56 protein-coding genes and 2 pseudogenes (2 of these 58 running past the window's edge) are annotated in these 55950 nt (G+C 59.3%); 34 read left to right on the forward strand and 24 right to left on the reverse strand.

All coding sequences use genetic code 11. From position 1 onward, the window contains the following. Positions 1–494, forward strand: partial view of a Ppx/GppA family phosphatase gene (locus EAH78_RS24490; RefSeq protein WP_140669834.1) — the 3' portion only. 442 nt of this gene lie to the left of the window's left edge; the window shows 494 of its 936 coding nt (coding positions 443–936); its start codon lies off the left edge, out of view; the stop codon is at positions 492–494. Between the two features lie 59 nt (positions 495–553). Here the strand turns inward: EAH78_RS24490 and EAH78_RS24495 are convergent, their stop codons facing one another. Continuing rightward, complete coding sequence (locus EAH78_RS24495; protein ID WP_140669835.1) at positions 554–997, reverse strand: hypothetical protein; 444 nt, start codon at positions 995–997, stop codon at positions 554–556. A gap of 241 nt (positions 998–1238) precedes the next feature. On the opposite strand from EAH78_RS24495, the gene EAH78_RS24500 reads away from it, so the two are divergent. Further along, entirely contained in the window at positions 1239–1694 is a 456-nt protein-coding gene (locus EAH78_RS24500; RefSeq protein ID WP_140669836.1) for a cupin domain-containing protein, read from the forward strand. A gap of 37 nt (positions 1695–1731) precedes the next feature. On the opposite strand, the gene EAH78_RS24505 is transcribed toward EAH78_RS24500, so the two are convergent. Next, positions 1732–2850, reverse strand: coding sequence for a P1 family peptidase (locus EAH78_RS24505; RefSeq protein ID WP_140669837.1), 1119 nt, complete (start codon positions 2848–2850; stop codon positions 1732–1734). A gap of 166 nt (positions 2851–3016) precedes the next feature. After that, positions 3017–4120, reverse strand: a complete 1104-nt coding sequence (locus tag EAH78_RS24515; protein WP_140669838.1) for a polyamine ABC transporter substrate-binding protein — start codon at positions 4118–4120, stop codon at positions 3017–3019. 111 nt (positions 4121–4231) lie between these two features. Here EAH78_RS24515 and EAH78_RS24520 point away from each other — a divergent pair, with 111 nt between their 5' ends. Further along, positions 4232–5005 carry a helix-turn-helix transcriptional regulator gene (locus tag EAH78_RS24520; protein WP_140669839.1) on the forward strand — a complete coding sequence of 258 codons (774 nt, stop codon included), beginning with the start codon at positions 4232–4234 and terminating at the stop codon, positions 5003–5005. Between the two features lie 137 nt (positions 5006–5142). Here EAH78_RS24520 and EAH78_RS24525 read toward each other — a convergent pair whose 3' ends face one another. Continuing rightward, complete coding sequence (locus EAH78_RS24525) at positions 5143–6078, reverse strand: class I SAM-dependent methyltransferase (protein WP_140669840.1); 936 nt, start codon at positions 6076–6078, stop codon at positions 5143–5145. Between the two features lie 166 nt (positions 6079–6244). On the opposite strand from EAH78_RS24525, the gene EAH78_RS24530 reads away from it, so the two are divergent. The 7 genes from EAH78_RS24530 (at position 6245) to EAH78_RS24560 (ending at position 12934) form a co-directional block, all read left to right on the forward strand. Then, positions 6245–6865, forward strand: coding sequence for a cytochrome b/b6 domain-containing protein (locus tag EAH78_RS24530; protein WP_140669841.1), 621 nt, complete (start codon positions 6245–6247; stop codon positions 6863–6865). After that, positions 6862–7647 carry a molybdopterin-dependent oxidoreductase gene (locus EAH78_RS24535; protein ID WP_140669842.1) on the forward strand — a complete coding sequence of 262 codons (786 nt, stop codon included), beginning with the start codon at positions 6862–6864 and terminating at the stop codon, positions 7645–7647. Before EAH78_RS24530 ends, EAH78_RS24535 begins: the two co-directional genes overlap by 4 nt. Positions 7648–7693: 46 nt before the next feature. After that, positions 7694–7993, forward strand: coding sequence for a pentapeptide MXKDX repeat protein (locus EAH78_RS24540; protein WP_140669843.1), 300 nt, complete (start codon positions 7694–7696; stop codon positions 7991–7993). Positions 7994–8357: 364 nt separating this feature from the next. After that, positions 8358–8870, forward strand: coding sequence for a formaldehyde-activating enzyme (gene fae / locus EAH78_RS24545; protein ID WP_008043405.1), 513 nt, complete (start codon positions 8358–8360; stop codon positions 8868–8870). Between the two features lie 10 nt (positions 8871–8880). Then, the gene (locus EAH78_RS24550; RefSeq protein ID WP_123435753.1) at positions 8881–9915 is read left to right on the forward strand and encodes an aldo/keto reductase; all 1035 of its coding nucleotides are present in this window, start codon (positions 8881–8883) and stop codon (positions 9913–9915) included. Next, positions 9912–11345: an NAD-dependent succinate-semialdehyde dehydrogenase gene (locus EAH78_RS24555; protein WP_140669844.1), complete on the forward strand. Its 1434-nt coding sequence runs from the start codon at positions 9912–9914 to the stop codon at positions 11343–11345. The genes EAH78_RS24550 and EAH78_RS24555 overlap by 4 nt, the downstream gene beginning before the upstream one ends. 224 nt (positions 11346–11569) lie before the next feature. Beyond that, a complete protein-coding gene (locus EAH78_RS24560) occupies positions 11570–12934 on the forward strand; it encodes an MFS transporter (protein ID WP_027924704.1) in 1365 nt (454 codons plus the stop codon). A gap of 126 nt (positions 12935–13060) precedes the next feature. Here EAH78_RS24560 and EAH78_RS24570 read toward each other — a convergent pair whose 3' ends face one another. Together EAH78_RS24570 and EAH78_RS24575 are read right to left on the reverse strand one after the other, a co-directional pair. Next, positions 13061–13936, reverse strand: a complete 876-nt coding sequence (locus EAH78_RS24570) for a LysR substrate-binding domain-containing protein (protein WP_140669845.1) — start codon at positions 13934–13936, stop codon at positions 13061–13063. Between the two features lie 237 nt (positions 13937–14173). Further along, complete coding sequence (locus tag EAH78_RS24575) at positions 14174–15352, reverse strand: hypothetical protein (protein ID WP_140669846.1); 1179 nt, start codon at positions 15350–15352, stop codon at positions 14174–14176. Between the two features lie 185 nt (positions 15353–15537). On the opposite strand from EAH78_RS24575, the gene EAH78_RS24580 reads away from it, so the two are divergent. The 7 genes from EAH78_RS24580 to EAH78_RS24615 all read left to right on the forward strand — a co-directional run bounded on the left by EAH78_RS24580 (position 15538) and on the right by EAH78_RS24615 (position 23828). Then, positions 15538–16470 (forward strand): LysR substrate-binding domain-containing protein, encoded by a 933-nt coding sequence (locus EAH78_RS24580; RefSeq protein ID WP_140669847.1) that lies wholly within the window; start codon positions 15538–15540, stop codon positions 16468–16470. A 233-nt stretch (positions 16471–16703) separates the two neighbouring features. After that, positions 16704–18128, forward strand: coding sequence for an aldehyde dehydrogenase (aldA, locus tag EAH78_RS24590; RefSeq protein ID WP_140670143.1), 1425 nt, complete (start codon positions 16704–16706; stop codon positions 18126–18128). Positions 18129–18212: 84 nt separating this feature from the next. Beyond that, positions 18213–19529, forward strand: a complete 1317-nt coding sequence (locus EAH78_RS24595; protein ID WP_140669849.1) for an MFS transporter — start codon at positions 18213–18215, stop codon at positions 19527–19529. Position 19530: 1 nt separating this feature from the next. Continuing rightward, a complete protein-coding gene (locus EAH78_RS24600) occupies positions 19531–20748 on the forward strand; it encodes a mandelate racemase/muconate lactonizing enzyme family protein (RefSeq protein WP_140669850.1) in 1218 nt (405 codons plus the stop codon). 193 nt (positions 20749–20941) lie between these two features. Continuing rightward, complete coding sequence (locus EAH78_RS24605; RefSeq protein ID WP_140669851.1) at positions 20942–22549, forward strand: GMC family oxidoreductase; 1608 nt, start codon at positions 20942–20944, stop codon at positions 22547–22549. Positions 22550–22662: 113 nt separating this feature from the next. Then, positions 22663–23070 carry a response regulator gene (locus tag EAH78_RS24610; RefSeq protein ID WP_140669852.1) on the forward strand — a complete coding sequence of 136 codons (408 nt, stop codon included), beginning with the start codon at positions 22663–22665 and terminating at the stop codon, positions 23068–23070. Positions 23071–23159: 89 nt separating this feature from the next. Further along, a complete protein-coding gene (locus EAH78_RS24615; RefSeq protein ID WP_140669853.1) occupies positions 23160–23828 on the forward strand; it encodes an HAD-IA family hydrolase in 669 nt (222 codons plus the stop codon). Between the two features lie 106 nt (positions 23829–23934). On the opposite strand, the gene EAH78_RS24620 is transcribed toward EAH78_RS24615, so the two are convergent. Beyond that, on the reverse strand, positions 23935–24594 hold the full coding sequence (locus tag EAH78_RS24620; RefSeq protein WP_140669854.1) for a methyltransferase family protein: 660 nt from the start codon (positions 24592–24594) through the stop codon (positions 23935–23937). Positions 24595–24646: 52 nt separating this feature from the next. Further along, on the reverse strand, positions 24647–25594 hold the full coding sequence (locus tag EAH78_RS24625) for a GlxA family transcriptional regulator (RefSeq protein WP_140669855.1): 948 nt from the start codon (positions 25592–25594) through the stop codon (positions 24647–24649). Between the two features lie 124 nt (positions 25595–25718). Here EAH78_RS24625 and EAH78_RS24630 point away from each other — a divergent pair, with 124 nt between their 5' ends. Both EAH78_RS24630 and EAH78_RS24640 read left to right on the forward strand, forming a co-directional pair. Next, positions 25719–26510 (forward strand): SDR family NAD(P)-dependent oxidoreductase, encoded by a 792-nt coding sequence (locus EAH78_RS24630; RefSeq protein ID WP_140669856.1) that lies wholly within the window; start codon positions 25719–25721, stop codon positions 26508–26510. 234 nt (positions 26511–26744) lie between these two features. After that, positions 26745–27674 (forward strand): pyridoxal-phosphate dependent enzyme, encoded by a 930-nt coding sequence (locus EAH78_RS24640; protein WP_140669858.1) that lies wholly within the window; start codon positions 26745–26747, stop codon positions 27672–27674. Between the two features lie 52 nt (positions 27675–27726). On the opposite strand, the gene EAH78_RS24645 is transcribed toward EAH78_RS24640, so the two are convergent. From EAH78_RS24645 to EAH78_RS24670, 6 genes are all read right to left on the reverse strand, one after another. Next, positions 27727–28044, reverse strand: a complete 318-nt coding sequence (locus EAH78_RS24645; RefSeq protein WP_140669859.1) for a DUF2388 domain-containing protein — start codon at positions 28042–28044, stop codon at positions 27727–27729. Positions 28045–28139: 95 nt separating this feature from the next. Further along, entirely contained in the window at positions 28140–28913 is a 774-nt protein-coding gene (locus EAH78_RS24650) for a hypothetical protein (RefSeq protein ID WP_140669860.1), read from the reverse strand. Between the two features lie 85 nt (positions 28914–28998). Then, positions 28999–29361 (reverse strand): DUF2493 domain-containing protein, encoded by a 363-nt coding sequence (locus tag EAH78_RS24655; RefSeq protein WP_140669861.1) that lies wholly within the window; start codon positions 29359–29361, stop codon positions 28999–29001. Then, entirely contained in the window at positions 29349–31004 is a 1656-nt protein-coding gene (locus EAH78_RS24660) for a Na/Pi cotransporter family protein (RefSeq protein ID WP_140669862.1), read from the reverse strand. The genes EAH78_RS24655 and EAH78_RS24660 overlap by 13 nt, the downstream gene beginning before the upstream one ends. 155 nt (positions 31005–31159) lie before the next feature. Then, positions 31160–33880 (reverse strand): magnesium-translocating P-type ATPase, encoded by a 2721-nt coding sequence (gene mgtA, locus EAH78_RS24665; RefSeq protein WP_140669863.1) that lies wholly within the window; start codon positions 33878–33880, stop codon positions 31160–31162. Positions 33881–34184: 304 nt separating this feature from the next. After that, entirely contained in the window at positions 34185–34448 is a 264-nt protein-coding gene (locus tag EAH78_RS24670) for a hypothetical protein (RefSeq protein ID WP_140669864.1), read from the reverse strand. 447 nt (positions 34449–34895) lie between these two features. On the opposite strand from EAH78_RS24670, the gene EAH78_RS24675 reads away from it, so the two are divergent. Together EAH78_RS24675 and EAH78_RS32875 are read left to right on the forward strand one after the other, a co-directional pair. Beyond that, entirely contained in the window at positions 34896–35492 is a 597-nt protein-coding gene (locus EAH78_RS24675) for a DinB family protein (protein WP_140669865.1), read from the forward strand. Positions 35493–35885: 393 nt separating this feature from the next. Then, positions 35886–36284, forward strand: a pseudogene (locus tag EAH78_RS32875) (DUF6124 family protein). Here EAH78_RS32875 and EAH78_RS24685 read toward each other — a convergent pair. Next, positions 36199–36474, reverse strand: a pseudogene (locus tag EAH78_RS24685) (LysR family substrate-binding domain-containing protein); the annotation flags it as partial. The pseudogenes EAH78_RS32875 and EAH78_RS24685 overlap by 86 nt on opposite strands. Before the next feature lie 349 nt (positions 36475–36823). On the opposite strand from EAH78_RS24685, the gene EAH78_RS24690 reads away from it, so the two are divergent. After that, positions 36824–39097: a hypothetical protein gene (locus EAH78_RS24690; protein WP_140669866.1), complete on the forward strand. Its 2274-nt coding sequence runs from the start codon at positions 36824–36826 to the stop codon at positions 39095–39097. Between the two features lie 390 nt (positions 39098–39487). Here EAH78_RS24690 and EAH78_RS24695 read toward each other — a convergent pair whose 3' ends face one another. Continuing rightward, the gene (locus tag EAH78_RS24695; RefSeq protein ID WP_345789812.1) at positions 39488–39775 is read right to left on the reverse strand and encodes a CoA transferase; all 288 of its coding nucleotides are present in this window, start codon (positions 39773–39775) and stop codon (positions 39488–39490) included. A gap of 48 nt (positions 39776–39823) precedes the next feature. Continuing rightward, complete coding sequence (locus tag EAH78_RS32470; RefSeq protein WP_205017974.1) at positions 39824–40048, reverse strand: hypothetical protein; 225 nt, start codon at positions 40046–40048, stop codon at positions 39824–39826. A 20-nt stretch (positions 40049–40068) separates the two neighbouring features. Between EAH78_RS32470 and EAH78_RS32475 the strand changes: the two genes are divergently transcribed. Next, positions 40069–40368 carry a hypothetical protein gene (locus tag EAH78_RS32475; RefSeq protein WP_205017975.1) on the forward strand — a complete coding sequence of 100 codons (300 nt, stop codon included), beginning with the start codon at positions 40069–40071 and terminating at the stop codon, positions 40366–40368. Between the two features lie 357 nt (positions 40369–40725). Next, positions 40726–40932: a hypothetical protein gene (locus EAH78_RS24705; RefSeq protein ID WP_140669867.1), complete on the forward strand. Its 207-nt coding sequence runs from the start codon at positions 40726–40728 to the stop codon at positions 40930–40932. Between the two features lie 285 nt (positions 40933–41217). Here the strand turns inward: EAH78_RS24705 and EAH78_RS24710 are convergent, their stop codons facing one another. Next, positions 41218–41991, reverse strand: a complete 774-nt coding sequence (locus EAH78_RS24710) for an MFS transporter (RefSeq protein WP_240051937.1) — start codon at positions 41989–41991, stop codon at positions 41218–41220. Between the two features lie 36 nt (positions 41992–42027). Next, on the reverse strand, positions 42028–42912 hold the full coding sequence (locus tag EAH78_RS24715) for a LysR substrate-binding domain-containing protein (RefSeq protein ID WP_140669869.1): 885 nt from the start codon (positions 42910–42912) through the stop codon (positions 42028–42030). Positions 42913–43029: 117 nt separating this feature from the next. Here EAH78_RS24715 and EAH78_RS24720 point away from each other — a divergent pair, with 117 nt between their 5' ends. Genes EAH78_RS24720 through EAH78_RS24730 form a run of 3 tightly spaced genes read left to right on the forward strand, consistent with a single transcriptional unit; the run spans position 43030 to position 45283 of the window. After that, entirely contained in the window at positions 43030–44046 is a 1017-nt protein-coding gene (locus tag EAH78_RS24720; protein ID WP_140669871.1) for an aldo/keto reductase, read from the forward strand. 2 nt (positions 44047–44048) lie between these two features. Then, entirely contained in the window at positions 44049–44846 is a 798-nt protein-coding gene (locus tag EAH78_RS24725; protein WP_140669873.1) for an SDR family NAD(P)-dependent oxidoreductase, read from the forward strand. Between the two features lie 26 nt (positions 44847–44872). Then, complete coding sequence (locus EAH78_RS24730) at positions 44873–45283, forward strand: SRPBCC family protein (protein WP_140669875.1); 411 nt, start codon at positions 44873–44875, stop codon at positions 45281–45283. 150 nt (positions 45284–45433) lie between these two features. Here the strand turns inward: EAH78_RS24730 and EAH78_RS24735 are convergent, their stop codons facing one another. Next, complete coding sequence (locus EAH78_RS24735) at positions 45434–46828, reverse strand: sensor histidine kinase (RefSeq protein ID WP_140669877.1); 1395 nt, start codon at positions 46826–46828, stop codon at positions 45434–45436. Further along, entirely contained in the window at positions 46806–47489 is a 684-nt protein-coding gene (locus EAH78_RS24740) for a response regulator transcription factor (protein ID WP_140669879.1), read from the reverse strand. The genes EAH78_RS24735 and EAH78_RS24740 overlap by 23 nt, the downstream gene beginning before the upstream one ends. Positions 47490–47767: 278 nt before the next feature. Here EAH78_RS24740 and EAH78_RS24745 point away from each other — a divergent pair, with 278 nt between their 5' ends. Both EAH78_RS24745 and EAH78_RS24750 read left to right on the forward strand, forming a co-directional pair. Next, on the forward strand, positions 47768–48697 hold the full coding sequence (locus tag EAH78_RS24745; protein ID WP_140669881.1) for a hypothetical protein: 930 nt from the start codon (positions 47768–47770) through the stop codon (positions 48695–48697). A 302-nt stretch (positions 48698–48999) separates the two neighbouring features. Further along, a complete protein-coding gene (locus EAH78_RS24750) occupies positions 49000–49539 on the forward strand; it encodes a hypothetical protein (RefSeq protein WP_140669883.1) in 540 nt (179 codons plus the stop codon). A 130-nt stretch (positions 49540–49669) separates the two neighbouring features. Here the strand turns inward: EAH78_RS24750 and EAH78_RS24755 are convergent, their stop codons facing one another. Together EAH78_RS24755 and EAH78_RS24760 are read right to left on the reverse strand one after the other, a co-directional pair. Beyond that, positions 49670–51481, reverse strand: a complete 1812-nt coding sequence (locus tag EAH78_RS24755; protein ID WP_140669885.1) for a monovalent cation:proton antiporter-2 (CPA2) family protein — start codon at positions 51479–51481, stop codon at positions 49670–49672. A 212-nt stretch (positions 51482–51693) separates the two neighbouring features. Then, positions 51694–52299, reverse strand: a complete 606-nt coding sequence (locus EAH78_RS24760; RefSeq protein ID WP_140669887.1) for a DJ-1/PfpI family protein — start codon at positions 52297–52299, stop codon at positions 51694–51696. Positions 52300–52451: 152 nt separating this feature from the next. Here EAH78_RS24760 and EAH78_RS24765 point away from each other — a divergent pair, with 152 nt between their 5' ends. Both EAH78_RS24765 and EAH78_RS24770 read left to right on the forward strand, forming a co-directional pair. After that, positions 52452–52760 carry an RcnB family protein gene (locus EAH78_RS24765; RefSeq protein ID WP_140669889.1) on the forward strand — a complete coding sequence of 103 codons (309 nt, stop codon included), beginning with the start codon at positions 52452–52454 and terminating at the stop codon, positions 52758–52760. 99 nt (positions 52761–52859) lie between these two features. Beyond that, positions 52860–53348, forward strand: a complete 489-nt coding sequence (locus EAH78_RS24770; protein WP_140669891.1) for a hypothetical protein — start codon at positions 52860–52862, stop codon at positions 53346–53348. On the opposite strand, the gene EAH78_RS24775 is transcribed toward EAH78_RS24770, so the two are convergent. After that, positions 53330–54403 (reverse strand): sensor domain-containing diguanylate cyclase, encoded by a 1074-nt coding sequence (locus EAH78_RS24775; protein WP_140669893.1) that lies wholly within the window; start codon positions 54401–54403, stop codon positions 53330–53332. The two genes, EAH78_RS24770 and EAH78_RS24775, sit on opposite strands and share 19 nt — an antisense overlap. Positions 54404–54560: 157 nt before the next feature. Here EAH78_RS24775 and EAH78_RS24780 point away from each other — a divergent pair, with 157 nt between their 5' ends. The 3 genes from EAH78_RS24780 to EAH78_RS24790 form a co-directional block, all read left to right on the forward strand. Then, positions 54561–55295: a hypothetical protein gene (locus EAH78_RS24780; protein WP_140669895.1), complete on the forward strand. Its 735-nt coding sequence runs from the start codon at positions 54561–54563 to the stop codon at positions 55293–55295. A 35-nt stretch (positions 55296–55330) separates the two neighbouring features. Next, complete coding sequence (locus EAH78_RS24785) at positions 55331–55849, forward strand: hypothetical protein (RefSeq protein WP_140669897.1); 519 nt, start codon at positions 55331–55333, stop codon at positions 55847–55849. A gap of 70 nt (positions 55850–55919) precedes the next feature. After that, positions 55920–55950: the 5' portion of an FKBP-type peptidyl-prolyl cis-trans isomerase gene (locus EAH78_RS24790; RefSeq protein WP_027923268.1), read on the forward strand. Its footprint extends 308 nt past the window's final position; the window shows 31 of its 339 coding nt (coding positions 1–31); the start codon lies at positions 55920–55922; its stop codon lies beyond the right edge, outside the window.

Here is a 55950-nt window from a genome sequence, read left to right on the forward strand (position 1 = left end):
CCGAGTTGATTCTGGGGCAGGGCACTCAGCCGCTGTTGACCGAAAGCATTGCGATTGGCAGCGGCACGTTTGGCGCACGGTATTTTTCCGGTGGTTGCATCACCGCCCCGGCGCTGCTGGAGGCGGAGCGGGTGGCCACGCTGCAGTTTGAAAAAGTGGCGCGGCGTTACCGGGCGTTGGGTTGGCAGCAGGCCATCGGCTCATCGGGGACGGCACGCATGCTTGCCAAAGTGCTCAAGGCCAACGGGATGAATGACGACGGCGAAAGCGGCATCACCTACGCCGGCCTGCTGCGCCTGTCGTTGCGTTTGCTGGAAGTGGGGCATGTGAAACAGCTCAAGCTGGCCGGCCTGCAAAACCATCGATTGAGCACCTTGCCGGGTGGTCTGGTGGTCATGCTGGCGGCGTTCAAGGTCTTTGGTATTTCGCAGATGACGCCGTCCGAAGGCGGGTTGAGGTTCGGGGTCCTGCATGGCTTGATTTCCAGGCACTGAATGATCCCAGGAAAAGCGTTCCCACGCAGCGCGCGGGAACGAAGGCAAGCCCAGCGGCTTCAGCTCAGATTGCCGCAGTAAATGTTTTGATGACCATCAGCCGGGCTTTCACGTACCACCAGCGCATAACCGCCAGCGCGAAGTGTCTCGACCGCCACCGGTGCGCTTTTCCAGAAGTACTGCATCGATGCCGATGAATAAAACCGCGCATTCGGTCCGTCGTTCAGGTCATAGGCCGGTTTTGAGCCCAGATGGGCGCAGCTGCCGGGGTAGATGTAAGCCGTCAAGCGACCGGGTAATGCGCTGCCCATGGTTTCGCCACTGACGGCGAACCAGAACTCGGTGGCATTGCCTTTGGGCATCATGATGGGCCGGGCGATATTCCCGGCGTTGACGGACGTGGCGTGCAGGGGAACGTTGGTGATTTGACTGTCAGGCACCGTCGAACATCCGGAGAGCCACCCGACCGCCACCACCAACGCCAGCGAAGATACGATTTTCATCGTGATGCTCCCGCTTGTAAGGACGCGTTGAAGTGATCCCCCCTGTCAATTCTAGCCGTCAGGGTGCGGCGGGCATTTCTTCGGATGGTCGGTCCTGTCGGGCACACCTTTGTATCGCTACGTATCCCCGGTGCCTGCAGCCAACTTCGCATACAAAACCATGGCCTGCGTGACACGAGCGGGATACACCGCACCCGCTAAATGGGCTCACCGTATTGGCGGCAATCACTGGAGAATCGCGATGTCCCGTATCACTTCCCGCAACACTGCTGGCCGGTCAGGCATGGCCCTTGCCGTCCTTTCACTGGCAGCCTTCGCGAGCTTTTCGCAGGCTGGCGACGCAAACCACGAGTCGCAACCTGCAAAGAACTGGCAGGCGGGTATCCACCGTACCGATCTGGTGCGCAAAGACCTGGGGGCGGCCGAGCGTGAGGTAATCCAGGTGCGTGTCGATTTCGATGCCGGCGTGACCTCGCCTAAACACTCGCATCCGGGCGTGGAAGTGGCTTACGTCATCGAAGGTTCGTTTGAGTATCAGTTGGAGGGCCAGCCACCGGTCACGCTCAAGGCCGGCGACTCGCTGTACATCCCGGAGGGCACGGCGCATGTCGCGAAGAACGTGGGTAGCGGTAAAGCCTCGGAGCTGGCGACGTACATCGTGAAGAAAGGCACGCCGCTGCTGGTGCTGGAGGAGTAAGCCGTGTTCGCCCGATGCGTTGCATCGGGCGATTCTGTCAGCGCTGGCCCGGCCAACCTGCCTGACGCAATGCCTTGAGCAGCGTCTTGGCATCCAGACCCTTCACCGTATGGCCGTTGCCTTGCGCCGTGTCAGACGCCAGCAGGGCGTTAATGATGGCTTCTTCCACGGCCTCGGTGGCCGCCAGGAACAACTCGCTGATGTGGTCGTTGTTGACCATGCGCAGGTTGTCGCATGTCGGTGCGCCTTTGCCTTCATAGGCGGCGGGTGGCACGTGCTGATTGCCGGTGGCGAAGGCAATGAAAATGTCACCGCTGTGGTCTTCGTTTCCGCCACCGGTGCGGGCCAATCCCAGGCTGGCTCGTTGCGCGAGGCGTGTGCATTGGTGCGGCAGCAATGGCGCATCCGTGGCCAGGCAGACGACGATGGAGCCCATGCCCGGATACGGCAGCGAGGCTTTGAGGAAGGGCGAGTCGACCTGTTCCATGTAGCGTCCGACCGGGTAACCATCGACGCGCAACTCGTTGCGAATGCCATGGTTGGCCTGGACGATGGCGCCGACGGTCCAGCCGCCTTGCGCAGGGCTCAAGCGTCGTGAGGACGTACCAATCCCACCTTTGAACTCATGGCAGATCATCCCGCTGCCACCTCCTACTGCGCCTTCGATCACCGGTCCGTCGACGGCGTTGCGTTGGGCTTGGGCCACGTGTTCGGGTTTGACGTGGAAACCATTGATGTCGCTGAGCAAGCCATCGTAGGTTTCCAGCACCACCGGCATGTTCCAGTACAGTCGGCCGTCGTCGGGTTGGGCCTGGCGGTCCAGTGCAATCAGCGCATCGCGCACCACGCCGAGGCTGTGGGTGTTGGTGAAGGCGATCGGGCTGGTCAGCAGGCCGGCTTCGCGAATCCACTCAAGGCCGGTGGCGTCACCATTGCCGTTGAGCACATGCACACCGGCAAAGCACGGTTGCTGGTTGGTGGAACCGGCACGCGGTTCGATCAGGGTGACGCCGGTGTGAATGTCTCGACCGCTGTCGGTGCGGCCGCGCACCTCACTGTGGCCGACGCGGACGCCAGGTACATCGGTGATCGCGTTGAGAGGGCCGGGTTGCAGTTGGCCGAACTGAATGTTCAGGTCACGGGCACGTGGTTTCATGGGGTTTCTCATCTTCAATTCGTGGCAGAAAATTGGGCTTTTCGATAATCGTCAGGCAGTCACAGAACCTGGTAGGAGTGAGCCTGCTCGCGATAGCGGACTTACATTCAACATTTGTGTTGACTGACCCACCGCTATCGCGAGCAGGCTCACTCCTACAGGGGGCTCACTGGCCGTTTTTGACCTTGCTCCAGACCCGCGTGCGCACCCGTTCAGTCGCCGGCGGCAGCGGTTGAAGCGTGAACAACGTGGCCAGCGCTTCAGCCGACGGATACACCGCAGGGTTGGTGCGGGTCGCTTCGGCCACCAGCGGCGTCGCGCTGCGATTGCCGTTGGGGTAGTTCAGGTGATCACTGACGGGGGCGATGACTTCGGGGCGCATCAGGTAGTCGATAAACGCCAGGCCTTGTTGCGGATGTGGCGCGTCCTTGAGCAACACCAACGTATCGAACCAGACCGGTGCGCCTTCCTTCGGCAGGCTGTAGGCGATCTTCACGCCGTTGTTGGCCTGCTCGGCGTTGGTCTTGGCTTCCAGCATCGCGCCGGACCAGCCCACCGCCACGCAGATGTTGCCGTTGGCCAGGTCACTGATGAACTTGGACGAATTGAAGTACGCAATGTGCGGGCGCAGCTTGAGCAGCAGCGCCTCGGCCTTCTTGTAGTCTTCGGGGTTGGTGCTGTTCGGCGGCAAGCCAAGATAGTGCAGGGCGACTGGCAGCATCTCCGACGGCGAGTCGAGCATCGCCACGCCACATTGGCCGAGCTTTGCCAGGTTCTCTTCCTTGAACACCAGGTCCCAGGAATCCACCGGCGCCTTGTCGCCCAATGCCGCTCGCACCTTGTCGATGTTGTAACCAATCCCGTTGGTGCCCCACAGGTACGGCACCGCGTACTGGTTACCCGGATCGTTGTTGGCCAGTTTCGCCAGCAGGTCGCTGTCCATGTTTTTGAAATCAGGCATTTGCGCGTGTGGCAACGGGGCGAGGGCGCCGGCCTTGATCAGCGTCGGCAGACTGAAGTTGCTCGCCACCACGACGTCGTAGCCGCTGCGACTGGTCAGCAGTTTGCCTTCCAGCACTTCGGCGCTGTCGAAGGTGTCGTAGACCGGCTCGATTCCGGTGTCGCGCTTGAAGTCGTGCAGGGTGTTGGGGCCGATGTAGTCATACCAGTTGTAGACGTGCACTGTCGGGGTGTCGGTGGCCATGGCCGACAGAGAGACGCACAAACAGGCGCCCAGTCCGAGATTGATATGCGAGCGGTGACGAATCATGATGCGGCACTCCTGGCCTGCTGCAGGCCGGTGATGAACAGGTGCTTGCAGCGTATCGGCAGGCGGGGGACTCACCCATTCCCATCATGGGTTACTCGAAAGAGGTAGTGCGTGGACGCGTTGTTGAAAGAGCTGCCGGTGCACCAAGGGCTGGCGCGGGTGTTTGGTGCGTTGGGCCAGGACGGTTTCTGGCGGGCGCTGGTCGACACGTTGCGGCTGCTCGTGCCTCTGGACAATGCGCTGGTCGCGGTGATGCGCTCGGGACGGGTGCCACGTTTGCTGATTGATTTCGACTCAAAGGGTGGCGCCGCCGAACACGAAGAGCTGGCGGATTACAGCGCCGGCATGTACCTGCTCGATCCCTTTTATCAGGCGGCTTGCGCCGGCATCGCCGAGGGCCTGCACAGCCTCGAATCGGTAGCGCCCGACCAGTTCCAGCAGAGCGAGTACTACCTGAGCTACTTCCGCTCGGTGGTGGGCGCAGACGAGTTGCAGTTCATGGTCAATGTCGATGGCGCGGTGCTGGGGTTGTCGCTAGGACGTTCGACGCGATTCAGCCTCGAAGAGCAGGGCCGTCTGCTTTGCGTGCGCGACTGGGTGCTGTCTGCGATGCGCCGTCATCTGCAACTGATGCCGCCTGAAGGCGCGACCGCCGAACCGGTGGCTGGCGATCTCGCGACGTTGCTGGACCGCTTCGACGCACGCTTGTCGGTACGGGAAATCGAAACGGCCAGGCTGATCCTTCAGGGTTTCTCCAGCAAAGCCATCGCCCAGCACATGGGCATCTCACCGGAAACGGTGAAAGTGCATCGGCGCAATGTCTATCACAAGCTCAATGTGACCGGGCATGGGGAGTTGTTTGCGTTGGTGTTGCAGCCGCGTTGATTGGGTACATCTGACAGAGATTGGCCGACTGTAGACCCTCTTCGCGAGCAAGCCCGCTCCCACATTCGACCGAGTTCTCATATGAGAGTGGGGTCGAATGTGGGAGCGGGCTTGCTCGCGAAGGGTGCGACTCGGTTTTACTGCCTGAACACCAATGCCTTCAACCCGCACTCAACATCCGCATCCGGAAACTCCGGTGGATTCTCCAGCCGCTGTTCAAAACGCAGGCTCGGTGCTTCACGCATGACGCCATCAATGAGGAAGTCAGACCCAAACGCCGGGTCATTCATGCAGGCCAGCACCGTGCCCTCAGGGCTGAGCAGTTCCGGCAAGCGGCGCAACACGCGCTGGTAATCCTTGGTCAGCAAAAAACTGCCTTTCTGAAAGGACGGCGGGTCGATGATCACCAGGTCATAAGGCCCCTTGCCAATCACCTTGCCCCAGGACTTGAACAGGTCATGGCCAAGAAAACTGACCTGACTCAAATCGTGCCCGTTGAGCCGGTGATTGTCGCGTCCACGGCTCAGGGCCGGGCTGGACATGTCGAGATTGACCACGTGCTCGGCGCCACCCTCGATGGCGGCGACCGAAAAACCGCAGGTGTAGGCAAACAGGTTCAATACGCGCTTGTCCTGGGCATTGGCCCGTACCCAGTCACGGCCGTAGCGCATGTCGAGGAACAGCCCGGTGTTCTGTTTACGGCCCAGGTCCACGCGATAACGCAAGCCGCCCTCGGTGATGGTCATCTCGTCGATCACCTCGCCCAGCAGCCACTCGGTGGTGCTTTGCAGCAAGTAGCGATGTTGCAGCAGCAAGGTGTGCGCGCCGGATTGTGCCCACTCGGGTGACTGGGTGATCTGCATCAGCAGTCGTTTCAAATCTTCCAGCTGCGCCGCTTCCGGCTCTTTGAACAGCGCGACCAGCACCACGCCCTGCAACCAGTCAACGGTCAACTGCTCCAGCCCCGGCCAGCAGCGGCCACGGCCGTGGAACAGCCGGCGGGTTTCTGCGGGGGCCGCTGCCAGGGCCGTCAGCAGGTGGGCGTGGAGGGTGGCAAGTGCGTCTGAGTTCATCGGGCGGGGTCGGCAATTTGAGGGGGCGGCATTTTAACCACAATTGCAGGGCAAGGCGTGTTGCAACGCGTCGGGAGTTATCACGTTTAATTTAACTTTACGTGAGGATTTGGCGATCAATCGGCTCCCATACTCGGCTCCAACGATCAACTGCAGGGAGCCGGACATGTCGCAGCTATCTGCTTCACCCACTGTCAATAGCCATCCTCGCTGGTTACGGCTGACCCATTGGCTGAACGCCCTGGCCGTGCTGGTCATGGTCACCAGCGGTTGGCGTATCTATAACGCCTCGCCGATTTATGACTTCAGCTTTCCCAAATCGATCACGCTGGGCGGCTGGCTCGGTGGCGCATTGCAATGGCACTTCGCGGCGATGTGGTTTCTGGCCATCAATGGCCTGATTTATCTCGCCATCAATCTGTTCAGCGGTCGCCTGAAACGCCGTTTTCTGCCCGTCTCTCCCAAAGGTGTCCTGCATGACCTGTGGGCCGCATTGAAAGGGCGGTTGAGCCATGCCGACCTGAGTCATTACAACCAGGTGCAACGGGTGGCTTACCTGTTCGTGATGGTCGACATCACGCTGTTGGTGGTCTCCGGGCTGGTGCTTTGGAAGTCTGTCCAGTTTCCGCTGTTGCGTGAACTGCTGGCGGGCTACGAAGGCGCGCGACGGGTGCATTTCTTCGCCATGTCGTTGTTGGTGGCTTTCGTTGCGGTGCATCTGGTGATGGTGGCACTGGTTCCAAAAACGTTGTGGACGATGATCGTCGGTCGCAAGGAGCGGGTATGAAAAAGCGCATCGAAAGTACCGGGCTGGACGAGTCAGCGATCCTGGCGGACGCCCGAAAAATCCTCGCCCCGCAGATCCCTGGCCGCTCGCGTCGCGCGTTCCTGCTGCGCGGCCTGACCCTCGGCGGGGTGGCGATGTTGTCTGGCTGCAACCTGACCGACAACGAAAGCGTCGACACCGCATTGTCGTCCATGTCGCGCTTCAACGATCGGGTGCAAGGCTGGCTGTTCAATCCCAACGCCATGGCGCCGACCTATCCGGAATCCATGATCACCCGGCCGTTTCCCTTCAATGCCTTCTACGGCATTGACGAAGCACCGACGGTGGAGGAGGAGAGCTATCGGCTGGAAGTGACCGGCATGGTTGGTGATAAACACAGTTGGCGGCTCGAAGAACTGCGCGCCATGGCACAAACCGAACAGATCACCCGGCACATTTGCGTCGAAGGCTGGAGTGCCATCGGACGTTGGGGAGGCGTCCGGTTCAGCGACTTCCTGAAGCGCGTCGGCGCCGACACCGATGCCAAATACGTCGGTTTCAAATGTGCAGACGATTACTACACCAGCATCGACATGGCCACCGCGCTGCATGCGCAAACCTTGCTGACGCTGACCTATGACGGCGCAGTGCTGCCTCGCCAGTACGGCTTCCCCATGAAGCTGCGCATGCCCACCAAGCTGGGCTACAAAAACCCCAAACACATTCAGGCGATTTTCGTCAGCAATACCTACAGCGGTGGCTACTGGGAAGACCAGGGTTACAACTGGTTCGGTGGCAGCTGACAAGCAACTTCACCCGTCCGCAACCTGAGCTTCAAGGAGTTACATCATGAAAAAGTTAGCGACCGCCGTACTGTCCATGTGCATCGCACTGGGTGCCGCCAGTGTTTTTGCTGCCGATACCACCAGCAGCGACACCATGAGTAACGACTCGATGTCCAAGGACGCCATGTCCAAGGACACGATGAAAAAAGACACGACCATGAAGAAAGATTCCATGGCCAAGGACACCATGAAGAAAGACACCATGTCCAAAGATGCAATGTCCAAGGACACCATGAAGAAAGATGCCATGACCAAGGACAGCATGAGCAAAGACACGATGAAAAAAGACGCCATGTCGCAGTAAGCCCAAACAATACAATCTACTGTGGGAGCGAGCCTGCTCGCGATAGCGGTCTACCAGTCAATATTGATATCGACTGTTATAACGCTATCGCGAGCAGGCTCACTCCCACAGGTTTTTTGGGGGTATGACTTGAACTCATGCCCTCATGACTTTTAATGGTTACAGCCCCGCAAACCCCCGGTGTTAAAAAATCGCAAACCAGCTCATCAACAACAAAAAAGAGCGTTTGCAACCATGACTCATCATCACTGCCGCGTCTTCGCCAGCGACCTGCTGCGCTCTTCGAACCCCGACATTTGCCACGCCAGGCCCGCTGCCTGCGTGCGTTTCTGATCAACCTCAACTCCCTGAAGAGTAACGACTCATGAAAGAACTCGACCTGTACATCGGTGAAGGTTTCGAAGGCCCGGGCGTGAATGCCGCGCACATCAATATTCTGATCGGCCCGCGCAACGGCCCGGCCGGCCAGGCATTTGCCAACAGCCTGGCGTCGCCAAGCCAGGGTCACTGCCCATTCATGGTGATTGCGCAGCCGAACATTCCGGTCAAGCCAATGACCCTTTACGTCAACAAAGCCGCGATCAGCAGCGACCTGCACGGCAATGCCACCTGGGGTGCGTCGCAGGCCGGTATTGCCAAGGCTGTACTCGAAGCGCTGCTGGACGGCACCTTGCCGCCGGAAGCCGAAGACGAGTGGGCCATCGTCACCGCCAACTGGGTCAATCCGGCCTGCGATGACCTCGATGCGGTCTACCTGAACAACTACAACGCCTGCCGCACGGCGATCCGTGCCGCGCTGACCGGCAAACCGGAAACCGCGCAACTGGCGGATGTGGTCAATCACATCAGCAACCCTTTCTACACACCAAAAGCCTGAGGTCCGCGCCATGCAATACATTCGTTTGGGCAACTCCGGCCTGCAAGTCTCCCGCCTGTGCCTGGGCACCATGAACATGGGCACCCCGGACTGGAAACCGTGGATCTTCGACGAGAAGAAAAGCGAACCAATCGTCGCGCACGCCCTGGACAACGGCGTGAACTTCATCGACCTCGCGGACTTCTATTCCGCAGGTACAGGCGAAGAAGTGGTAGGGCGCATCGTCAAGCGCCTGGCCCGTCGCGAAGACCTGGTCATCACCACCAAAGTCGGTTACGGCACCCGCAATGGCATCAACGCCAGCGGCCATTCGCGCAAGCACATCATGGACAGCATCGACGCCTCGCTGAAACGCCTGAACATGGATTACGTCGATGTGTTCATGCTGCATTACTTCGATGTGAACACCCCGGTCGAAGAAACCATGAGCGCCATGAACGACATCGTGCGTTCCGGCAAGGCGCGCTACATCGGCGTCTCGACCATGCTCACCGGGCAGTTGGCGAAGATACTCATGGCTTGCGAGCGCAACGGTTGGGTCAAGCCGATCAACATGCAGCTGCAACTGAACTGCGCCTACCGCGAAGAAGAGCGCGAGATGATTCCGTTTTGCCGCGACCAAGGCCTCGGCGTCTCGGTGTTCAGCCCGCTGGCCCGTGGCTTGCTGACCGGCGACGTACAGTCGACCCGTAACCAGACTGACTTCTTCACCCAGCAGATGTACAGCGACGAAGCCTCGTTCGAAATTGCCCATTCGGTGCAACGCGTGGCCCGTGCTCGCGGTGTGTCCAACGCGCAAATCGCCCAGGCCTGGGTGGCCAACCATCCAGGCGTGGATTGCATGCTGGTGGGCGCAGATACCACCGAACAGTTCGACAGCGCGCTCGCCGCGCTCGATACCAGACTCGACGCAGAAGAACTGCACGAACTCGAACGCAATTACACCCCGTGCGACGTAATCAACGATTACACCGCCGGCAAACGCATCTTGCGTTCGGCCCGTCCGGGTCTGGAACGCTTCACCCTGACTGAGGCTGTGGCATGAGCGAGCTGATTCGCACGGGTAATTTCATCGACGGCCAATGGTCGTCCGGTGGCCCGACTTACCCGGTGTTCAACCCGGCCAACGGCGAGTTGATCATTGACGTACAAAAGGCTGGTGCCGAAGAAACCAAGCTGGCAATTGAAGCTGCCAACCGAGCATTACCGGCGTGGCGCAAGCTCACTGCCAAGGAGCGCAGCCAGAAGCTCAAGCGCTGGAGTGAGCTGATGCTGAGCAACCAGAAGGATCTGGCAACCTTGCTCAGTCGCGAACAAGGCAAGCCGTTGGCCGAAGCCATGGGCGAAGTGGTCTACGCCGCGAGTTTTCTGGAATGGTTTGCCGAAGAAGCCAAGCGCGCTTATGGCGATGTGATTCCGAGCCACAAGGCTGATGCGCGGATCATCGTGGTCAAGGAAGCCATCGGCGTGGTCGCCGCGATCACCCCGTGGAATTTTCCGCTGGCCATGGTCACGCGCAAGGTCGGTCCGGCATTGGCCGCCGGTTGCACGATGATTCTCAAGCCGTCGGAAGAGACGCCGCTGTCGGCCTTCGCCCTGGCGGTGCTGGCAGAGCAGGCCGGTATTCCGGCGGGTGTGTTCAACATCGTGTCTGGCGATGCGGTGGCCATCGGTGGGGCGCTGCAAGCGTCGAGCATCGTGCGCAAACTGTCGTTCACCGGCTCCACACGCACCGGCAAATTGCTGATGCGTCAGGCGGCGGACACGCTGAAAAAGGTCTCGCTGGAACTGGGCGGCAACGCGCCGTTCATTGTCTTCGACGATGCCGACCTCGACGCGGCTGTCAAAGGCGCGATGGCCTCGAAATTCCGTAACACCGGGCAGACCTGCGTTTGTGTAAACCGCTTCTTCATTCAGGACGGCGTCTACGAAGCCTTCACCGGCAAACTTGCGGAAGCGGTTGCGGCGATGCGCGTCGGCAGTGCGCTGGACGGCGAAACCGAGCAAGGCCCGCTGATCAATGCGGCGGCGCTGGTCAAGGTCGAACTGCACGTCGGTGATGCGCTGGAGAAGGGCGCCAAGCTGTTGTGTGGCGGCCGTCGTCATGCGCTCGGCGGCACGTTCTACGAGCCGACCATCCTCGCCGAAGCCAGTAGCGAGATGCTGATCGCCCAGGAAGAAACTTTCGGCCCGGTGGCGGCCTGCTTCCGCTTCAAGGACGAAGCTGAAGTGCTGCAAAAGGCCAACGACACGCCCTTCGGCTTGTCGGCTTACTTCTACAGCCGCGACATCGGCCGCGTCTGGCGCATGGCAGAAGGCCTGGAAGCCGGCATGGTCGGGATTAACGAAGGGATCATTTCCACGGAAGTGGCACCGTTCGGTGGCATCAAGGAGTCGGGCCTCGGTCGCGAGGGTTCGAAGTACGGTCTGGATGACTACCTGGAAATCAAATACCTGTTGATGGGCGGCCTCTAACCCCCACACAACCCCCTGTAGGAGCAAGGCTTTGTGGCGAGGGGGCTTGCCCCCGTTCGGCTGCGAAGCAGTCGTAAACCCAGACGACTCGGTGGGCTTGAAAAGGCGCAGGGGACCGCTTCACGCCCCAACGGGGGCAAGCCCCCTCGCCACAAAGCCTTGCTCCTACAGGGATAGCACGATCGGTTTCATTTCTCCGTCAATAACAACAATTGGAGATTTACATGTCCGTACAACCGGTAAAAATCGACGACCTGCCCATCGGGCGCTTTCACCTGAAAATCGCCGGCCTGACCTTCGGTGCGCATTTCACCGACGGCTACATCCTCGGCCTGATCGGCATCGCGTTCACCTTGCTGAGCCCGCAGATGCACCTTGATGCGTTCTGGCAGGGGCTGATCGGCGCTTCGGCACTGATCGGTCTGTTCCTAGGCAGCCTGTTTTTCGGCTGGATCTCCGACAAGGTCGGCCGCCAGAAAATCTTCCTGGTCAGCTTCGTGCTGATTACCATCGCCTCGGTGATGCAGTTCTACGCCGAAACCGCCATGGGTCTGTTCCTGTGCCGGGTGCTGATCGGCATCGGGCTGGGCGGTGATTTCAGTGTCGGCCACGCCATGCTGGCCGAGTTCGCGCCGAAGAAACATCGTGGCGTGCTGCTCGGTTCGTTCAGCGTGATCTGGACCTTCGGCTACGTGGCCGCGACGTTTGTCGGCACTGCCATGCTTAGCCTGGGTGATGACGCCTGGCGCTGGATGCTGGCGTCTTCGGCAATCCCGGCGGCGTTGATTCTGATTGCGCGCATCGGCACGCCGGAGTCGCCGCGCTGGCTGGTGAACCAGGGCCGAATTGCCGAAGCACGAGCCATCGTCAAGAAACACCTGGGCGCCAACGTTGAACTCGACGAAACCCAATCCACCGAAACCCGTTCCGGCTACGCGGTGCTGTTCAGCCGTGAATACCGCAAGCGCACCGCGTTCAACTGCCTGTTCTTCGTCTGCATCGTCATGCCGTATTTCGCCATCTACACCTTCCTGCCGTCGATTCTGCAGAAAATGGGCTTGGCCGAAGGTTTCGGCACCGAGCTGATGCTGAATATGCTGCTGATCCTCGGGGCGTTGATCGGCATCTGGTGCACGATCAAATTCTCGCGACGCGGGTTTTTGATCAACTCGTTCATCATCCTGGCGGTCGCGCTGTTCATGTTGGCGGTGTTGCCGAGCAGTGCAGCGTTCTTGATGGTGTTGGTGTTCGGGCTGTTCACCTTGGTCTTGTCGGCGGTGAGTAACCTGGTGGGCGTGTTCCCCGCCGAGAGTTTCCCGACTGAAGTGCGGGCCAGCGGGATTGGCCTGGCCACAGCGGTCAGCCGCTTGGGTTCGGCGATCAGCACGTTCCTGTTGCCGGTGAGTGTGGCGGGAATTGGCTTGAGCCCGACGATGGGGATTCTGGCGGCGATTCTGGCCATCGGCGCCTGGCTGTCCTGGGCGTGGGCACCGGAAACCAAATCGCTGACACTGAGCCAGGCGTGCAAGGCACAGAGCCCGGTGGAGGGTGGTGCTGCGGTGGCGGTGAAAGTCCCGGCTCCGATCTAGCTGACTGTCAAAGTTCAAATGTGGGAGCGGGCTTGCTCGCGAAGACGGAGTGTCAGTCACCATCAATATTGACTGACCCAACGCCTTCGCGAGCAAGCCCGCTCCCACATTAGAATGTCGGTGGCTTCAGGGATTGCTGACCAGTCCCAACCAATCCGTAAACAACCGCACCTTCGATAACCCCTGTTTGTCATTCGCCACATCCAGCCAATAGCCATACGGCCCGATTACCTCAACCGGGGTAATCGGCAGCAGGCTGCCATTGGCCAATTCCTTCTCGATCATCTGCCGGTCAATCACCGCCAACCCACCCCCCGCTAGCGCGGTGTGGATCACCTGATCCAGCGTGCTGAATTCCAGCCCTTGCCCCGCATCGACATCGTCGCGCCCCATGGCCACCAGCCAGTTTTCCCAGACCTTCAGGCGTTTGCCGTCGTGCAGGATGTGCAGCAGCGGAAAGCCCCGCAGGTCCGGTGGCTGACCGTCGCTGAACAACTCCGGGCTGGCCACGGCGATGTGCCGTTCCATCACCAGCAATTGGCTGCTGCAATGGCTGTTGGCTTCGAGGCCGAAGCGGATGTGGCAGTCGATTTCGGCAAGGCTGTCGTGGCCGGCCTGGTTGGTCACGCTCAGGCTGATGTCGGGATAACGCTGACAGAACACGCGCAAATGCGCCGACAACCAGCGCGTCGCCCAGGTCGGTGGCGCGAGGATTCTCAGGCGCTGGCGCAGGTTGGGCACGCGCACGGCTTGCAGGGCGCGTTCAATGTGATCGAAGGCTTCCGCGAGGTGCGGGGAAAGGGCGATGCCGGATTCGGTCAGCGACAAACCCTGGGGCGTGCGCACGAACAGCGCGACGCCGAGGTAGTCTTCCAGTTGCTTGATCTGCCGACTGACGGCGCCTTGAGTGACGTTCAGGCCCAGCGCTGCCTGGCTGAAACTGCGATGGCGCGCGACCTCTTCAAAGACGCGCAGCATATTGAGCGAGGGCAGTTGACGCATCGAAGGTGGACTCCGTACCAGCCTCCGTTGTTGCGTCGGGCCGGTTTATTGTTTTGGTGGCGGTCTCTGTGGTGCCTATCTGACTATTTGCCAAGGGCTGATGCAAGTGTTGATTCGACTGACGCCTTCGCGAGCAAGCCCGCTCCCACATTTGACCGAGTCGTTGCCGGGAATGCGGTCAAATGTGGGAGCGGGCTTGCTCGCGAAGGCGTCCTAAAGGACGCTAGAAATACCCGATCAGAAGTAATACCCAACGTTCACATACAACTGATTCTCCCACTGATCACTCCCCCCAGCCCCCAGACTCTGGGTATAACTGCTCCCGCCGATATACGGATCATTCTTGCCAAACAACCACTCCGCCGCGACCCACAATTTGCTCACCGAAAACGAACTGCCCAAAATCATCCGCTCCGACGTCTTGAACTCGGTGGCGGATTTATCGAAGGCGCTGTAGTTGGCGTACAGCTTGACCCCGCTGACCTGATCGAACAGGTATTTGCCGGCCACGTCATAACTGAGATCTGCCACATACAAGTTGCCGCGACTGGCAACGTTGTACGTGCCGTCATACCCGCCGAGGGTGACGAGCTCATCGGTGCCAGGATTGCGCGGCGACATCTGTTGACGCGCCGCCTGCAATTGCACACCCCACGGGCCGTTTTGGCCCTTGTAGTGAATGGCCATCGCATTGCGCCGGCCGTTGTCATCGGTGTCGTGGTTCTGCAGGGAAGAAGACAGGCCGGAAAGACCGACTTCCGATTTCCACGGTCCCAGGTCCAGCGCCTTGGCCACCCGCAGCACAACCATGTTGCGCTCCTGATTGTTGCTGCCGTCCGCGACGTAACTGTCGGCTTCGGACACCACGCTGGAGTAAGTGACCCCGTTGCTGGTGCCTTTGCCTTGCCACGCCGGGCGCAAGTAGTAGCCGGCCTGGACGTTCCAGTCACCCGATTGCTGGATGTACTTGGCGCCGACCTGTTGCACATCTTCCAGGCCGATGACGTTGCCCAGGGTTTCGTAGAAGGTGCTGCCGAAGTACGGCTGCAAACCGAACGCCACTGTGTTCAGGCCCACTTGCACCTGCTGGTCGGGGTTGAACTTGTAGCCGGCCCACGCGAACTTGGCGAACTGGATGTCGCCGTAGTTCTTGGTGTACTGGTAGGGATAGGACCGGCCGTAGAAACGATACTGGGCCTCACCGATCCAGGTGTCGGAGTTGTACTTGGCGCTGAGGAACACCGTGTCCAGGCCGAACTTCTGGATGTCGCGATCCGGGTCATAGTCCCAGCGCGCACGAACCGCGCCGCCGAGGTCAAGATTGTCGGTCACTTGCACGGCCATGGCAGGGGCCGCAAAGGTGCAGAGCAGAGCGATGTACAGAGGACTGAGGCGCAGGGAAGCAGAGAAGGGCATGGGGCAGCTCTCGGTTATTTTTATATGAGATGCCGGCCAGTCTTGCGATGAACGGTGGGTTGAACAAACGATTAAAAATCCGCGGGAACCTTCCTCAGATGCATGTTACTGAGAAAATCCTGTAGGACAATGTGTGGCGGCCATGGGATGCTTGGCCGATCAGCTAACGTCCTCGAGTGCTTTTCATGAAACGCAAAATGCCCGGTCTGAATGCCCTCAAAGCGTTTGAAGTGGCCGGCAGCACCGGTAGTTTTACCCGCGCCGCCGAGTTGTTGAACGTGACCCAGAGTGCGGTCAGTCGCCAGGTGCGGCAGTTGGAAGAACAGCTCGGTGAGAGCCTGCTGGAACGCCGCCACCATCACCTCGAACTGACCAGCGCCGGCAAAGTGCTGCTGCGGGCATTGCATCAATCCTTCGACAAGATTGAGCTGACGGTACGCAGCATCCAGCAGAAAACCCATTCCAATCGCCTGCACATCAATGCGCCGCCAACCTTTACCAACCGTTGGCTGATGCCGCGTCTGGGGCGGTTGCGCGAGAAGCACCCCGAGCTGGAACTGAGCATCACCACGCGCTTGCAGGACAGCCTGGCGGAAACCAGCACGCTCGATTGTGCGATCCGTTTCGGCGATGGCGAATGGGATGGCCTGGACAGCTCGATGCTGATCCAGGAACGGCACATCGCGGTGTGCGCGCCGACCTTGTATGCGCGGGAGTGGAGCGAGCAGGGCATCGACCTCAATCGCTTGACGTTGTTGCATGTGCTGGCTCGGGAAGACCAGCGCTACCTGACCTGGAAACACTGGCTGGACGCCGCACGCATCACCGGGGTCGACACCCAGGGCGGGTATGAATTCGACCTGCTGGACCTGGCGATCCGCGCGGCCGTCGATGGCTTGGGCATCACCATCGCCGACTGGCACATGGTCGCCCCGGAACTGGCCAGCGGGCAGCTGACCCAGGTGCTCAACGTGCATGTGGAAGGGCATCAGTCCTATTGGTTGGTCACCCGGCCGGAGCAGACCCTGATGCCGCAATTGCAGGTGTTCAGCCAGTGGTTGCAGGAAGAAATCTGGTTGGCACAACGACAGCTCGAACCCTCCACCGCGGCCCTCTAAGCCACACAAATCCCCCTGTGGGAGCGGGCTTGCTCGCGAAGGCGTCGTGTCAGTCGATATTTATATTGGTTGATCCACCGCCTTCGCGAGCAAGCCCGCTCCCACAGGGGACCGCGTTGTTGCAGAGTAACCTGCATTTTTCGAATGTTTACCCGCTCAATAAATCGTTTGTTCAACCCGCTCAGGATGCCAAGACTGCTCGAACTGGATAAAAACAACGATGGGCGATGCACATGCGACTCGAGCGAAACTTTGTTAACGGCCAATTTATCGAACCTGCCAGCGACGCGCTGATCGCAGTCTATAACCCGGCGACCGAAGCACTGGTCGGCCACGTCTCGGCGGCCAACACTGCTGAAGCGGTCAACGCGGTAGAAGCGGCTGCCACTGCCCAAAAAGTCTGGGGCAAACTCACCAGCATCGAACGCGCCGAACACCTGCGCTCCTTCGCCGACGCGCTGGACGCTTGCGCTGAAAACATCGGCGCCGCCCTGGCGGCCGAGTCCGGCAAAAGCGTGGCCGATGCGAGCAACGAAGCCCGTTACGCCGCGCAGATCACTCGCTATCACGCTGAATGGGCTCGCCGCATTGAAGGCGAGATCATTCCCAGCGACAGCCCGAACGAAAACCTGTTCCTGCACCGCGAAGCGATTGGTGTGGTCGCGTGCCTGATTCCGTTCAACTACCCGGTCTATACGCTGCTGCGCAAAATCGCCCCGGCGCTGATTGCCGGCAACACCGTGGTCGTACGCCCGAGCAACAACACGCCGACGTCGGCCTTTGAGATCGCCAAGGCTGTGGCGCAATCCGGACTGCCCGCCGGCGTGGTGAACATCCTGACCATGGACCACGTCACCGCCGCCGCCGTGTGCACCCATAAGGCTGTGGGCCTGATCACCCTGACCGGCAGCGTCAACGCCGGGCGCATCGTGCTCGATTACTGCAAGGCCAACATCGCCAAGCCTTCGCTGGAGCTGGGCGGCAAAACCCCGGCAATCATCGAAGCCGACGCCGACCTTGAAGCCGCCGCAACCGCCATCGTCGCCTCCAAGACCACCCACTGCGGCCAGTTGTGCACGGCGGTGGAGCGGGTCTACGTGCAGGAAAGCATCTACGACCGATTCCTTGCTCTGCTGAAAGCGAAAATCAGCGCCGTGAAATTCGGCAACCGCGCCACCGACGCCAGCCTGATGGGCCCGTTGGTCAACGCCAGTTCGCAGCAGAACATCCACGCCATGGTCGAGCGCGCCATCGCCGACGGCGCGGTTCTGGAAACCGGTGGTTTTATTCCGCAAGGCAACGGCCATTTCTACCCGCCGACGCTGCTCAGCGGCTGCCGCCAGGACATGGAAATCATCCAGGAAGAAATCTTTGGCCCGGTACTGCCGGTGCTCAAGTATCGCGACATCGATGAAGCGCTGGCGATGGCCAACGACCATCAGTTCGGCCTGGCCTCGGTGCTCTACACCGAGAACTACCGCACCACGATGAAAGTCGCCAACGCCATCGAAGCCGGCGAGCTCTACGTCAATCGCACCCCGGCCGATCCGTACCAGGGCTACCACGCCGGCTGGAAACGCTCGGGCCTGGGCGGCGATGACGGCAAGCACGGCATGCTCGAATTCACCCAGACCCGTCTCGTGGTCATGAAGTACTGATCCACCGGCAACACGCCTCACGCAACACCCATAAAAACAATTAACAGGGCCACCCGGACGACCGGGCGGCCAGAGGTCACCTAGATGTCCAAGCAAGCATCCACTGCTGCCGCTGTTCAGGGTTCGAATGCGGGTTCAATCAGCCAGAGTGACAAGGGCAGTCGCTATGTCCAACTGATGTTATTGGTGCTGGCCGCCGGTGCGATCTACCCGATCCTGTACCTGCGCCAGGTCTACCAGACCACCATGCTCGAAGTGTTCCAGATCAGCCACAGCGAGCTGGGTTATCTGTACTCGATGCTCGGCACGATTTTCCTCTTGAGCTATTTGCCGAGCGGTTGGCTGGCTGACCGTATCGCCCCACGCTTTCTGATTTTCTTCTCGCTGGTCGCCACCGGCGCCCTGGGCCTGTGGTACTCCACCGCGCCGTCGATGACCGGTTTGATGATCATCTTCGGATGCTGGGGCCTGACCACTGGCCTGACGTTCTGGGCCTCGGTGCTCAAGCGCGTGAAGATGATTGCCCATCACACCGAGCAGGGCCGCTTCTTCGGCATCCTCGATGGCGGTCGCGGGCTGGTCGAAGCGTTGCTGGCGACCGTCGCGCTGGGGCTGTTTGCCTTCGCCACCGAGACTCGCGGCGAGTCGGCGGCCGAAGGCTTCAAACACGTGGTCTATCTCTATGCCTTTACCTGCATCGTCATCGGTTGCGTGCTGGTGTTGATCAAAGACCCCAAGTCGATGGACGACACCGCGCCGGTGGAGAAGGGCAAGTACAACCTGCTCAGCGACCTGACCACCCTGGTGAAAATCCCTGAGCTGTGGCTGGTGACGGCCATCGTGTTCTGCGGTTATCACATCTTCTGGGCCACCTACAGTTTCTCCGACTACCTGCAGGGCGGCGGCATGACCGCAGTCATGGCCGGGACTATCACCACCATCAAGCTGTGGATGCGCCCGATTGGTGGCATCGGCGGTGGCTGGCTGGGCGACAAGTTCTCCAATATCTCGGTGCTTATCGTGGCGCTGTTCTGCGCGACGTTGGCGATGGTCGGCCTGATCGTGTTCCCGGCACTCAACAGCATGGGCCTGCTGGTCGGCACGGTGATTTTCATCGGCCTGATGACCTATGCGATTCGCGGTTTGTACTGGGCGATCCTCGACACTTGCAACATTCCGCTGCGCATCACCGGCCTGGCCATCGGCATTGTCTCGGTGGTCGGTTACCTGCCGGACGCGTTCATTCCGTTGATCAACGGCTACCTCACCGAGCATTTCCCCGGCGCCTTTGGTTACAAGCTGTATTTCGGCTACATCGCTTTCGTTGGCCTGCTGGGGACCCTCGCAGCGCTGACCTTGCGTGCTCGTATCAATCGTAAAACTTCGAAGACAGGTGCCTGAGATGAAAATCGTCGCCCTTGAAACCCATATCGTCGCCGTACCGCCACCGCACATCGGCGGGATGTACTGGCTGTTCGTCAAGATCAAAACCGATTGCGGCATCGAAGGCGTGGGCGAGATCTACGCCGCGACCTTCGGCCCCAAAGCCATGTTGCCGATCATCGAAGACGTGTTCGAACGCTACCTGCTCAACCACGACCCGCACCACATTGAACGCTTCTTCCGTCAGGCCTATTCGAGCGGTTTCACCCAGCGTCCGGACCTGACCATGATGGGTGTGGTCAGCGGCCTGGAAATGGCCTGCTGGGACATCATCGGCAAAGCGGCGAACAAGCCGGTCTACGAATTGCTCGGCGGCAAGGTCAACGAACGCCTGCGTTCCTACACCTACCTTTACCCGGTGAACAGCAAGGGCGAGTATGACTACGACGACCCGGACCTGGCCGCCGAGTGCGCCATCGAGAACATGAACAAAGGCTTCACCGCCGTGAAGTTCGATCCGGCCGGGCCTTACACCGCGTACTCCGGGCACCAGATTTCCCTGGAAGTGCTGGAGCGCTGCGAAACCTTCTGCCGCAAGATCCGCGAAGCCGTGGGCGACAAGTGCGACCTGTTGTTTGGCACGCACGGGCAAATGGTCCCGTCCTCGGCGATTCGCCTGGCCAAGCGCCTGGAGAAGTACGACCCGCTGTGGTTCGAAGAACCGGTGCCGCCGGGTCAGGAAGACGCCATGGCGCAGGTCGCGGCCAAGACTTCGATTCCGATTGCCACCGGTGAGCGCCTGACCACCAAGTATGAATTTTTCAAGCTGCTGCAAGCCGGCGGCGCGTCGATTCTGCAGATGAACGTCGCCCGTTGCGGCGGTCTGCTGGAAGCGAAAAAGATCGCCAGCATGGCCGAAGCCTACTACGCGCAGATTGCCCCGCACCTCTACAACGGGCCGATTGGCGCGGCCGCGAGTTTCCAGCTGGCGACCTGCACGCCGAACTTCCTGATCCAGGAAAGCATCATGACCTGGGGTGGTTTCCATGCCGAAGTCCTGACCAAGCCACTGCAATGGGAGGACGGCTACATCATCCCGTCCACCGAGCCGGGTTTGGGTGTGGAGTTGAACATGGACGTGGTGCGCAAGCATTCGCCGTACACCGGTTCACGCCTGCACCTGCAAATGGCGCCGACCCCGGCGGACGTCAAAGACACATCGCCAGCCAGAGGCTGAGCGGATCTGCCGCCCACGACGGAGCTGGCGCAGTTCCCTTGTGGGAGCGGGCTTGCTCGCGAAGGCGTCGTGTCAGTCGACATTAATATTGGCTGACCCACCGCTTTCGCGAGCAAGCCCGCTCCCACAGGTACTGTGCCGCCCCTGACTGCTGGGGTGGTTTTTTTGTAAACGACTTACGCGGTAACCCTGCATGACTTACGACTACATCATCGCTGGCGCTGGCGCCGCAGGCTGCATCCTGGCCAACCGGCTGTCCGCCAGTGGCAAACATTCGGTGTTGCTGCTGGAAGCGGGCGGCAAGGACAGTTCCTTGTGGTTCAAGATCCCGGTCGGCTTCGCCAAAATGTATTACAACCCGACGTTCAACTGGATGTATTACAGCCAGCCACAAAAGCAATTGGGTAACCGCGAAATCTACGCACCCCGCGGCAAGGTGCAGGGTGGTTCGGGTTCGATCAACGCGATGATCTACGTCCGTGGCCAGGCCCACGATTTTGACGATTGGGCGGCCAACGGCAACGAAGGCTGGGGTTTCAAAGACGTCCTGCCGTATTTCCGCAAACTGGAAAACCATCCGCTGGGCGACAGCGAATACCACGGCGGCAGTGGTCCGATCAGCATCACGCCGATGAAGGGCCAGACCCATCCGATCTGCGATGTGTTCCTCAAAGGCTGCGATGAACTCGGCTACCCGCACAGCGACGATTTCAACGGTCCGAAATTCGAAGGCTCGGGCATTTACGACGTCAACACCAAAAAGGGTCAACGCTGCTCCAGCAGCTTCGCGCATTTGCACCCGGCCTTGAGCCGGCCGAACCTGACCGTCGAGCATTACGCCCTGGTCGACCGTGTGCTGTTCGACAACGGCCGCGCGACTGGCATTTCGATCACCCAGCATGGCGTGGTGCGAACCTTCACTGCCAACAAGGAAGTCATTCTGTGCGCCGGCGCGGTGGACACGCCGAAGATCCTGCAACTGTCCGGTGTCGCGGACCAGAAGTTGCTGGCCAAACACAAGATCCCGATGGTCAAGCACCTGCCGGCGGTGGGGCAAAACCTGCAGGATCACCTGTGCGCCAGCTATTACTACAAGGCCAATATCCCGACGCTCAACGATGAGCTGAGTTCACTGTTCGGTCAGTTCAAACTCGGTCTGAAGTACCTGTTCACCCGCAAGGGCGCGCTGGCGATGAGCGTCAATCAGGCCGGCGGATTCTTCCGTGGCAACGAGCAGCAAACCAACCCCAACCTGCAGCTGTACTTCAACCCGCTGTCGTACCAGATCCCGAAAAACAACAAGGCCAGCCTCAAGCCGGAGCCGTACTCAGGCTTTCTGTTGTGCTTCAACCCGTGCCGGCCGACCAGCCGCGGGCATATCGAGATCGCCTCGAAAAATCCACGGGACGCCGCACTGATTGACCCGAATTACCTGAGCACCCAGAAGGACATCGACGAGGTCATCCAGGGCAGTCGCTTGATGCGCAAAATCATGCAAGCACCGGCGCTCAAGGACATCACGGTTGAAGAGGTGTTGCCGGGGCCGGTCGTCGAAACCGACGAACAAATGCTGCAGTATTTTCGCGACAACAGTGGTTCCATCTACCACCTGTGTGGTTCCTGCGCCATGGGCTCGGACGAGCAGAAGTCCGTGGTCGACCCGCGTTTGAAAGTCCATGGTCTTGAGGGATTGCGCATCGTCGATGCGTCGATTTTTCCTAACGTGACGTCGGGCAATACCCACGCGGCGGTGTTGATGGTGGCCGAGAAGGGCGCCGATCTGATTTTGCAGGACGCCTGATTTCATAACCTCTGTGTATCAAAAATGAATTTCCGCCAAGTCCGCTGCTCATACTTGATAAGCAGCGGATTTATTGCGCGAAATCATGGGTGTATTCAGGGAGTGTTGAAATCATGGGGCCAGTATCGACGGTGGACACGAACGTAACTGGCGGGTTGATTCTGGTGGTCGAGGATGACCCGCTGATCCTGGAATTTCTCTGCGAAATTCTTCAGGAGGAGGGGTTCGTGGTTCAGCCACAGACCAGCGCGGATGCCGCTTCTGTTTACCTGGAGCAACACTCGGACAACGTCCGCCTGTTGCTCACCGACATCACCATGCCGGGCACGCTGAATGGCGCTGACCTGGCCAATCAGTTTGGCGACCGCTGGCCAGAAAAACCGATCATGATCATGTCCGGTTTTGAAACCCCGCAAAGTTCCGGGGTCAGGCATTCCGTCTCGTTCATCAAAAAGCCTTGGGCACTCGGTCAATTGCTCGACTGCGTCGAGGGCGCCTTGAAGTCCAAACCTCTCAGCTGAAACGTTAATGCGCTGCATGAGTCCATCTCGCAAGTAAATGCTACATTGCTCGGCACACCCGCCAGGCCCTTGCGAGAGGAAGCTCATCCTTGTCTGCTCATCGATCCGTTTTCAACACACCGTATCGCGCGTTCCTGTTCGACATGGACGGCACCGTGCTCAACTCCATTGCCGCCGCCGAGCGGATCTGGACGGTCTGGGCTGTGCGGCATGGGGTGGATGTCACGTCCTTCCTGCCAACCATCCACGGCACCCGCGCCATCGACACGGTGAACCGCCAGGGGTTGCCGGGTGTTGATGCCCAAGCGGAAGCCGCATGGATTACCGAGGCGGAAATCGAGGACGTGGAGGGGGTTGTCGAGGTCCGTGGTGCTGCGGCTTTCCTTCGGTCATTGCCGGCCGGTCAGTGGGCGATCGTGACGTCCGCGCCGAGAGCGCTGGCGTTGCGCCGGATGGCGGCAGCGGGGATTCCCGAGCCGGAGGTCATGGTAACGGCCGAAGAGGTCAGCGCCGGTAAACCGGATCCAGCGGGTTACCGGTTGGCAGCCAAGCGTTTGGGTGTCGAGGTTACGGACTGCCTGATCTTCGAAGACGCCACTGTAGGCATTCTCGCTGCAGAAGCGGCGGGGGCGGATTTGCTGATCATTACTGAAACGCATGAGCATCCGATCCAGACGCAACATGCAACGTTGGCGAACTATCAGACGGTCACCGCATCCGTGGATCCCGACCACCATATCCGCCTGATACAAATCTAATGTGGGAGCGGGCTTGCTCGCGAAAGCGGTGGGTCAGTTAGCATTTATTTACCTGACATACCGCCTTCGCGAGCAAGCCCGCTCCCACATTTGTTCGGGGGCGTGGCTAATAAAGTCCGGGTATCAGCCGCCATGTGCTGGCGCAATATCTGTCGTACTCCCCGCCAAACTGCGCCCTCAACAACGCCTCTTCCGCATGAATCCGCGCAATCAGCGGAATCACGGTCAACGCCGCCAGCAACAGCCCGACCCCCGAACGAAAGGCCAGTGCCCAGCCCACGGCAATCACCAGCATCCCCAAATAACTGGGGTTGCGCAGGCGCCGGTAAATCCCGTCGGTGACCAGCGTGTGCCCCGGCTGAATCGCCACCAATCCGCTGAAGCGCTTGCCCAGTACAAACACCGGCCACAAGCGCAGCGCGCCGCCGAGGCAGAACAGCAACGCGCCCATCCAGCGCAGGCCTTCACCGCCAAAAGTCCAGAAGTCGATCCGGTCGGTGTAGGCCGGCAGGAACCCACTCAGCAAACCGATCACCCCGAACGCCGGAAGCACCCAGCGATTGCCCCGGTCTTCACGTTCACCGGAACTCAGATTGACCTCGGTGAACAGCGACAACACGGTCATCACCACGGTAGCGAGGGCAACCACCACCAGCGACGCTTGCGCAAAAAACGCCGCAAAGCCGCCTATTCCCCACACGGCAAGACCGAGGTAGGCGAGGGTGCCGACGATGGCGAAGAATGCCAGTTTGGCCGAGATTTTCATGGGCACCTCCTGATGAGCCATGGCCCGTTTCAGTTTAGAGACCCGGTGCTGCTCACGCGTTCAACTCTGACCGGGCGTTGCGCCGGATCACTTGCGGCGGTTGGCCGAACGCCCTGAGGAAAGCTTCGCGCATGCGGCGCCGGTCAGTGAAACCGGCCTCGGTGGCGATCTGGTCGAGGGTCAGGCGCCCGCGTTCGAGCATCTGCCGCGCCGACTCCAGGCGCAGGTTTTCGATGGCCTTGGCCGGCGTCTGCCCGGTTTCGGCGCGAAAGCTGCGGCTGAATTGCCGCGGGCTCAGGCGCGCCACGTCGGCCAGTTGCTCCACCGACAGCGGCGAGGCCAGATGTTCCCGAGCGTAGCCAAGAACGGTCTGAATGCGGTCGGATTTTGGCGCCAATTCCAGCAATGCCGAATGCTGGGACTGGCCGCCCGCACGGCGCTGATACATCACCAGTTTCTGCGCCACGGAGCGCGCCAATTCGGCGCCGTGATCCTTCTCGACCATGGCCAGCGCCAGGTCGATGCCGGCGGTCATGCCGGCCGAGGTCCAGACTGAGCCGTCGACCACGTAGATGCGGTCTTCTTCTACCTTGATCGAGGGAAAGCGCGCTTGCAGGTCCCGGGCATAGGCCCAGTGCGTAGTGGCCCGCCGTCCGTCAAGCAAACCCGCCTGGGCCAGCACGAACGCCCCGGAACAAATCGACGCCATACGCCGTGTGCTGCTCATGCTGTCGCGCAGGTAGGTCAACACGCTGTCGGGCGCCTGTTCGACGATGCAATCGCCGCCGACCACAATGACCGTATCGAATACCCGCTCAGCGAACGCTTGGGTCCCGACGCTTAATCCCCCGGAGGCGCGCAGCGTGCTGCCATGCTCGGAGATAACGCTGACGTCATACAGCGTCTCACCGGCGCTGAAGTTGGCGTACTCGAACACCGGCATGGCGGCCAGCGCCATGGACTGGAAACCTTCGAACACCACAAATGCCACGCTAGTCATTGCCAGACCCTCAAAAGGACATGTCCTGAAAACGTACTTTAAACGTCATTTGAGACAACTGTAAGAGCCTCTATAACTGTTCACACCCGGCGAACTGATCGCCTCACTGTGAAGGAAACCCGACATGGCTCTCTCATCCAAAGGCACCGCACTGATCACTGGCGCTTCCTCGGGCATCGGCGCGGTGTATGCCGACCGTCTCGCCCGGCAGGGTTACGACCTGATTCTAGTCGCCCGCAGCCAGGCCAAACTGAACGCGCTGGCCAACCACCTGAGTAACGAAACCGGGCGCGCGGTGGAAGTGGTCGCCGCCGATTTGAAAGTCAAAACCGATGTGCTGCGGGTCGAGGAAATCCTGCGTAACGACGCCAGCATTACCTTGTTGGTCAACAACGCCGGCGTCGGTGCTGTCATGCCATTGCTGGGCAGCCCGGTCGATGAGATGGAAGACATGATCACCCTCAACGTCACTGCGCTGATGCGTCTGGCCTATGCGGTGGTGCCAGCATTCGTTGCGCGTGGTACCGGCACCGTGATTAACATCTCGTCGATCGTTGCCATCGCGCCAGAAATCCTCAACGGCGTGTACGGCGGGACCAAGGCCTTTGTGCTGGGCCTGAGTCAGTCGATGCACCATGAACTGGCGGATAAAGGCATCCGCATCCAGGCGGTATTGCCCGGCGCGACCGCGACCGATTTCTGGAACGAGGCCGGCAACCCGGTGGAAAACCTGCCGCAAGAGATCGTGATGTCGGCACAAGACATGGTCGATGCCGCGCTGACGGGTTTGGCGAACGGCGAAGTGGTGACCGTTCCGAGCCTGCACGACGGTGAGCAATGGGACCGTTACGAAGCGCAGCGTCAGACCCTTTCCGGTTTGTTTGGCAACTCCAGCGCCGCACCGCGCTATCGCTGAAACGGTGACAGGAGGAACAGCCAATCATTTAAGCCGTGACACTAACCCTGTGGCGAGGGAGCTTGCTCCCGCTGGGCAGCGAAGCGGCCCCAAAAATGGGCCTGCTGCGCAGTCCAGCGGGAGCAAGCTCCCTCGCCACAGGTGTTCAGCGCAGGTCCATTTGCTCATCAGTATTGAAGGCGGGCAGGGTGAACTAAGCTTGGATAAGAACGGTTCACCTTTGGGACACCCGCGATGCTACACATCAAGACACCGTTGATCCTGCACCTGGGCCTGTCGACACCGACCCGGCGGATCTGGCTCAAGATGGAAAACCTGCAACCCAGCGGTTCTTTCAAGTTGCGTGGCATGGGGTTTCTGTGCAGTCAGGCCAAGGTGCAGGGCAAACGCCGGGTGGTTTGTCCTTCGGGCGGCAATGCCGGTTTTGCCACCGCCATTGCTGCCGCCAGCCTGGGGTTGAGCGCCTGCATTGTGGTGCCGCACACCACACCTGAATCGACCCGCGCGAGAATCCGCAAAACCGGTGCTGAGGTGATTGTGCACGGCAAGGTCTGGGACGAGGCCAATCAACGGGCCATAGAACTTTCACGGGGCGCTGACACCGAATACGTACCGGCTTTCGATCATCCGGTGTTGTGGGAAGGGCACAGCACGCTGGTCGATGAAGTGCTGGAGGTGTGTCCTCAAGTCGATGTGATAGTGACGTCGGTGGGCGGCGGAGGTCTGCTGGCGGGAATCCTCACGGGGTTGATGCGCCATGGCCGTACGGATTGTCGGATCATCGCTTGCGAAACCGAGGGGGCGGCTTCTTTCGCGGCGGCCATGACGGCCGGGCACCCGGTGCGACTGCCTCGCATCGATACCGTGGCGACCTCGCTGGGCGCGGCGAAGGTTGCGGCCTGGCCAGTACAGCACCTGCGTGATTTTCCTCATCAATGCGTAGTGCTCAGCGATGAGGACGCGATCATGGGCGTCGTTCGTTTCGCCAACGACTTACGCCAATTGGTGGAACCGGCGTGCGGTGTTTCATTGGCTGTGGCGTACCTTGACCATCCCGCCATAGCCGATGCGCACGACGTGGTGATCGTAGTCTGTGGCGGGGTGAGTGTCAGTGCGCAATTAGTCGCCGGGTGGGCACGTTTGTCCGCAGGGAAAGCGAATTAGGGCTGGAAACGCCATCCAGCTGCCGACAGCCCCAACGCTTTTTCCCCGGACTTCATTGGCCGGCAGCATCGCCTTCCTGGATCAGGATGGCCCGAGCCAGGTCTTCATCAGTGGCATTGAGGCCGGGATTGTCCTGACGGATTTTTTTCATCACCGATTCCAGATAAACCCCACGAATCGCACCGCCACTGGCGACGAAGCTGGAGGCGTCATCGCGGGCGGGAATCATGAGTTTATGGTCTTTGAACGTCGAGTACAGCGAAGCCGATACCCCGGCCGAAGTGGCCACATCGCCTGCATCCACTTTGGCCATAGCCGAACCGAAGGGTAAACACAGCATCAGGGAAGAGATGATAATCAGACGGCGCATGACGGTGTCCTCTGAAAGCGTGAAGCAAATAGGAAGTAGCTCATAGTTTAGGATGCGCGGCGAACGCCAGGAGTTCCTTGATCGCTCGATTTCGTTCAATACCGCAGTGTTGCTCCGGTGGTCAGCCACTGATCACGTTCCCCTGTCAGGTTGCGTCCCGCCACCACATCAACGTCGATACGCTCGCCAAGGTGAAACCGTGGTCCGGCCTGCCATGCCTGTTCAGCACCCCGTTGGCCAAAGCGTTCGGCAATCAGCGTCAGTGACCGGGCCAGGTCGTATTCGACGCCGGTGCCCCAGGTCCAGCGATGGTTTTGTTCCCCGTCGTCATAGGCCTGAGCCCAGCCGGTGTTGAGGTTCAGGCGCAGCGCTTGAATCGGCTGGTAGGTGAACGGAAGGTTCAGTTCACCGCCATCGAAGGCGTGTGCCCGGTTGAAAGCGAAATGCGCCGCGCCTGCCAGCGCCCATTCAAGACCGAGATCTTCTCGCGCGAACAGTGAGGCCTTGAACTGCGGGCTCAGTTGAGTTTCCGATTCTGCGTCATCGCGACTGTGCGCAATGGCCGCGCCGAGTTGCAGGTTGGGCAGCCCCTTCAGCGTGCAGTCCTGGGACAACGAGGCGTTGCTCGATGAGTGATTGTGGCGCCCGCTCTGGTACCAGGTGTCGATGTTGCATTCGCCCGGTGCATTGATCGCGGCATCATCTACCACGTACGCACCACCGGCCGCTTCGGCGTCGGACATCACCGTCAGGAGTGCGATCAGGCTCAGGGTGATACTGACGAACATCACATTGCGCCACACCCTTCGGCCTTGCACGGGCGGCAGGCTGCGTATAAAGGACATGAATTCACGAGTCGGTTTCTGCATGAGTTTTACCTCGAAGTGTTCATTGAAAAGCAGCCCCCTGAAACCGCCAACCCCTGTAGCAGCTGTCGAGCCTGCGAGGCAGTTGCTACAAAGGGAGAGCGGGGTTGGCTAGCGATAAGGTTTGCAAACCGGCCGCCCTGGCTTGGGCGACCAGTTCTTCGGTGTCTTCGCCGCCGGGAAGGGCGATCACCACGTCCGGTCGGCTGTCGCGCAACATGAAGTGGTTGCGCAAGCGTTCTGCCGACTTGCCATGGCGTTGCCAATTAGGCGGGTAGCGCACAAGGTCGATACCTTGTTCTCGCGCCCATTCTTCGATTTCACTGCCCAGATGCGGGTTACCGCCATGGATCAGCACACGCACCGGATGCACGCTCTGGAAGGCGTCGAGCACCCGTCGGCACTGGCCACTGTCGGCGTAATGGCGACCCGCACAAATCAGCAGGCGCATGACCGGGTTTCCTTCGCCGGATCGTTATTCTCGATGACACGCTCGCCCACGCGTTCCAGCAGTGGATAGGCGAGGGCGGCGATGTGGTGGTGCACGCGGCGGTAATCGCGCAGCACGCGCTGGAAGATGTCACCGGATTCGGCCCAGGTGTTTTTGTCTTCCTGCAACTTGCGAAAGTGTTCGCGACTGGCCTGTGCTTCGAGCTGTCTGACCGCCTCCTTGCGATCGATCAATTGATGCGCGATGGCAATGTCTTCGCGCAGGAACACGCTGATTGCCAGGCTCAGGCTTTCCAGCAACGCGTCGTGCAGCGGGGCGATGTTGCCCAGTTCGAACGCCGAGAACTGTTCGCCACGTCGCACCCGGCGCATGGCCAATTGCGCGAGGCTGCCGCAGAGAATGTCCGCCGCGTGTTCGAGGTTGATCACGAACAGGAGGAGTTCCTGGGCGCGATCGGCATCGTCGTCACTGAGGCCTTCTTTGCCGATGTCGGCGAGGTAAGCGCGAATCGCCGCGCTGAGCAGGTCCAGGGATTGATCGATGCGTCGCACGTCCTCGACACAGGTCGGCGCCGAGGTATGGAACAGCAGCAACAGCCGCCCGAGCATCGCCGAGAACATATCGGCCATGCGCAGGGCTTCGCGGGCGGCGTTGGCCAAACCGATGTTGGCTACTTCCAGGCCGGCTTCGTCCAGGTAGTGCGGCATTCCCGGATCGACATCGCGCACTGGCTCCGGCAGCAGCCGGGTCAGGGCATTGGCGAGGATGTCGGTCAAGCCGATGAACACCAGCGCCAGCAGCAGATTGAAACCGCTGTGCAGGACCATGACCAGTGTCGAGGGATCAAGACTCGTCTCGGCCAGTAACCCGGAAAATGGCAATACCGCCATCGCACCGACCACACGCACCAGCAGATTGCCCAGCGGCAGGCGTCGACCGACGCTCGACCCGGCGCTGATCACTGACGGCAAGGCACCACCCATGTTCACGCCCAGGACCAGCGCAACCAGCGTGGTCGCCGAGAGCATGCCGGTCGAGGCCAGCGAGACGATCAGCAATACCACGGCCACGCTGGAATGGCAGAGCCAGGTGAGCAGCAGCGCTACCAACAGTGCAATCAGCAGGTCGCCGTCCAGGCTTTGCATGATCAGTTGAAACACCGGCGTGGCTTCGACGTGCGCCAGGGTTGAGCCGAGCATGTGCAGGGCCAGCAGCATCAGCCCCAGGCCGATCAGCGCACAGCCGATACTTTCAAAGCGTGAGTCATCGCGCAGGCGAAAGACGATCAAACCCGTCAGCAGCATCAGTGGCATGAGCATCGACATATCGAGGCTGAGCAGTTGCACCACCAGGGTCGAACCGATATTGGCGCCCAGCATCATCGCCAGCGCCGGGGCCAGCGCGAGGGTGCCGGCCGCTGTGAACGAAGTTGCCATCAGGCTGACGGCGGTGCTGCTTTGCAGGAGGCCGGTGATGCCGATCCCCGACAGCAACGCCATCCAGCGGTTGTTCAGGTTGTGGCCCAGCCACTGGCGCAATGGCGAACCAAAGCCGCGCAGCAACGCCGAAGAAATCATGTGAGTGCCCCACAGCAGCAATGCGATAGCACCTGCGAGGTTGATCAGTAGAGTCGTTCCCGACATGAGAACTCTCCCTTTTTTGAGTTGAATTGATTGAAAGCCCAAACACAAAACCGTGTAGGAGTGAGCCTGCTCGCGATAGCGGTGTGTCAGTCAACATTGATGTTAAATGTGCTGATGCCATCGCGAGCGGGCTCACTCCTACAGGGGGCAAGTCATCAGAACCACTGCTTGAAGCGGCGGATGTAGATGGTTTTCATGACCTGCGCGAAGACGCAGTAGCTGAGCAGCGTGCCTACCAGCCAAGGGAAGTACGCCCACGGCAATGGCTGCAAACCGACCAGCGTGCCCAGCGGCGAGAACGGAATGTAGATGCCCAGCACCATCACCAACCCGGTCATCAGAATCACCGGCAACGCCGCCGTGCTCTGGAAGAACGGGATCTTCTGCGTGCGCAGCATGTGCACCACCAGCGTCTGCGACAGCAGCCCTTCGATGAACCAGCCGGACTGAAACAGGCCCTGCATTTCCACGCTATTGGCGGCGAACACGTACCACATCAGCGCAAACGTGGTGATGTCGAACACCGACGAGGTCGGCCCGATCCACAACATGAAACGGCCGATGTTTTTCGCGTCCCACTTGCGCGGTTTGCTGAGGAATTCCTTGTCCATCTTGTCCCACGGCAGCGCCAGCTGAGAGATGTCGTACATGAGGTTTTGCAGCAGCAGGTGAATCGACAGCATCGGCAAAAACGGAATGAACGCACTGGCCACCAGCACCGAGAACACGTTGCCGAAGTTGGAACTGGCGGTCATGTTCAGGTACTTCATGATATTGCCGAAGGTTTCGCGGCCCTTGAGTACGCCTTCTTCGAGCACCATCAGGCTCTTTTCCAATAGGATGATGTCGGCCGATTCCTTGGCAATGTCGGTGCCGCTGTCCACCGAAATACCGACGTCGGCATCGCGCAGGGCAGGGGCATCGTTGATACCGTCACCAAGGAAACCGACGGTGTGGCCGTTGGCCTGCAACGCCTTCAACACCCGCGACTTTTGCAGCGGCGTCAGCTTGGCGAACACCGTGCGTTCTTCGACGCGCAGCTTGAGGGTGGTGTCGTCCATGTTTTCGATGTCCTGGCCGAGCAGCGGGGTGCCCGGTTCCAGGCCGACGTCACGGCAGATCTTGCCGGTCACCACGGCGTTGTCGCCGGTCAGCACCTTGACCGTCACACCCATGTCCCGCAGCGCGGCAATGGCCGGGCCGGCGGTTTCCTTTGGCGGATCGAGGAAGGTCAGGAAGCCGCGAATCACCAGCTTGCGTTCGTCTTCGGTGGTGTACTGGTTTTTGCTCTGCGCTTTCGGAATCTCGCGGGTGGCGACCAGCAACACCCGGAAGCCGTCCTCGTTGTATTCGTTGGCCAGGGCCAGCAGGTCTTTGCGGCACTGATCATCGAGGGCGACGACGCTGCCGTTTTCATGGAGGTGACTGGCGATGGCCAGCATTTCCTCGATCGCCCCTTTGCACACCATCAGGTGATCGTCGCGGCTGTCCTTGACGATGATCGACAGGCGCCGGCGGACGAAGTCGAATGGCAATTCATCGACCTTGCTATAGGCAAACGGCACGCGAAACTTTGGATTCGCATTGGCAAATTGCACCACCGCCTGATCCATCAGATTCTTCAAGCCACTCTGGTGATGGCTGTTGAGCCACGCCAGTTCGAGGATCGCATCGTCGCGTTGGCCGTTACCGTCGACGTGGTGCTCCAGAATGATTTTGTCCTGGGTCAGGGTGCCGGTCTTGTCGGTGCACAGCACGTCCATCGAACCGAAGTTCTGGATCGCGTTGAGACGCTTGACCACCACTTTGCGCTTGGCCATGGCCATCGCGCCTTTGGCGAGGTTGGCGCTGACAATCATCGGCAGCATTTCCGGGGTCAGGCCGACCGCCACGGCCAGTGCAAACAGAAACGCATCGCTCCAGTCGCCCTTGGAGAAACCGTTGAGCAGGAACACGATCGGCACCATCACCAGCATGAAGCGGATCAACAGCCAGCTGACGCTGTTGACCCCACGGTCGAACGCTGTTTGAACCCGCGAGCCGACAATCGCTTTGGCCAGCGAACCGAAGTAGGTGCGCGAACCGGTCGCGACCACCACGGCTTTGGCGGTGCCGCTGACCACGTTGGTGCCCATGAAGCAGATGTTCGGCAGGTCGAGCAGGTTCGATTGATCGGCTGCGTTGCCGGTCGCCGACTTCTGCGCGACATTGCCCAACGTGTCGTATTTCTCCACCGGCAAGGCTTCGCCAGTGAGCACCGCCTGGCTGATGAACAGGTCGCGGGATTCGATCAGGCGGATGTCCGCCGGGATCATGTCACCCGCGCTGAGTTGCACGATGTCGCCGGCTACCAGCTCGCGCATCGGCACTTCGCGAAGCGTCGCCTCCTGGCCGCGTTGCACGCGCCGCAGCACGGTGGCGGTGGTGCGCACCATGGCCTTGAGGGTTTCGGCGGACTTGGCCGAGCGGTATTCCTGCCAGAACCGCAGCAGGCTGCTCAAGGTGACCATGGTCATGATGATAATGACCTTGGTCAGGTCGGCGTCGGCGCTTTCACCCTGGCTGATCGGCAGCCAGTAGTCGGTGAAGAAGCTGATGCCGGCCAGAGTCAGCAGCACATAGATGAAGGGATTATTCAGGGCTTTGAGCAGTTGGACGAGAGCGTGAGGCGGCTTGTCGTGGGCGACTTCGTTGTAGCCGCCACGGGCCAGACGGCCTTCGGCTTCCAGTTCGGTCAGACCGTCAGGCGTTGCATTGAGGTTGGCGAGGGTCACGGCGAGGCCGTTTTGGGCCTCTCGTGCGGCACGCATCGACAGCTTGGCGTTGTCGCTGCGGGTGCCTTTGGTGCGAGTATCGGGCGTTTTTAGTGTGGTCATCGCGTGTGCTCCTGCCGCTGATTGGCGGCACGACACACAGCCAGCTCACCCAACTACAGGCGAACGAATGTATGTCGAGCCGCCAACAAGCGATCGATGTCAGAAGTAGTGTTTTGTTGTTTTAACGTTCGCTGGCTATCAATAGGGAAGTGATAGGCAGCGAACCGTCTACTGGCTTCGCCCATAACTAACTCCAATTAACGAGTGTTTTAAAAGGCAATGTTAAGTTGTCGGTTCCCCTTATCAGGAAACCGTTGAAGGAAGGACTTTAAAGTGCCTTCAAATCAACTGAATGTGCGGCCTTTCAGGCTCGGATTCGCAGCCGGAAGCGCCGCACGATGCGTCGACTCGGTGGTTCCTGGCTGTCGTCCAGGCTCCAGCGTTGCTGAAGTCGACCCGTCATCGGGCAGACGCGCCAGTTGCCACGCGGATGTGCCTTGGCAGGGGAAGAAGGGCTGGAAAACGGCGCAATGGCGCGGTTTGCGAGCGTAGGCTCACGGCAGGGCTTGACCCGCATGGTCGAAACAAAGGCGCGTACGCCGGGCATTACGAGGGTGTTGAAGTTCATAACATGCCTCTGGACCGGACTGGCGCCGGTGAGGCAAGTTACGGTGGAGCATCAAGCTCTAGCGCAGCTCACCCGACCGAAAAGTCGAGTCCCGTCATTTGCTGGGTTATGTGCCAGATTCTGCTGTTTAGCAGTAACCCGACAGCGACTAGATACTGTGTCCATTGGATTCCGGAGTGAGTTGAAAAAAGGCCTTCGTCGAAGGCCCGGGCAATTTACTCAGCGAGGTGGAGTACGTCAACCTTAAATGCCCGATTAATAGTGTGTTGAATGAAAAAACGATGAAGTTGAATATTGATTCAGCTAAATGACAGCGAGTTACCTTTGATTTGACAGCGAGTATGTAACTTGGCGGCTATTGATTGGCTACCGATGATCAGCGTTCACGATGTCAGTCGCCATGCGGACTATGCTTTGCAGTGCGCCCATCACCATGGGAGACCTCTGATGATCAACGTACGCACTGCCCGCATGCTTGCCGATTACAAAAACTGGGCCGACCAGCGCCTCTTTGACAGCCTGGCCGCATTGCCGGCGGGTGAGGTCAGCAAAGATCGCGTGTCGGTGTTCAAGAACATGATCGGCACCCTGAACCACATCTACGTTGTGGACTGCATCTGGCAGGCCCACCTCGAAGGCCGGGGGCACGGCTTCAAAACCTCGCATGATCTGTTGCACGCAGACCTTGCCGGACTGCGCAGGGCGCAACGGGAGATGGATCACTGGTATTGCGACTGGAGCGAAAGCCAGACCGAAGTGTCGCTGGATAAACCCGTCGAATTTACGTTTGTATCCGGCGAAAGCGGCACCATGAGCGCTGGCGAGATACTGATGCACGTGGTCAACCACGCCAGCTATCACCGTGGCTGGGTGATCCAGATGTACTTCGAAATCCCGGCCATGCCACCGGTCACGGACTTGCCGGTGTACCTGCGCGAAATCCGGCCGACGGCGTTAAAATCGCTGCATGCCTCGGCAGTGGAACGGACATGCGCTGTGCAATTTTCGAGCGCAACCAGCGTTCTGCCGGATCGTTATCGTTGACGCCGGCACCGTTGCTCAAGCCCGAGCGGATCCTTAAACGGCGATGTTTAACACACATCTCCAGACACTCTGCGAGGCTACACAACCTTGCGCCGTTGCCTACGACTACGCCAGAATCCGCCGGCTTGTGCGCCTTGGGCCGGGACCTTATCGTTTGCGGGTCGCTGACAAATCAGCGATCGGGTTTAGCGACCCTAACCTTTGTAGGCGCAACAGCGCTCCAAACTCTCTTGCAGAATGTTCATCTCTGCGATTGATGTCATGGCGGCTGTGCGCGGGAGACCTTCGGGTCTGCCGGGCGCCTACACCCGGTTCGCTAACCTGTGTGCAGCCGCCACCTTTTCTTGTTTAGCGACAGGTCCAGGTGGCTCCATTTCTTGTAGGAGTTTCACCATGTTCAAAATCACACCCAACCCGCCAGAAACCGACGACGTTTCTCCATAAGAATCCACCGATTCCAAAAAGCTCAACACCGCCGCCGACCGCGCCCTCGACTACTACCTCAAACCGGTCATCCCCAAAGACACCCAGCGTAAACCCAGCACGATCTACTTCGTCGGCCCCGACACCGATAACGAAACCCTGCTGGTGAACGCCTGTGAGACGTTGGCCTCAGCGAGTGTGATGTTGAGTGATTTCGCGGGGCAGTTGAATGGCCCGCAACGCCATACACTGCTGGGCATACAAAACTCCGTGATGTTGGGCGAACTACACCCGGCGGTGCATTGCGGCTCAAGCCTTTTTGAATCATCGCAATACCCAGTCCCGAGGCCACCAACGCCATGGCAGTGAAGGGGCCGGTGGCTTCCATGCGAATGTCCGGGTTGAAACCGGCGCGGATGCACGCGCTGATAAAGTCTTGGCGGCTGGTGTGGTGTTGCACACCGATCCACTCCTGATCGGCGAGGTCGGCTGGGGTCAATGTGGTCTGCTTGGCCAGTGGATGATCCTCAGGCAATGCCAGCAACATCGGGTCGTCCAGAGAAAAGGTGACAGATCTATTTGGTAAATAAGTCTGTCACCTTTTTTTTGACCTTTTTTTTGATCGTTCCCACGCTCTGCGTGGTAATGCCTCAAGGGACGCTCCGCGTTCCAGCGTCCCGGGCTGCATTCTTACGCGGAGCGTGGGAACGATCTGAACCCCCTCGCCACAGGGCGCAGAAAAGGGGGGAAGTATCTATTTATCCCCTCCTTGACCCATCTCTGCAGATGACCACTCGTCGCTACTGTCAGATCTGACAGTAGCGAGCCCGCCCCTGATACGTGTGTGATACCTCCAACCGTCGGGCCGCTTTCAGGACCCGCCACGTCCTGCGATGAAGGAGCGTTCCATGACTACCGAGCCCATTAATCCGCCTGTCGCTACTTCAGCCGATAACACGGTTCTGGTGCTGTACCCGCCGGATGTGCTCGAAAGCACGAAGCCGGTGGTGAACGGAGATTGCGGCGTCTCTATACGGATTTATGACCTGTCCCCCATGGGGGCCAGGGTCAGGGTGGATTCGTACGGGGGGCAGGCGCCGAACGATACCGTTGCGCTCAACCTGAATGGCCAACCGAACATCGCCAGTACGCAGACGGCATCCACGGATGATTCTGTCTTTATGTACATCCCCAAAAAACTGCTACGACCGGAGTTCGTCAACCGTCTCACTTATACGGTAACCCGCCGCAGCCAGAACATGGGTACCTCCGAGCCACCGCTGGAGATCTTGTACAACGCCATCCGCCCCGGTATCGAAGACCGTATCCATGGCGACGATGGCCACTCCGAGCTTGAACTGATCCTGCCCCAGGACGTACTTGAAGACGGCATCGATGCCGACCGCGCGGCACAAGGTGTACAAGTCTGTTTCTCATATCCCTACTGCCGTCCCTACGACAAGATCTGGCTGAACTGCAATGGTCAGGACGTCTACCGCGACGTCACGGCCGCCGAAGCCCCGGCTATTCCTTCCGCCGAGCCGACAAGGATCTGCGTTACGGTCGACAAAGCCGTTTTCGAGCGCGCGGGTGATCACCCACAGTTCTTTTTTTCATACACCGTGGACGACCAGGTAGGAAACGGACCTGATACAGATTCACCATGGTCGGTTTCATTGCTAGTGGATGTGTATCTCAAGACCAATCGGCTGGTGCCCCCCGACATGGCCGAAGATCCGGATGACTCCGGCGACGACCCGAAAACCATCGACCTCAATAAACTCGGCAGCAAGGATCTGACCGTATTGGTGCATGCCTTCGCACCGCTATGGCAACCCGACGACATCATTCGCGTGAAATACAGTGCAACACCGACCAGCGGGGCAGTGGTGGAACATAGTGTCGAAGTCACCGTTTTGCGGATCCCGTTCACCTATAAATTGATGGTGCCCAATGCCAAGGTCATTGCCGAGAGCACAGTCAGAGCGATGTATGAGTTGGTCAGAGGTGGCGTGGTCATTGCGAGCTCCAAAAACGCGACAGCGCTGGTCGTTGGCGAGAGTACGATTGAGATCGATGCGCCGACGCTAGTGCCTCCATTCACCACCCCCCTCGACCCGTTGAGTCACACTTCGGGCGTGCAGGTGCAGGTCGAATTCTCCGCCGCATCACCGGGCGATCAGGCGCAGTTGGAGTTGATGGACGCACCCGGCTCGCCGGCGTTTCCGCTGTTGCCGCTTGACCCGGACCATCAAGCCAACTTCACGCTCGATGCGGCGTTTCTCGGGGCTTGGCACGGCAAAGTACCGCAGTTTGTATGGGCGCTGATTCGTGGTGGCAAGGAGATTGCCCGGTCAGGGCCGTTGGTGTTGAAGGTGAACCGAATTGCGGATGGGGATCCTAGATTAACAGTGCCGAATATTGTGCAGGCTAAGGGGACTTCCGTAGTCGACCTCAATGATTTTCCCGACGATGCGACCTTTTCATTAGCTAGATGGCCCCTTATACAAGAGAAACAACTGATATCTGTCACCCTTTTGAGCACCGGTAGTGCGCCACTGCCCTTACTTCGACAGCATCCTGTCTCGGATACGGAGGCGGTAACTGGTTTGAGCAGAGCCGTATCTCGCAGTTGGTTAAGCGATTTGTCAGATAACGCCAAAATCACACTCAGGGTTGAGGTGATGTTCGGAGTTGATTCGGTTGGTTCGGTGGTTTTTAAAGAAAGTGAATACACGATCCGTCAGGTTTTTTTCAGGGCGACTGAAGGGTTTGAAAACTCTTCGCCGGTCTACTTTACCCCGGGTGTTCAATATGGCCTCCCCAGCGGGATTGTTCTCCAATCGTTGGGCGGTACTGTTTATTTAAACAATCCTCCTGTGCCGCCGCACACTGCTTTGTTGGGGAGGGTAACGTTGGGCATGTTGGGCGGTGTACGTTTTACTTTTCCGGCAGGAGCGTCTTCTGTGACGTTTATGATTGACTCGCATCAAAAAGAAGAGGACGGGGCGGTCACCTACTACGGAGCAAACAATACGATAATTGGATACCGTGCACTTCCTTACACTGGGAATTATCAATACACCTATGTTTCTTTTCCGGCGCCGTTTGGGCATAAAATAATGTCTTTTGAAGTCCGTAATACCAACGACCTGTTTCTGGATAATATTACGATCGGCTAAATATCATTACTGGAGATAAGCGGCGGATTTATTTATCCGTCCGATTAGGTGGCCGGATGTGTTCATCCATCAGACTCCGTGGCGAGGGAACTTGCTCCCGCTCGACTGTGCAGCAGGCGCCAAACCATCCGACGCGGTCATCCTGATAGTGTGCAGTGGCAGGTTTTGGGGCCGCTGCGCGACCCAACGGTGGTAAACCCCCTCGCCACAGGGGTTTTGCGAACCTCACATTTAAGGTGTCATCACCCCAGGGATCGATCGTTCCTACGCTCTGCGTGGGTATGCCTTAAGGGACGCTCCGCGTTCCAGTTCCGATAAGGGACGCGGAGCGTCCCGGGCCGCATTCCCACGCGGAGCGTGGGAACGATCTCACACGCCACAGGAATCTGGTCAAGCCATCTCCACCTCCGGACAATGCATGGCATTCGACGCCAGCAACTCGGCAATCAGGCTGACGTCGAGGTGGCCGCCCAAGCCGTCCTTTTCCCAGGCATGCAGCTTGACCAGCCCGGCCATGCAGGCCATGTAACCGGTGACCACATCGACCATCGGCGCTTGCACCTTGGACGGCGCCGAGTTCGGTGTGCCGATCAGGCTCATCAGGCCGGAATCGGCTTGCAGAATGCTGTCGACCCCCGCCCGGTGGGCATACAGGCCTTGCTGGCCGTAGGCGGAAATCGAGGATCGCCAGCCACGGCAAAAAACGCCCGATTCGTGAACTGCTGTTCAGCACCGCCGCGACACCTTGCTGGCCGGGGTGATTTCGGTTGGCGTATCGCTGGTGTTGCTGCCATTTACCGGCAAACTGGCGGATCGCGTCGGGCGGCGTCCGGTGCTGATCGCCTTCGCTATCGCTTCGATCCTGTGGGCCTGGCCGAGCTTTGGACTGCTGCATGTCGGCATCAGCCTGATGGAAGTGACCCTGATCCAGACCGTCTCGATGGTCATCATGACCGGCTTCGGCGGTGACCATGGCCGAACAATTCGCGGCCGAAGTTCGGGTGACGGGCATCGCCTTGCCGTACGCCTTGTCGGTGACCTTGTTCGGCGGCACCGCGCTGTACCTGATGGCCGCAATGGCAGGCTGGGGATATGGCGGGTTTTTCTGGATTTACCTGGTGGTGATCAGTGCGATCAGTGAGGTGGTTTACCTGCGGATGCCGGAGACGCGGGGCAGCCGTTACGTTGATCGGATATTACTGAAAAGGGGGCAGATGGATCCGCCCTTTTTTGTGGCCGAAACTCCTGATACAGATGTAACCCCTATTTAGGATGGGACAGAATACTAATAAAAAGTCTATTTCTTCATTTCGGACTGTTAGTGCAGGTTGATTTAATTGTTATCGCAATAAAGTATAAAAAACTGTCATTTGTTACAGGTGGCAATCTAAGTTGTAGGTCCTAGTCTTATTTAAGAAGAATGGAGTAAAAAGAACGGCGTGTGTAGCTCAATCTGTTCTGTTTGCCCGAATTTTTTTGTTAGAGAGTTTTGTCTATAATATGGAGTGTGAAGAAATGAAAAACTTCTCGCTTATTATCATCGAGGACCTGATGATTCTTATGCTAAATATGGCTTTTTCGAAATACATAGAGTAGAGGAAGAGGGCGCGCTAGTTGGTGTGGAGGCAATGTACGAAAAAGGTCTGACTGTACAGTGCCCAGCAGATTGTAAGGTTGGTTGGTATTACGACGGAAATGGGGGGTTTATTACTGCTGAGGAGTTTGCACAGATTAAGAAAGATCCTGAGGTTGGACTGATTGAGAAAGATCGTAAGGTAAGTGATTTTAACGTACGCCCACCTGAAATAAAACATCCGCCGTTCCGAAGCAATTGAAAATGGCTGAGTGGGCCCTAATGCCAGTCTTTCCAGTTGCATAATCTGTGGAAACGCCCTGCTCGCGAGTATCGGTCTGTCCGGCAAATATAATGTTGCCTAATACTCCAACATCGCGAGTTGGTCGCACCATCGCTCCAACATGAATTGCCAATAAGTAACTCCGTAGCCTCACCCTGCAAGACTAGTGAGGCCCTGTGGCGAGGGAGCTTGCTCCCGTCCGGCTGCGAAGCAGTCGTAAAACAGATATCTGCTGTTTAGCTGATGAAACCGCATTGAATGGTTTCAGGGTCGCTCCGCAACCCAGCGGGAGCAAGCTCCCTCGCCACAGAATGCCGTCACCTGCACAAAATGAGAAATAGCCCATCGCGGGCCGTGTTTTTCAGCACGTCTGGAATGAAAGATCGAGATCAGTCCACACACCGCAAACAACGCGCCCGCCGCCGCCAGCCCCGGCCAACCGTGATACTCGGCAGCGCTGGCGCCGAGGGCCGATCCCAAGGCACCGCCGGTGAAATAGGTGACCATGAACACCGTGTTCAAGCGGCTGACCGCCTCCGGAGCCAAGGCCAGGATCCGTGCCTGGTTAGCCAGTTGATTAGCCCTGTTGCCGATATCCAGCGCAGTGGCACACGCCAGGATCAACCACCAGAAACCTGCTGCACCGCCGAAGTACAAGGCGATGAAGGCCAACAGCACTGCGCCGGTCCCCAGGTAGCTGAGTTTGATGCCGTAGTGTTGCGTGAGTCGCCCAAGCCAAGAGGCAGCAACAATCCCGACAATCGCCGAAAGCCCGAACAAGCCGGCCTGCCCACTGGAGTAGTGATAAGGCTCCAGCGCCAGCAACGACGCCATCGAACCCCAGAACACATTCAACGCCCCGAAAATCAATCCGCCGCTCACTGAAGATCGACGCAGGGTCGGGTGATCGCGCACCAGTTTCCACATCGATTTCATCAGGTCCAGATAGGGCAGGGTGCTGGACGGCGCGGTCACCGGCATGCGGATCAGGATCGCCATAAACAGCAGCACGTTCATCGCGGCGGCGGCGAAGAACATGCCGCGCCAGCCGATCCAGGTGCTGACGGCGTAATCTTAATCTCCCGGCTCGGTCAGCACCTTCCTGAACGTCTCCACCAACGGCCGCAAATTAATCCGGTGCCACGCCGCCCACAGGGGTCTGGTGAAGGAGATCCATGGCACTTCCCGCAGCACCACGCCCGGCGGTGCGTTGCGGCTCAAGCCTTTTTGAATCATCGCGATGCCCAGTCCCGAGGCCACCAGGGCCATGGCAGTGAACGGGCCGGTGGCTTCCATGCGGATGTCCGGGTTGAAACCGGCGCGGATGCAGGCGCTGACGAAGTCTTGGCGGCTGGTGTGGTGTTGCACACCGATCCACTCTTGATCGGCGAGGTCGGCCGGGGTCAATGTGGTCTGGTTGGCCAGTGGATGATCCTCAGGCAATGCCAGCAACATCGGGTCGTCCAGCACCTGAAAGCCCAGCAGGTCCGGATCGTTTTTGTCTGGCGGTTCGCTGACCAAGGCGATGTCGAGGCTGCGCTGGCGCAGGCCTTCAAGCTGTTCAGTGGAGCGCAGGTTGTACAACGCGACATGGACGTTCGGCCGCTCGACGCGCAATACGCGCAAGGCATTCGGCAACACGCCGGCGTGCATGGCGTTTTCGATATAGCCGATGCACAAACCGCCTTCTTCGCCGCGACCGAGGCGTTTGCCGAGGGATTCCAGGCGACTGGCGTGAGTCAGCAGGGCGCGGGTTTCGGCGAGGAAGGTCTGGCCGTCGCGGGTCAGGCGGATGCGTTGCTGGCTGCGTTCGAACAGGGTCAGGCCCAGCCGTTCTTCAAGCTGGGCGATCTGCCGGCTCAGCGGTGATTGGGAAATGTGCAGGCGTTCGGCGGCGCGACCGACGTGTTCTTCTTCGGCGACGGCGACGAAGTAGCGCAATTGGCGGATGTCGATCATGTCAGACCTCTGGGGACTCAAGTGCTGCATATTATGTCTTGGACGGTCCGACCGTCGCAATCTAGGATCTGCTCAACGGTCAGGCAACTGGCCACTGAAACTGACGAGGATTGAATCATGAGCTTGAAAGACAAACTGCCCGGCGCGCTGGGTTTCGGTACCGCACCGTTGGGCAACATGTTCCGCGCGATTCCTGAAGACGAGGCGCTCGCCACCGTGCACGCCGCCTGGGAAGCCGGCGTGCGTTACTTCGACACCGCGCCGTTCTACGGTTCGGGCCTGTCGGAAATCCGTTTGGGCACCGCGCTGTCCCGATACAACCGCGACGACTACGTGCTGAGCAGCAAGGTCGGCCGGGTCATTCTGGATGAAGTCGAGGACACTGCAGCCCGTGACTTGGGCGAGAAAAGCGGGGTGTTTGAACACGGCCGCCCGAACAAGATCGTCAACGACTACAGCGCCGACGCGACGCTGCGCTCCATCGAAGACAGCCTCAAGCGTCTGCAAACCGACCGTTTGGACATCGTCTGGGTGCATGACATCGCACAGGACTTCTACGGCGATCAATGGCTGGAGTACTTCAATCAGGCCCGCACCGGCGCTTTCAAAGTGCTGACCCGCTTGCGCGAAGAAGGCGTGATCAAGGGCTGGGGCCTGGGCGTGAACAAGGTCGAGCCGTGCGAACTGACCCTTGATCTGACCGAAGCGCAACCGGACGGTTTTTTGCTGGCGGGTCGCTACACTCTTCTCGACCACGACCGTGCCTTGCAACGTCTGATGGACGCAGCGCTGGCGCAGAACGTCGAGATCGTGGTCGGTGGACCTTACAGTTCGGGCATTCTGGCCGGCGGTGCGCACTTCGAGTACCAGAAAGCCAGTCCGGCGATCATCAACAAAGTCGAGCACATCAAGCGCATCGCCGCTGCTCACGGGGTCGACATCAAAGCGGCAGCATTGCAGTTCTCGTTGGCTAACCCGGCGGTGGCGGCAGTGATTCCAGGTTCCAGCCGTCCGGAGCGTATTGCTGAAGACGTTGCCGCGCTGTCAGCGGTGATTCCCGCCGCTTTCTGGCAGGCAATGCGTGAGGCAAAACTGGTCTGCGACCGTGCGCCATTACCGATCACAGGAGTTTGAGCATGAAGATTGATCTGAGTGGAAAACTCGCCATTGTCAGCGGCAGCACCGCCGGCATTGGCCTGGGCATCAGCAAGGCGTTGGCCGAGTCCGGCGCCACGGTGGTGGTGATCGGCCGCGAGACGGCCAAGGTCGAACAGGCGCTGGCGAGCATTCGTCAAAGCGTACCGGACGCGCAGTTACGTGGCCTGACCGCGGACCTGGGCACTGCCGAAGGCGCCGAGGTGTTGTTCGCTGCCGAGCCGCGTGCGGACATTCTGGTGAACAACCTCGGCATCTTTAACGACGTGGATTTCTTCGACACGCCGGACAGCGAATGGGCGCGCTTTTATGAGGTCAACGTGATCTCCGGCGTGCGCCTGTCACGGCATTACGTACCGGACATGGTCAAGCAGGGCTGGGGCCGGGTGATCTTTGTGTCCTCGGAATCCGGCATCTCGATCCCGGCCGACATGCTCAACTATGGCGTGACCAAAAGCGCCAACCTGGCGGTGTCCCATGGTCTGGCCAAACGGCTGGCGGGCACCGGTGTAACGGTCAATGCGATCCTGCCCGGCCCGACGCTGACCGATGGCCTGGAGCAAATGCTCAAGGACGCCACCGCCGCGTCCGGTCGCAGTGTTCGCGAAGAAGCCGATGCGTTTGTGCTGAAAGCGCGGCCGACGTCGATCATCCAGCGTGTGGCGGATGTCGAGGAGGTGGCGAACCTGGTGGCGTACATCGCTTCGCCGCTGTCCTCGGCCACGACCGGCGCAGCATTGCGGGTAGATGGCGGTGTTGTCGATAGCATGGCGATTTGAATTTTTTGATTAACAGAGAGAATTACATGGCAACTGCATCAGCGTTTGTTGATATCCCGGCTTCGGCCGATGACGTGTGGCATTTGATCGGCGGCTTCAACTCGCTGCCGGACTGGCTGCCGTTTATTCCGAAAAGCGAACTGAGCGAAGGCGGGCGGGTGCGCAGCCTGCAAACCGCAGAGGGTGCGGTGATCGTTGAGCGGCTTGAAGCGTTTGATAACGCCGGCAAGACGTACAGCTATTCAATTGAGCAGGCGCCGTTTCCGGCTACTGCCTATCTGGCGACGATCAAGGTTGAAGCGCAGGGGCAGGGGACTCGGGTGACGTGGTCGGGTCGGTTTACACCTGTGGGGGTGAGTGAGGAGGAAGTGGTGGCGTTGTTCGACGGGATTTATCAGGGTGGGCTGCAGGCACTGCGAGCTAATTACCCGGCCTGAAAACACCCATTAATAATCACCACGAATCCCCCTGTGGGAGCGGGCTTGCTCGCGAAGGCGGCGTGTCATTCAACATCATTGTCGACTGACACGCCGCCTTCGCGAGCAAGCCCGCTCCCACATTGATTCCTCGTTGTCAGGGAGATTGGGTCATGTCTGAGGGATCAGGCTCTCCCGGCAATCCAGCACCAGCCGCGCGCCACCGAGTTCGCTGCTGCCCACCTCCAGCGCAAACCCATGCAAACCAGCAATCGCCGCAACAATCGACAATCCCAAACCAAACCCGCTTTTCTGATTACCACCCTCAGTCCGATAGAACCGCTGAAACACCGCTTCGCGTTCGGCCTCGGGAATTCCCGGCCCGGAGTCGAGCACTTCGATTCGCGTAAACCCGCCCTCGCTGACCCCACGCAAAATCACCTCGCCGCCGGGCGGTGTGAACTTTATCGAGTTGCTCAGCAGATTCGCCACGGCTTCGAACAACAACGCCCGATCGCCATTCAGCGCTGGTAATGTCTGCGGCAATTGCAGCTTGAAGACCAGTTCACCTTCCTCCGCCAGCGGCAGGTAAAAGTCGTGCAGCTCTAGCAGCAATGGCACCGGGTCCAGTTGCACAAAACCCGAGCGGCGCTGGCGATCCTCCAGCTCGGAGATCCGCAGCAACCCGCGAAAGCGCGCCATCAAGGTGTCGGCCTCACCGAGCACCGAATCCAGTTGCACGGCGAGCGTCGAGTCATCTCCCGCCTGCTGCTGAATCCGGTACAGCTGCGCCCGCAAGCGTGTCAGCGGGGTGCGCAGGTCGTGGGCGATGTTGTCACAGACACCCTTGACCTCGTGCATCAAGCGCTCGATACGTTCGAGCATGGCGTTGACGATGGTGGCGAGCATGTCCAGTTCGTCGCGGCGATTGGACAAGGGCAGGCGCCGGGTCAAGTCACCGGCGACGATGGCTTCGGCGCTGGCTTGAATGGCACGGATGCGCCGCAGGGGCCGGCGGCGCAACAGGTGCCAACCGGCAATGCCCGGAATGATCGTCAAGGTCACGCCCCAGAACAACGCATGAAGGATGATCCGGGTGACGGCGAACAACGAACCGTTGTCGCGCACCAGCACCAGCCAGCGACCGTCGCGGGTCTGGGTCGCGACCGCGTCGCAACTGTCGGCGGGCAGGATCGGGTCGTCGGAGTCGGTGCAGTCGCTGAGCATGTGGATCTTGCCGTCCAGCGGCAGGCCTTCGGGGATAAAACGCAGGGCACCACTGAGGTAGCGATGCTGGTGATCGAACAGGCCATAGGCATCGATGCCCCGGATGTCGAAGGTCATGCTGACGGCGAGGGCGTCCACCAGTTGCTCGCCTTGAAAACGCGAAAACAGATGCTGACGTTGCATCAGCGAGTGTTTGGCCAGGTTGTCGAGGTAATCAGACACCTCGTAGTACATGACGCCCATGAGGATCGCGCTCCAGATCACGAACAGCGAACTGTAGAGCGCCAGCAAGCGGCTGCTGGAAGAGCGCCAGCCTTTAGACGGGTTCGGCAATGACATAACCCGAGCCTCGCACGGTCCGAATCAGTGGGGCCTGGCCTTGTGGGTCGATTTTCTTGCGAAGACGGCCGATGTGCACGTCGATCAGGTTGGTGCCGGGGTCGAAGTGGTAGCCCCAGACTTCTTCGAAAATCATCATGCGCGACAGAATCTGCCCGGTGTTGCGCATCAGGAATTCGAGCAGTTTGTATTCGGTCGGCAGCAACGTCAGCAACAGGCCGGCGCGGCTGGCTTCGTGGCTGATCAGGTTGAGTTCCAGATCAGCTACTTTCAACGTCGTGGCCTGGGCGGTCACGGTGTTCTGGCGGCGCAGCAGCACTTCGACCCGGGCGGCCATTTCATCAGTGGCGAACGGCTTGGTCAGGTAGTCGTCACCGCCGGCGCGCAACCCCCGCACCCGCTCATCGACGTCGGAGAGGGCGCTGATCATCAGGATCGGCGTGGCCACGCCCATGGTCCGCAGCGTGGTGACAATCGCCAGGCCATCGAGCTCCGGCAGCATGCGATCGAGGGTGATCAGGTCGTAGTCACCACTGACCGCACGCTCAAGGCCTTCGCGGCCATTGTCGACCCAGTCGACATCGAGGCCGTGGCTGCTCAGTTCGGCGACGATTTCCCGGGCGGTCACGGCGTCGTCTTCGATGGTCAAGATGCGGGTCATAGGGCTGGCCTGATTAGCGGTTCTCAATGATGTGCAGCATTTTGCCAAGAAATGATCGATGCCTTTCTAAATAAAACTTCATGCGCTCACTATTTCAATCAATGCAGAAAACCCGCTGCGCTGAGGCATTCCTTGCAAATTGCATGAGAAAAGGAAGTTCAATATTTGTAAGTGCTTGAAAAACAATGAGATGTTAAAAAATCGCGACTGGCACGCTGACTGCAATGGTGCATTTGAAGAGTTGTAACACCATCTTTCCTGCCTGGAGCGATAAAACAATGAATAGATCTTCTGATGGTTTCTATAACGTCGCAGAAGAAACGAGCACGCTCTCGGGTGTGTCCTGGGGGGCGATCTTCGCCGGGGCCGCTGCTGCGGCGGCGTTGTCGCTAATCCTGGTGCTGCTCGGTTTCGGCCTCGGATTTTCGGCGGTGTCGCCGTGGGCCAATGAAGGTGTGAGTGCCAAGGGTTTGGGCATTTCGACCATCGTGTGGCTGGCGGTGACGCAAATCCTGGCGGCCGGGGCTGGCGGATACATTGCCGGTCGCTTGCGGGTCAAGTGGGCCAACATGCACGGGGATGAAGTGTATTTCCGTGATACCGCCCATGGCTTTCTCGCCTGGTGCGTGGCGACGCTTGTGACCGCGACCCTGGTGGTCGGCTCGGTCAGTAGTGTCGTCAGTGGTGGCATGCAGGCTGGGGCCAATATGGTCGGCGGGGCGGCCAGTGCGGCCACTCAAGCCGCCGGCACCGCTGCCGCCAATACCAATAGCGATCAGTACGGCTATTTCGTCGACAGCCTGTTCCGTGACGATCGTCCGGCCGCCGTCAGCGATGACGCCGCGCGCGGCACCGTGACTCGCATCTTTGTGCGCAGCCTGGGCAACAACGGCCTGAGTGCCGAAGACCGGACCTACCTCGCACAAATGGTCGCCCAACGCACCAACCTGACTCAGGCAGACGCCGAACGTCGTGTCGATGAAGTCTATGCCCGTACGCAAAAAGCCGTGGCCGACGCCAAACTGGCTGCCCAACAAGCTGCTGACAAAGCCGCGAAAGTCGCTGCCTGGACGTCGCTGTGGATGTTCGTCGCGCTGCTCATCGGCGCGTTTTTCGCCAGCCTCGCCGCCACTTTTGGTGGTCGTCGTCGGGACGCCGTTGTGTACGTGGAAACCGACACTTACGTCACTACCACCCCTGTTCGCTAACCCAGGAGAATCATCATGCGCTCATTACTGCTGTTCTTTCTTGGCGTGCCGATCCCGATCATTATCCTGATCGCCCTGTTCATGCATTGATCCGCTGAGGCTCATGCCTCTGCCGCTTCCGCCTCTGGTGGAAGCGGCGTTTTGCTTTGTGGCCCCCAATAAAGCGAAGATGCTGCACAACTTTGGGAGCGGGCTTGCTCGCGAAGGCGTAGTTACTTTCAACACCTTCGTTGCCTGACACTCCGCCTTCGCGAGCAAGCCCGCTCCCACATTTAATTTGTGTTGCCTTGGGGAGATGTGCGTTGGACAAAAAGGAAATCAAGCGGCAGGTGATGGCGGCACTCGACGCCGGGCACTGCAAAACCGCGACGTTCAAGGCGTTTTCCGGTGGAGTGGTCAAGGACCGGGTACTCGCTTACTGGATCGGCGCCAGGCCGGATCCGGCGTTGCGGGAAAAACACTCGCTCAAGGTCAACATTCTGCTCGCACTGACTTGCCTTCAAGCCTTGCTGGGGGCCGTGACCGGATTTTATCTGGGCTCGATGATCGGCCCCGGTGCCGTGGTGTTTTTCACCCTGTTTGCGGCGTTGGTGCCGCTGGCGTTTGCGTGGGGTTTCTACAAGAACTCGGCGCAGGCCTATACCATTTACATGATTCTGACCGTCAGCCAGATCGGGCGGATGTTTCAGGGGTATGAGGAAGATCCGGTGATGACGGTGGTCGGTGTGGTGATCACGTTGGCCATGGTGTTTTATGTGGCCTGGGTGAAGGCGCTGCTGTTCCCGGACCTGGGCTTTGTGGGCTCGAAAAAGGTTAAGGGGCAGTTTGTGTTTTCCAACTGATGCTCGGGTGGGGGCCTGGCATTGCACCGCGTTATCGTTCATCGCGGGCAAGCCATGCTCCTACAGGGCGAACGCGGTTTACTGTAGGAGTGAGCCTGCTCGCGATAGCGGAATAACCACCACCGATAATTTAAGCTTTGCCCGCTTCCTGCTCCTCCAACTGATCCGACTCAAACAATTTAGCCAATTCCGCCCGCGCTTCTTGCGCCGTCTGCAACACCTTCGCCGCATCGTCATACACCGCGTGCTGGGCCTCCAACACCTGTTCATCGTGATGCTTGAAACGCTTGATCCGTGCATCCGCCTGCGCTTGGGTCAACCCCAGTCCAACCAGTGTGCGCCGGCTCATTTCCAGGCTTGAATAATAGGTTTCACGAATCGCTTCGGCCCCCAGGTCCACCAGGCGATGCACATGCTGGCGGTTACGCGCCCGGGCAATGATTTTGATGTGCGGGTACAACCGGTGCACCACCTCGGCGGTCTTGATATTGGTGTCTGGATCATCGGTGGCGATGATGAAATATTCCGCCTGTTCGACCTTGGCTGCGCTGAGGATCTCCGGGCGCATCGGGTCGCCATAGAACACCGGCACGCCGCCAAAACTGCGCGACAGTTCGATGGTTTCCACCGACGTATCGAGCGCCACGAACTTGATGTTCTGCGCCCGCAGAATCCGCGCAACGATCTGCCCCATCCGGCCCATGCCGGCAATCACTACGCGTGGCGCATCGGTATCGATATCGCGGAATTTCTCCGGCACCACCACGGGCTGAACCGTGGGCGAATACAGTCGGGCACACAGCAGCAACAACAGCGGAGTCACCGCCATGGACAGAGTGATCGTCAGCACCAGTAAGTCGTACAGGTACGGCTCGAAAAGGCCCTGATCGCGGCCGATCTTGAACACCACAAACGCGAATTCACCACCAGCCGCCAGCACGATGCCCAGGCGCAACGCACTGACTTTGCCCAGACCACCGGCCAATCGGCCGACCACAAACAGCAGCGGCAATTTGATTGCGATCAGCAGCAGGGTCAGCCCCAGTACCGCCAGCGGGGCGCTGAGCAGCAGACTGAGGTTGGCGCCCATGCCGACGCTGATGAAGAACAGCCCCAACAGCAGGCCCTTGAACGGCTCGATCTGCGCTTCCAGTTCATGTCGGTATTCAGAGTCCGCCAGCAGCAACCCGGCGAGGAACGCGCCGAGCGCCATGGACACGCCGACCAGGTCCATCAGCCACGCCGTGCCGATCACCACCAGCAACGCCGTGGCGGTGGATACCTCGGGCAAACTGGTTTTGGCGACGATGCGAAACACCGGGCGCAACAGATAGCGCCCACCGATGACCACCACCGCAATGCTGCCCAACACGCGCAAACCGTGATTCAGATCTTCAGCGGCGGTGGAGGTGTGATCGCCGCCGGCAAGCAGCGGAACCATGGCGATCAGCGGGATGGCGGCGATGTCCTGAAACAGCAGAATCGCAAACGCCAATCGACCGTGGGGACTGGTCAGCTCCTTGCGTTCGGCCAGGCTTTGCAAGCCAAACGCAGTGGACGACAGGGCAAGGCCAAGCCCGAGCACGATGGCGCTGTTCAGCGGCTGGCCGAAGACGAGCAGCGCCAGCACACCAATCACTGAACCGGTCAGCAGCACTTGCGCCAGGCCTACGCCGAACACCGCTTTGCGCATCACCCACAAACGTCGTGGCGACAGCTCCAGACCAATGATGAACAGCAGCAACACCACGCCGAGTTCAGAGATATGGCTGACGCTTTGCGGATTGCCGATCAGCCCCAGCACCGACGGCCCGATGAGGACGCCGGCAAACAGATAACCCAGCACGGCTCCCAGTTGCAGGCGTTTGGCCAAGGGCACGGTGAGCACCGCCGCGAACAGAAACACGACAGCGGCTTGCAACAGGTTGCCTTCATGGGGCATGGCTTACTCCAACACTCGATACGGCGGAGCGCCAAGGATAAAGGCTGCGGCGGGATGAGTCAGCCGTGTTGGCCGACAAACCGCGAATACCGCTATAGCGAGCAGGCTCACTCCCACAGTTGATCTTCGGTGAACACAAATTCTGTGCCCGACTCAGATCCATTGTGGGAGCGAGCTTGCTCGCGATGGCGTCCGGACGGACAACCAGTCAGTCAGATAAACGCCTCGATATGCGCCATCCCCCGAGCCACATATTCTTCCTTCTCACCCACCGGTGCGAAGTTGTGCAACACCTCTCGCGCCGCTTCAGTGCTTTTCAACCGAGCCAGAAACCACACCGCCAAATACTGCGCCGACAAACATCCACCCGCCGTGGCGACATTCCCATTGGCATAGAAAGCCTGATTCACCACGTTGACCCCGGCCGCCTGCACCCAAGGCTTGCTGATGGCATCAGTGCAAGCGGGGGCATCACCCAGCAAGCCAAGCCTGGCCAGCAAAAAGGTCCCGGAACACTGCGCGGCCAATAACTGGCGGCCTGGATCGAAGCGCAACTGATCCATGATCGTCGCGTCCTCTGCCACTTCGCGGGTCTTGCGGCCACTGCCGACCAGCACCGCATCCGCCTGACAAGCCTCGGCCAGATCAATGTGCGCATCAATGGTCAAACCGTTCATGGACGTGACGCGCGGCGTCGGCGAGGCAATGCTCACGCGCCAGTCCTTGTCACCCAGCAGCGACACGCGGCTGAGCATGCCGTAGGCGATCAGGGAATCGAGTTCGTTGAAGCCGTCGAAGGTCAGAATGGCAATGTGCATGGCGGTTGATCCTGAGTGTATTCACGCAGCCTACGCCGACCCGAGGCGCGGTTCCCGGTACAGTCCGGCACAGATTCATCGCAACAGTAAGGAATGATTCACCGCGAGCACAGTCGGAGTACAGGTGCCATGACATTACTGGAGGATCACCCATGAACCGCAAAACCCTCATCGCCGCCCTGGCCATTGCCGCCGGCGTTGCCGGTATCAACCCCATCGTTCAGGCGGCTGAGACCCCTCAGAAAACCGTGCAGCCCGGGGTCAATAACTCCCGGGAACTGGTGGTCGGCGACCGCGCCCCGGACATCTACCAGCGCAGCGAAAAAGCCCTGGCTAACTGGAAGGACAAAGGCCTGAAAGCCCCGAAGGATCAGGCTCAGTGGGTGCAGATCAATGACAAGTACATGATGGTGATGATCACCAACGGGACAATTGTGGACATCACGCCGGTGGAGCGTTAGTCGCCTGCAACAATTAGCCATGGATGGTTAATTGAAATAGCCGGCCGTTCCGGTGAATCTGTGCGGCGATTTCATTGACTGGATGTCAGGAGCGGCTCGTTGGAAAAGAAACCTCTCTACCGCAAGGAAAACACCCGTACTTGGGGCGTTCGGCGTAACGACATTGCGGGCGAGTATCGGCACCAGCGTAATACCAAGGCTGAAGTTCAAAGCGACGTGTCACGGGGTTCGATGCACGGAACGCGCCGTCATGGGTTCGACTACACACCTTTGTTCCGGTTTCTGTTGTCCCGCGTCGGTAGGCAATGGGATGAGGTTTTCAGTGAGGCGGGAGCTCGTCTCGACAACTCCGAGCCGGTGTTCTGGATGGTTGCCCTGCATGAAAGCGAAAGGCAGGAGACGGTGCGTCTGGGGGAGTCGAGCTATTTCAGTGGGTTGTATGTGGATGACTTGGGAGTTCTGCAGATCGTTAACCCCGAACTGACGGCGCAGAGCATGATGCCTTACTGTCACTGCTGCACCCACACCTTCAATGGCGAACTTTTTGGCCAACGCAAGGACAGGGCAGCTCATTCAACCCGGCTGTGAATGCCCATCTGTTCACCCAACCGATACTGATTATTGCTACTGCGCTTGGCCTCATACATCGCCAGGTCTGCAATGTGAATCAGCCGATCCATGCTCGGCGCGTGGTCCGGGTACACCGCGACACCGAGGCTGGTGCCAATGTGGCGCTGGTCGTTGCCGATGGTGATGGGCGGTGACAGTTCGACGAAGATTTTCTGGCAGATGCTGCGCGCTTCATCCTGCAGATCGATGCCTTTGGGCAACCCTTGAAGGATCACCACGAATTCGTCACCACCAATGCGGGCAACGGTGTCGGTTGAACGCAGGATTTTCTTCAGGCGTGTGGCGGTGGTGACCAAGACGCGGTCGCCGGCCGCGTGACCGTAGTGATCGTTGATCGCCTTGAAGCCATTGAGGTCGACAAACACCAGCGCCACCCGGGTGGCGCCGATGCGCGCCTGTTCCAGCGCTTCGGACAGACGCTCTTCCAGCACCAACCGATTAGGCAGGCCGGTCAACGGGTCGTAGTGAGCCAAGTGCTGGAGGTAACTGGCGGAGGCTTTTTCCTCGGTGATGTCGCGCACCACGCCCATCATTTTGATGGTGGCATCGTGGTCGTTCTTGACCACATTGCCGGTCTCTCGCAGCCAGTGAATACTGCCGTCGGGCCAGACGACTCGGTATTCCTCGTCATGGTTCTCGCCGGTTTCCAGGCAGCGCAGCTCCCCGGCCCGCACGCTGGTGCGGTCCGCCGGGTGTACGCAGGCGCAAAACAGGGCGTAGGAGGGCGTCACTTCGCCGATCTTGAACCCGAACATGCCGTAGATCGCATCCGACCAGTAAAGCTTGTCGGTGTCGACGTCCCAGTCCCAGGTGCCGATGCGAGCGAAGTATTGGCTGCGTTTGAAGCGTTCGGCATCACCGTCCTGGCGCACGGACGGTCCCTCGGCCAGGCTGGCGATCAGCACGCGACACTCGGCCAACTGCTGTTTCAGCGTGCGCACGCGATAGATCATCGCGATGAGCAGGGCAAACATGACAGAGCCGATGGCTGCGCTGGTCCAGGCCAGAATCATTCAGGAATAGTCATTGGGTATTAAACCGAGGGAAACGTTGGTGCTTATGTTAGTTCACCGCGCTGTTGGGTTGCAGTCGCTTTCTGTCTGACGAGCGCTAGACTTTCTGTGCACGCCATCTGCTTCGTGATCATCCGTCAGCCAGGAGATCCTCAGCATGACTCAGGTCAACCCGTCTGGCCCGACGCCCCCACCACCTGCGCCGGAGAGTTCACAGTTGTCGGCGCACTTCGGTGGGCCGACATTGCTGTTTGCGGCTTATCTGTTTTTCTACTCCTGGCTGCATTTGTTTTATTACTTCAAGACGTTCGGCATACCGCTGGTGTCGCTGGATATCTCGCTTTATTTCTATCTGGCGTTTGCCTGGACTGCAGTGAAACAGTTCGGGGGCTGGATCCCCCTCATTCTGGGCGGCGGTGCCATCCTCTATGTTGCGCTTAACGGAGGCTGGTCTTCGGACCACAAGCTGTTTCCGCTTTTTTTGCACAAAGTGCTATTCGCGATTTTTTTGGTCTTGGGACTCTGGGGCACGTCTGTCCTGGCCGAGTACCTCGGTACGTTACAGGCCCAGCAAGTCCGCGACGGCGGCGTATTGCACCCGATTCGCCTGCACTTCGAAGACAAACAGGCCAAAAACTTTCCGTCGGAACTGACGATGGCGACGGCCAGCAAGGATGGCGGGATTAAAGAAGCCGTGCTGCTGATTGAAACGGACGAGACGTACTTCGTGCTGGTTCAAAAGGTACTGATGAAAACCGATAAGCAGCCGCAACGTTACGATTCATTCGGCACGGTGTATCAAGTGCCGAAGAAGCAGGTGATTTACGTTGAAATGGATGTGCCCAATATGCCGCGCGTTACCCGGACATTGTTTTTAAACGAGTTCCTATAGTCATCACGCGGTACTGGACTAATGGCAGGTGCGCTATGACCAGACTGACGATTGCCCTGACCCTCGCTCTGTTTGGGAGTGTGGCGCAGGGCGAACAGATATTGAGGATGCCCACTGGCGACCAGTACCTTGGCAACGAAACCGTGGACCACTCAGGCATTTTTGTTGATTGCGCAAACAAACCCCATAGTTCGGCGGACGGCACGATCCAGCCGACGAGCCAACGGTGTGACAACAATGTCATCGTTGTCATGGCGCCATCGTTGATCACTCGCTCACCGCTAGAGGTGGTCAGCGTGGACCCGACGGCCAAAAAAATCGAAGTCATGGAGGGGAATACGATCCAGACCCTCGACTTGAAACAGTTCCCGGATCTGCATTGGTTTGATTTCTCCAAAGGCGACCAGATCGGGATTGTGACTGACCAGAAAAGCAGTACAGGCAAATGGATCCTTCCGGAAGCGATTTTCGGCAAAGACTTCGCGGTCGATGCAAAACAGAAAGAAGACAAAAAAGTCGTGGAAATGTTGTCCCACCCCGATAAAGGCACCTGAAAAGTTGCCATCAAGCTGATTTTCTGGGAAAACCACGCTCCTCGAATTCTGCAAACAGATAAACACCGTCATGAATAACGAACTGCAAATAATCGACCTCC

The organism is Pseudomonas arsenicoxydans (genome assembly GCF_006438915.1).
Lineage (GTDB): Bacteria > Pseudomonadota > Gammaproteobacteria > Pseudomonadales > Pseudomonadaceae > Aquipseudomonas > Aquipseudomonas arsenicoxydans_A.

Excerpts from the sequence above, each read along its gene's own strand:
- EAH78_RS24515 (WP_140669838.1), bottom strand. The coding sequence starts at position 4,120 with ATGATTCGTCACCGCTCGCATATCAATCTCGGACTGGGCGCCTGTTTG.
- fae (WP_008043405.1), top strand. The coding sequence starts at position 8,358 with ATGAAAGAACTCGACCTGTACATCGGTGAAGGTTTCGAAGGCCCGGGC.
- EAH78_RS24745 (WP_140669881.1), top strand. The coding sequence starts at position 47,768 with ATGAATAGATCTTCTGATGGTTTCTATAACGTCGCAGAAGAAACGAGC.
- EAH78_RS24660 (WP_140669862.1), bottom strand. The coding sequence starts at position 31,004 with ATGTCGGGAACGACTCTACTGATCAACCTCGCAGGTGCTATCGCATTG.
- EAH78_RS24625 (WP_140669855.1), bottom strand. The coding sequence starts at position 25,594 with ATGACTAGCGTGGCATTTGTGGTGTTCGAAGGTTTCCAGTCCATGGCG.
- EAH78_RS24785 (WP_140669897.1), top strand. The coding sequence starts at position 55,331 with ATGACCAGACTGACGATTGCCCTGACCCTCGCTCTGTTTGGGAGTGTG.
- EAH78_RS24555 (WP_140669844.1), top strand. The coding sequence starts at position 9,912 with ATGAGCGAGCTGATTCGCACGGGTAATTTCATCGACGGCCAATGGTCG.
- EAH78_RS24675 (WP_140669865.1), top strand. The coding sequence starts at position 34,896 with ATGATCAACGTACGCACTGCCCGCATGCTTGCCGATTACAAAAACTGG.
- EAH78_RS24580 (WP_140669847.1), top strand. The coding sequence starts at position 15,538 with ATGAAACGCAAAATGCCCGGTCTGAATGCCCTCAAAGCGTTTGAAGTG.
- EAH78_RS24595 (WP_140669849.1), top strand. The coding sequence starts at position 18,213 with ATGTCCAAGCAAGCATCCACTGCTGCCGCTGTTCAGGGTTCGAATGCG.
- EAH78_RS24755 (WP_140669885.1), bottom strand. The coding sequence starts at position 51,481 with ATGCCCCATGAAGGCAACCTGTTGCAAGCCGCTGTCGTGTTTCTGTTC.
- EAH78_RS24690 (WP_140669866.1), top strand. The coding sequence starts at position 36,824 with ATGACTACCGAGCCCATTAATCCGCCTGTCGCTACTTCAGCCGATAAC.
- EAH78_RS24715 (WP_140669869.1), bottom strand. The coding sequence starts at position 42,912 with ATGATCGACATCCGCCAATTGCGCTACTTCGTCGCCGTCGCCGAAGAA.
- EAH78_RS24550 (WP_123435753.1), top strand. The coding sequence starts at position 8,881 with ATGCAATACATTCGTTTGGGCAACTCCGGCCTGCAAGTCTCCCGCCTG.
- EAH78_RS24740 (WP_140669879.1), bottom strand. The coding sequence starts at position 47,489 with ATGACCCGCATCTTGACCATCGAAGACGACGCCGTGACCGCCCGGGAA.
- EAH78_RS24600 (WP_140669850.1), top strand. The coding sequence starts at position 19,531 with ATGAAAATCGTCGCCCTTGAAACCCATATCGTCGCCGTACCGCCACCG.
- EAH78_RS24760 (WP_140669887.1), bottom strand. The coding sequence starts at position 52,299 with ATGCACATTGCCATTCTGACCTTCGACGGCTTCAACGAACTCGATTCC.
- EAH78_RS24575 (WP_140669846.1), bottom strand. The coding sequence starts at position 15,352 with ATGCCCTTCTCTGCTTCCCTGCGCCTCAGTCCTCTGTACATCGCTCTG.
- EAH78_RS24655 (WP_140669861.1), bottom strand. The coding sequence starts at position 29,361 with ATGCGCCTGCTGATTTGTGCGGGTCGCCATTACGCCGACAGTGGCCAG.
- EAH78_RS24540 (WP_140669843.1), top strand. The coding sequence starts at position 7,694 with ATGAAAAAGTTAGCGACCGCCGTACTGTCCATGTGCATCGCACTGGGT.
- EAH78_RS24765 (WP_140669889.1), top strand. The coding sequence starts at position 52,452 with ATGAACCGCAAAACCCTCATCGCCGCCCTGGCCATTGCCGCCGGCGTT.
- EAH78_RS24650 (WP_140669860.1), bottom strand. The coding sequence starts at position 28,913 with ATGCAGAAACCGACTCGTGAATTCATGTCCTTTATACGCAGCCTGCCG.
- EAH78_RS24780 (WP_140669895.1), top strand. The coding sequence starts at position 54,561 with ATGACTCAGGTCAACCCGTCTGGCCCGACGCCCCCACCACCTGCGCCG.
- EAH78_RS24710 (WP_240051937.1), bottom strand. The coding sequence starts at position 41,991 with ATGTTCTTCGCCGCCGCCGCGATGAACGTGCTGCTGTTTATGGCGATC.
- EAH78_RS24495 (WP_140669835.1), bottom strand. The coding sequence starts at position 997 with ATGAAAATCGTATCTTCGCTGGCGTTGGTGGTGGCGGTCGGGTGGCTC.
- aldA (WP_140670143.1), top strand. The coding sequence starts at position 16,704 with ATGCGACTCGAGCGAAACTTTGTTAACGGCCAATTTATCGAACCTGCC.
- EAH78_RS24605 (WP_140669851.1), top strand. The coding sequence starts at position 20,942 with ATGACTTACGACTACATCATCGCTGGCGCTGGCGCCGCAGGCTGCATC.
- EAH78_RS32475 (WP_205017975.1), top strand. The coding sequence starts at position 40,069 with ATGGCCGAACAATTCGCGGCCGAAGTTCGGGTGACGGGCATCGCCTTG.
- EAH78_RS24530 (WP_140669841.1), top strand. The coding sequence starts at position 6,245 with ATGTCGCAGCTATCTGCTTCACCCACTGTCAATAGCCATCCTCGCTGG.
- EAH78_RS24610 (WP_140669852.1), top strand. The coding sequence starts at position 22,663 with ATGGGGCCAGTATCGACGGTGGACACGAACGTAACTGGCGGGTTGATT.
- EAH78_RS24730 (WP_140669875.1), top strand. The coding sequence starts at position 44,873 with ATGGCAACTGCATCAGCGTTTGTTGATATCCCGGCTTCGGCCGATGAC.
- EAH78_RS24735 (WP_140669877.1), bottom strand. The coding sequence starts at position 46,828 with ATGTCATTGCCGAACCCGTCTAAAGGCTGGCGCTCTTCCAGCAGCCGC.
- EAH78_RS24775 (WP_140669893.1), bottom strand. The coding sequence starts at position 54,403 with ATGATTCTGGCCTGGACCAGCGCAGCCATCGGCTCTGTCATGTTTGCC.
- EAH78_RS24560 (WP_027924704.1), top strand. The coding sequence starts at position 11,570 with ATGTCCGTACAACCGGTAAAAATCGACGACCTGCCCATCGGGCGCTTT.
- EAH78_RS24630 (WP_140669856.1), top strand. The coding sequence starts at position 25,719 with ATGGCTCTCTCATCCAAAGGCACCGCACTGATCACTGGCGCTTCCTCG.
- EAH78_RS32470 (WP_205017974.1), bottom strand. The coding sequence starts at position 40,048 with ATGATGACCATCGAGACGGTCTGGATCAGGGTCACTTCCATCAGGCTG.
- EAH78_RS24720 (WP_140669871.1), top strand. The coding sequence starts at position 43,030 with ATGAGCTTGAAAGACAAACTGCCCGGCGCGCTGGGTTTCGGTACCGCA.
- EAH78_RS24535 (WP_140669842.1), top strand. The coding sequence starts at position 6,862 with ATGAAAAAGCGCATCGAAAGTACCGGGCTGGACGAGTCAGCGATCCTG.
- EAH78_RS24525 (WP_140669840.1), bottom strand. The coding sequence starts at position 6,078 with ATGAACTCAGACGCACTTGCCACCCTCCACGCCCACCTGCTGACGGCC.
- EAH78_RS24705 (WP_140669867.1), top strand. The coding sequence starts at position 40,726 with ATGTACGAAAAAGGTCTGACTGTACAGTGCCCAGCAGATTGTAAGGTT.
- EAH78_RS24670 (WP_140669864.1), bottom strand. The coding sequence starts at position 34,448 with ATGAACTTCAACACCCTCGTAATGCCCGGCGTACGCGCCTTTGTTTCG.
- EAH78_RS24570 (WP_140669845.1), bottom strand. The coding sequence starts at position 13,936 with ATGCGTCAACTGCCCTCGCTCAATATGCTGCGCGTCTTTGAAGAGGTC.
- EAH78_RS24640 (WP_140669858.1), top strand. The coding sequence starts at position 26,745 with ATGCTACACATCAAGACACCGTTGATCCTGCACCTGGGCCTGTCGACA.
- EAH78_RS24645 (WP_140669859.1), bottom strand. The coding sequence starts at position 28,044 with ATGCGCCGTCTGATTATCATCTCTTCCCTGATGCTGTGTTTACCCTTC.
- mgtA (WP_140669863.1), bottom strand. The coding sequence starts at position 33,880 with ATGACCACACTAAAAACGCCCGATACTCGCACCAAAGGCACCCGCAGC.
- EAH78_RS24620 (WP_140669854.1), bottom strand. The coding sequence starts at position 24,594 with ATGAAAATCTCGGCCAAACTGGCATTCTTCGCCATCGTCGGCACCCTC.
- EAH78_RS24505 (WP_140669837.1), bottom strand. The coding sequence starts at position 2,850 with ATGAAACCACGTGCCCGTGACCTGAACATTCAGTTCGGCCAACTGCAA.
- EAH78_RS24725 (WP_140669873.1), top strand. The coding sequence starts at position 44,049 with ATGAAGATTGATCTGAGTGGAAAACTCGCCATTGTCAGCGGCAGCACC.
- EAH78_RS24500 (WP_140669836.1), top strand. The coding sequence starts at position 1,239 with ATGTCCCGTATCACTTCCCGCAACACTGCTGGCCGGTCAGGCATGGCC.